Origin of the sequence: Sphingobacterium sp. UBA5670, assembly GCF_002420705.1 — a bacterium.
Taxonomy (GTDB): Bacteria; Bacteroidota; Bacteroidia; order Sphingobacteriales; family Sphingobacteriaceae; genus Sphingobacterium.
Genome location: NZ_DIIM01000014.1, coordinates 115,704 through 173,374 on the forward strand (window position 1 = coordinate 115,704; position 57,671 = coordinate 173,374).

A 57,671-nucleotide genomic window follows, 5' to 3' on the forward strand; every position below is an offset into this window, starting at 1 on the left:
TTAAATAGAAAATGTTGTATTGCCCTATAGGGGTATAATGAAAAAAAATATGCCTTGGAATCCGGACACCTATAATCAATTTAAAAATATTCGTTTTAAACCATTTTATGATTTGGCCGACCTTATCGTTGGAGATACCGTACTGCATGCTGTAGATTTGGGCTGCGGTACCGGTGAACAAACAGCTATTCTAAGTGGAAAATTCGCTGAAGCAAATTTTCTTGGAATAGATTCTTCAGCAGAAATGCTATCTGAAAGCCATCAGCTTGAAACAGAACGTTTAAAATTTAAACAAAGTTCAGTCGAAAAATTCCTTGCTGAGCCAAGGACCTGGGATCTTATTTTTAGCAATGCTGCCTTACAATGGCTGGAAGATCATCAGGTTCTTTTCCCTCAGCTTATTTCCAGGTTAAATGCCGGTGGACAATTGGCAGTACAGATGCCTTATCAGCCAGAAAATATCTTAAATAAGATTTTATTTGAACTGGGGAACGAGGAACCTTTTCGTACTTATCTAAATGATTGGAATAGGCCTTCGTCAGTATTGGATATTGACGCTTATGCACAGCTGCTGTTTGAAAATGGCTTGGATCAACTGGATCTTTCACTCCGTGTGTATCCTTTGATTGCTACTGATGTTGATACGCTTTACAGCTTCATTGCAGGCTCCGCTTTGATTCCCTATATTGAGCGGTTAGCAGAAGATAAGAAGGTACTGTTTATTGATGAGTTCAAAACTCGAATCAATAAACATTTTTCAAAATTTCCGGCCATTTACTCTTTCAAACGGATACTATTATACGGGCGTAAAAAGTGAGGCCTATTATAGGCCAATCAGATCCGACCAATGAGCATGTGCAATGCGAGCGAGGTCCAGCGGATTTAATACCATCTGAAGACCTCTTTTTCCTGCGCTTACCGAAATATGGGCTTCTAGTTGAGCGGCTTCTTCAATGAATGTTGGAAATTGCTTTTTCATTCCAATGGGAGAGCAACCTCCACGAATATAGCCGGTGACCGATAGGAGGTCTTTCATTGGAAGCATCTCACAATTTTTATTGCCTGAAGCTTTTGCTACTTTTTTTAAATCAAGATGCGCATTGCCAGGGATGACAGCCACAATATAAGGGTCTTTGTTTCCTTTTAGAACCAAGGTCTTGTATAATGTTTCAAGAGATAAACCTAAGGTTTCGGCAACATGCTCGGCACTGACGTCCTGTTCATCGACTTCATATTCCCGTAGTTCATAACTTACTCCCGCGGTATCCAATAGGCGAACGGCATTTGTTTTACTTGACATACACTAGCGCTGTTTTTTCTTGTTGAAATATGCCGTGATGGCATCTAAAGAATATGTGTTCAGGCAGTTATTTGCTTGAAGGCCACCTTTTTGAGCGACTAACACACCATACTGCATGTCCTGTAGTCCTTCCGTACGATGGGCATCCGGATTCACAGATAGCAGTACTCCTTTTTCTACGGCATAACGGTGCCATCTCCAATCAAGATCTAGGCGTAAAGGATTGGCATTTATCTCAATCACAACTCCATTTGCAGCACAAGCATCGATGACTTTTTTAAAATCTAATGGATAGCCCGCTCTACTTAACAATAGCCTTCCGGTAGGATGTCCTAATATTGTGGTGTATGGATTTTCAATCGCTTTAATTAGCCTAGCGGTTGCTCTTTCTTCATCCATTTTTAGATTGGAGTGAACGGAAGCAACAACAAAATCGAATTTTGCCAGTATCTCATCAGGGTAGTCCAATGAACCATCGCCTAGAATATCGGATTCAATCCCGCGAAAGATCTTGAACGGCGCCAATTTTTCATTTAATGTAGCAATCTCCTGCCATTGTTCTTCTAATCTTTCTACGGATAGTCCGTTAGCATAAACTGCAGTTTTCGAGTGATCACAGATTCCCAAATAGTCGAGCCCTAAAACGTCTTTACAATGCAGGGCCATCTGCTCGAGACTATGCACACCGTCACTATACGTAGAGTGATTATGAAGCGTGCCTCTGAGATCCTTGTATTGGATTAGTTTTGGTAGGTTGTGATTTTGTGCCTGTTCGATTTCATTCAATCCTTCACGTAGTTCGGGTTCGATATAATCCAAACCCAAGTTGCGGTAAATTGCTTCTTCACTGGAAAGTGAAGGGAGATCTGGAAGTATATTAAATAGGAGATCGAGGTGTGCTGTAGATCCGGTGCTAAGAATCAGGTCACGATAAAAATCATTGATATTGCTGCTGAAGACTTTGAAAGTAAATCCCAGATCATCGGTCAATTCTATGGAATTTTCTGTTTTTTCTACTAAGGTATATGCACTTAAAAATTTCTCTACACTATCGATATGCTCAGAAATCAAAAGATCTACAGTGCTCAAAATTTCGCATTTTCTTCTGAAATCCCCTGTGAAAGACAATAGGGAAGCTGGAAAATGCGATTTAAGGTCGTTGAAAAAACGTTCTGCCAACGGAAGTACTTTAGCATATAAAAACCATCCTTTGTTGGAGATCGAAAATTCAATGGATTTTTTGATGTCTTCTTGGGTTTTAAGTCCAAATCCTTTCGCTTCAACAAGACGGTTTTCGTTACAGGCATAAAGCAGCTCACCTATACTTTCGATCTCAAGTTCTTTCCAGATAATCTCGATCTTTTTAGGACCTAGCCCCTTAATGTTTAACATTTCAACAATACCGGATGGCGTATTTTCCATAAGCGTCTGAAGCTCTTTAAAAGTTCCGGTAGCAGCCACTTCCTTCGCTTTTTCAGCGGTGCTTTTTCCTATGCCGGGCTGCGCACTTAATTCTTCGAGACTGGCCTCTACAATACGGAAAGGCAGTTTGTCCAACTTAAAAGAGGCACTCGCTATGGATTTTGTTCGAAAAGGATTTTCATTGTGCAATTCCATCAATTGGCTGCATAATTTGAAAATTTTGGAAATCGCTTTATTGTCCATCGTGTGCTGAATTGTTAAGCTACAAATATCTTAAATTTTAGATCAAAATAACAATTCAGATGAGGTTATTCTAGCGTTAAAATATGTGAAATAGCTATTTTAAATAGCTATTTTTCTCTGTTCCTTGAAATTAACAACAAAGTGACAAATGTGTGCCTGCTTAGCCGAACATTTTGGTTATGTTTGCCGTTTTTGGGCTTTAAAATCGATGCGTTTTTTGAGCATCTGAAAAAATACCCCTATTAAAATTGGAGAAATATCATGATAGCAGACATTAATGACAAAGAAATCAGTGGGCTTTATAAAACAGGTATTATTCAACAGACTGCTTATTGGTCTGCAGTTAAAAAAATGCAAGGCATACAGTCGAAGGCATTTAACTTTAAATCCAAACAATCTGATCTCTATGTTGGGATCGACGACGATACGTATTTTATTGGCGATTTATTGATTATTATACACACCATAGATCAGGAACATTGCATAGCCTATGTACCTTATGGACCGGAGATCGAACCCTCAGAGGAGAATCAAGGTTATTTTTTGGAACAGTTATCGGAGAGTTTGCGTTCCCATCTGCCGCCAAATTGCATTATGATACGCTACGATCTATCCTGGGAGTCCCATTGGGCTAAAGAGGATGATTGTTATGACCTTCATGGAAACTGGTTGGGGGTGCCCGAAAAACGTATTCAGGAGATGCGTTTTAACTTTAATACGGAAAACTGGAATTTTCATAAAGCAAATACGGACATACTTCCGTCTAATACTATTTTTATGGATCTTAGAAAAGAAGAGGATATGCTGCTTGGAAATATGAAATCCAAGACGAGATATAATATTAATCTGGCAGAACGAAAGGGGGTGCGTGTGCGTTCGCTTGGACTTGAAAGCTTGGAAATCTGGTATGAGCTTTATAGACAGACTGCTCTTCGTAACAACTTCTTTTTACATGATATCAGTTATTTTAAGATTGTTCTTTCCGCAAGGGCAAATGATACCTTATCACCAGCAGATGTCTATCTTTTAGTCGCCGAAGTTAATGACCAGCCTTTAGCGGCCATGTTTTTGGTGATAGCAGCAAATCGGGGGACTTATCTATATGGGGCTTCTGCTTCAGAAAATCGTAACTATATGGCAACATATGCTTTGCAATGGCGCGCAATGCAGCTTGCGAAAGAAAAAGGATGTACAGAATATGATTTCTTCGGCGTATCTCCACAGGCCGATCCTTCACACCCTTTATATGGACTCTATCGGTTCAAAACAGGCTTTGGTGGTGAAATCTACCACCGGATGGGCTGTTGGGATTATCCGCTGGACAATAGAAAATACCAATACTATGCCTCAATGGAGTTCAAAAACCAAAGTTATCACTTGAGTTAGGGCTTAGAATACTTCACCTAAGGTAAGTCTCACGCCACGGTGGTTCTTGCTGATCCCATAGTCGATGCCGATATTGGTGCCGGAATTTTTGTTAAACTTAATTCGTGCACCAGCACCGGTGCCGACATTCCAGTCCTCAAACATGCTGTTTTTTGGCCCATTTAACGTGGTAAAATTCATAAATGCAACAAATCCGAATAAGCCATTCCTCGTGATATCGCGGCGGTATTCCGTTTCTAAATAATAAAGTGATTTACCCCGAAAACGGCTGACGGGAAAGCCTCTTCCTGAACTGTTGTATGGATCCCATCCTAAATTGGGAAGATCAAGATAGGGAGCTTTGCTATTAAATACGGTCCAGAAAAAACTTCTTACAGCAATCATATTTTGCCGGTTTCGGTCTTGGGTAAGCCTGTGGTAGCGTCTCACTTCAAGAAATAACGATTTCCAATTCTGATCACTTCCTAAAAATGTTGGATTTACGCGAAACTGTAAATTGGCATAGTTCCCCGACCAGGTATTGATCGAATTGGCCCGCGTATCGTAGATTAAATTGAAACTCACTCCTGAAGACATGGTATTATCTTTTAAATCTGTTCCATAAGGGTAGGAGGTGTAGTCCTCAAGCTTGGTATCGCTTGTCGACTTAATATTCATTCGATAATCCAGATCATAACCAATTCCCATAAAAAGACCTCCATGAATTCTTTTTAATGCATGTTGGTATAAACGAAAATAGGTGTAATCTAAATTAATCTGTTGATCGCCATGATGCTCTTTACCAATTCCCCAAGTTTCGTGTGGATATTTTAGTAGTCGGATATCTCCATCAATCACCCACGTATTCTCCTTTAACCAGATGTAGGAGCGTATGGGGAGTCCAAATCGCTTACCGAAATTGGTGTAGGGCGTAAATGTCATTTTGGACATATAGGTATCCGAGCGATCGCCCAAATAAAATCCTGCTGTTGTACTTGTAATTAAAGCATGACCACCTCCGGGGACATTTGTTGAAAATGGTAAAAAGGAAAAATAGATTTTCTTTCCTGTACTATCGACAGTTTGGGGAGGCTTGATATTTAATATTTCTTTGCCAATATCAATCAGGTCCCGTTGTTTACTTGTATCAGCGAGATGTTTGGTAGTTTCTATTTCATTGACGGGACGCTGTGCATATACCGTATCGCCAAGTATAAGTAGAACCATCAAAATGGGCAATTTAAAAAGAAAAATATATGCTCTATCGTAGTGTGTCATGAAAGAATGCAATCTAATAGGAATTAGACAGAATAGCAATATTCAAACCAATAATTTATTCACTTTGTCACGTTTTGGCTATATAACGGATTGGTTGGAAATTCATTCACCTATAAAAAAATAGCATTTACCGATTTTAATGTAATGTTAATCTAAATGTAATGAAATCAATATATGACTTGTCTTAACTTTGAATCAGAAAATAAATAAAAAAAGTACGCAACAAATTTAGGTGGTACGCGACAATCAAATAAGAAAATATACTAATATATTATAAAATTGAAAAAGATATGAAAACTTTAGTAAAAACATTTGTAGCAGCAGCAATGATTGCAATCTCTACTTGCTCAATGGCTTCTGTTAAACCAGAAGAACGCAATTTAATTACTGCTGATTTGGCCATCGATGAGTACGTTGGTGCAATGACCGAAGGTCAGGTAGCTAATTTGGATAAGCTTTTTACAGCTGATTTTAACCAAAAAATTTGTGGCAAACAAGATTTAAAACATAGTCGTCTTGAGATGATTGAGTTTTTGAAAAAACAAAAAGGTATCAAGATGAACTGCAGAACAACAACCCAGATCGTTGAAGAATTACCAGATTATGCAATCGCGAAAGTTACCATGCAGTTCGACGGTTTCGCTAAAACGGACCTAATCACGCTTGTTAAAGAAAACGGAAGCTGGAAAATTTCCAAATCAGTAAACTCTTATAAATAGAACTTTAAAACACCGGTTGATTAGAAAAGGAAAGGGGTTACTTAAATAAAGTAACCCCTTTTCTTGTGGAGCATATCAGATTCGAACTGATCACCTCTTCGCTGCCAGCGAAGCGCTCTAGCCAAATGAGCTAATGCCCCTGCTTCGTTTGGTGTCGCTAAGATAGTACTTTTTTAGAAAAACATAGTTTCTTTTTTATTTTTATGTAGTTTTTTCTACGCTGTTATTCAGTTGCGTTTTTTTGATCACCTAATTGCAGGCTAATAAACGATTTTAATCTGTCCAGCTAAATACTTTACAAGTTTGTTTATCCTATTGAAAACAAGTGAGTTTGACCAATACGGTGTCTTTCTTATCGATATAGACTGTTCCAATTTGCCTCGGCGAAAACTGTTGCTGAAACTTTTCCTATAGAGGTATTACTGTTTTTCTGTCAGAAGCGCTTCTGTTCGTTTTATCTGACCTTTATCTCTCCAGGCATCGTGTCCGGGAATCACCATATTAATTCGGGGATATTTTGTCAGCAACCTCGCTAAGGATGGTTTCCAGGATTTTACGTCTCCGTCCGCCGTAAACCCCAGATCTCGAGCTTCCGAGCTTTTTATAAAACAGCCACCGTCCAGGATCTTATATTCGGGAAACCAAACAACAACGTTGTCCATGGAGTGTCCGGGACCAAAAAAGTTCAGAACAAAAGATTGGCCACCGATTTTGTAGGTTTTATTGATGTCAACAAGATTGGCGGCTTGTGCTTTGTGATTTGCCTTTAGTAGATCATTCGTCATTTTTGTTGCATAGGTTGGAATCCCAATGCGATTGTAATAGGCAAAACCACCCGCACGATCTTCGTGCCAATGTGTTGCATAAACAGCAATAACTGGTAAATTATGTTTTTGTTTGATACTATCCAATAAGGGCTGGTATTGGGTAGAATCCCATGGGGTGTCAAAAAGGATAACTCCTTTTTTCGTGATTAAATACACGGCATTAGCTGCATATTTGGTGCCGTCAAAGGTATTAAAGGTCGTGTAGAGATATAGTTTCGAATTAATTTTCTCTATTAAAAGAGGTTTCTCCTGCGCCTGCACTGCTGGAGAAAGACATAGAAAACCAGTACTCAAGCAAAAACTAACAAGGAGACCACGGATACTAGCTGAAAGAAGTGAAATCATATTTTTTTAATGTTATTGCATTAACGTTGGAACAAAATGGATATTGCTTCTCCAACGTTTGATTAAAATATTTTATGTCGATTGCACAAAATCTTCACGATAAGGACTGAACGAATCGATCAGTTCTCCTTCCTCAAGACATTCACATCCATGAATCAGATTTGAATAAATGATACACGAGTCTCCTGCCATCAAGATGCTGTCAACACCATCAATATGGTATCTGAATTTTCCGGCACTGACATAAGAAATTTGCGTATGTGGATGTTGATGAAGTGCCCCGATGGCCCCTTTTTCAAATCGAACTTTCATGAGCATGAGCTCCTCGTTAAAAACGAGTATCTTGCGCATGACACCTTCGCCCAAGTCTGTCCATTGCTGTTCGCTGTCGTGTAGGAATATTTCGCTCATCTGATTGCTATTTTTGTGAATGTTTCGATCGTAAATCCTTTGATTTTCAATTATAGCAAATAAATATGAATTTATGGTCAGCATATAAATATGCTTTGCAGAATTTGATGAAAGACGCAGAGAATTAAACCCAAATGATTCAAATAACGGAAAAAACAGTTATTTTGCGCTGGGGCAATATGGATATCCAAGTATGAATTATTTCGACAGACTTATCACTTTATTACGTGAAGAACAACAATTTGATAGATTACAGCATGAGACTTTGTTATTGAAAAGTAGCTTGAATGAACGACGGATGCAAGGCGTTACTTGGTTTCCGATTCAGGTAATAGATACTGAGCTGGGAAGAGGGGATTATTTGTCTGTTAGTTTAAACAGAACCAATCATTATGACGTCGATCACAAGTTCCGGTTCGGGATGCCAGTTTCCCTATTCTCGAATCACGATCCCGAAAGGGACCGAATAGATGGGATTATATCCTCCATAAGTAGGGACGGGATGCGAATCTCATTTCGTGTGGATGAACTGCCTGAATGGAGCAGGAGAGGGAAGCTTGGTATTGATTTATTATTTGATGAGTATTCTTATCGGGAGATGTTCAATGCGCTGGAGAAAGGCAAGGAATTGGGTAAAGATACAAAGCAGGGTAGTTTCGTGAGGAAGTTAATCGGAGAAGAATTGATTCCAATGGAATCCAACGAGGAGTTCTTTGCCCACCCCAACTTGAATGTCAGTCAGAATAAAGCCGTTCAGCATATCTTGGAAGCCAATACAGTGGCACTTTTGCATGGCCCACCGGGGACAGGAAAGACAACAACATTGATACAGGCCGTGAAGGCATTATTAAAACAGGACAGCAAGCAGCTGTTGGTTGTTGCACCTAGCAACACGGCAGTTGATCTGTTGACCGAACGGTTGGATGCGGTTGGAGTCGCGGTAACAAGAATAGGTAACCCTGTAAAAGTTTCCGAGCATCTCCAAGAACTGACACTCGATGCAAAAATTGATCGACATCCTGCAAATAAGGATATTAAAACACTTCAAAAGCAAGTGCGAGCCTACACCGAGATGGCTCAAAAATATAAACGTAGCTTTGGAAAGGCGGAGCGGGAGCAAAGAAAAGCATTGTTTGATGAAGCTCACCGGATCCGGAAGGAGGTCGATCAGATTCAAGATTTTATCAGCGCAGATGTTTTGGACAAATCGCAGGTAATCACTGCAACATTGGTTGGATCAAATCATGAGGTTATTCGAAATCGTAGCTATGAAACAGTCATTATAGATGAGGCTGCACAGGCACTGGAGCCTGCTTGCTGGATCCCGATATTAAAAGCACATCGACTTGTTTTAGCTGGCGATCATAATCAATTGTCGCCTACGGTAAAATCCAGTAAAATAGCTGGTCATGGCTTAAGCCATACACTATTCGAAAAATTGGTAGACCATAATCCGCAATTAGTTTCTTTGTTGGATATACAGTATCGAATGAACAAACAAATTATGCAATATCCTTCCGTAGCGCTGTATGATGGTTTATTAAGGGCGGATAGCGCAGTCGCACATTGGAGCATAGCAGGAGATTCTGAGCCCGTGTTATTTATTGATACAGCGGGAGCGGGATTTGAAGAAACAGAAATCGATGGAGCAATCTTCAATTCCGGGGAAGCTCATTTTCTGACATCTCATCTAAACGAACATATTGGTTCTTGGACAGCTTCCTTAAGCATTGATGAGAATCTGAGCATTGGCGTGATCGCACCTTATCGGAAACAGGTCTCGTTATTACAGGAAATACTTGAGGGGGAGGAGAGACTGAAACCTTTTGCTGATTTGATTAAAATACAGACCATCGATAGTTTTCAAGGCCAGGAGAAAGATATTATCTATATCAGCTTGACGCGAAGTAACGCTGAACAGCAGATTGGTTTTTTGTCCGATGTTCGCCGGATGAATGTGGCAATGACTAGAGCGAAGAAAAAGCTGATTGTAATAGGTGATAGTGCCACAATCGGTTCACATCCTTTCTATCGTGATTTTATCGCCTATACCGAAGCAATCGGGCATTACCATAGTGTATGGGAATGGGATATTTCAGCGATATAATGCATAAAGCCATTTCCTGGGAAATAGCTTTATGCAGTTTATTCCACCGTGCTAAAAAACGGTTGACTTCGTTAACACAACGCTTGATTAAGAAGTGAACTTCATCCAGTCTGTGTTCTCGTCATAGTTCATCAGTGGTTCGGCATTATTATTATTTGATAATTGGCCAACCAACATATAAATGTCCATGCTAACATGCTGACGTGTTATTTCTGTCATCTTATCATTGAATCCAGCATTGTTAATTTGTAAAACATATTGGAAACAAATCACACGAGCTATTATTTTTCCAAGTGTAACCAGTTCGCGTTGCTTAGGCTGTAACGGAAAGTCAAAATTCAAGATTGATGAGAAAAATGGCGCAGCGAATTCAGTTCCGCTATATTTTTTTAAGAAAGACAATAAGTTACTTTCTTTAGTTTTACGCATAAGTTTGCCGATAGCTTCAGCCACTTGTGAATAAAGCATCTCATTTGATCCTTCGAATATTTGGAAAGGTCTGCTGTCAATGAGGCCACGGCCTGCAACATGATCCAATCTATAACCATTTGCACCTGATAATTGCACACATATTTGCGCGGCTTCGTGCATTAAGTCTGTCACAAACGCTTTCACACTATTGGCATCTACACCATGAGCGGAAAGGTCATTATTGATGGAACTGATCGATACGCTGTACGAACACATTGCGGAACACAATGTAAATGCAGCCTGTATGCGCGATAACTGAAACTTAACTGAGTCTAATTCATTTAAACTAATGCCCGCTACACGGCGTTCTGAGCAATGTTTCATGGCTTCGTCCAACATGCGTTTTATAAAGCCCATACCCATTCCAGGGAACTGCAATCTGCTGCGGTGCAGGGTGTCCAGCATCAATTTAATACCTGTGCTCTCTGGGGTTAGTTTGTGACTCGTAGGAACATTGATGTCAATGTTATTAACCCCGTAGGGGATTGCATATAGGCCAAGGCTATTGTATTTTTTTGTGACCACTATCTTTTGTTCTTCCGAAGCATTCTCCGTTACAAAAAAGTCGATATCCCGCACCAGTTCTCCATTTTCATTTTTCTTACGTGCTGTTACGAGCCAAAAATCCGCCGCGCCAGTAAGGCCCTGCCAATGTTTTTCCCCCTTTATAAAATATTTATCATCTTTTTGTTCGTAAGATGTTCGCATATTGAGTGCGTCACTGCCATAAGCTTGTTCGGTAATCATCAGTCCTCCCATGGCTTGATTTTCCAGAAATTGCTGGAATATCTTCTCCTGAAGTAATGTATTGCCATATTTAGCAAAAGGCTCCAAAAATAAGGCAATATTAATTCCGAAGATCAGCGAGAGGGATAGTGACTCATAAGAAGCGGCTGCAAGTACCCCCAAGCATTCTTTGACATGAAGGCCTCGACCACCGTGGTGTTCGGGGATAGCAACCGATAAGGGTTGCATTTTCATGATCTCAGCTAAAAACTCAGGCGGCAGACCGCGCGTTAGACTGAGCGAATTGTAATCATACTCTTTATTAAATAAGCTTGATAGCCTAGTTTTAAAATTCGCAATAAACAAATCGAAATCTTGGGTTATATTGTTGTGTTCTGAAACCTTAAGCATCTTTAAAATATGTAATTAAATGATGGAACAATGTCGATCGAAACAGAAAGAAGAAAGAGTGTCTGTTGAACTAAAATTCTCTTTTGTTTCAATCACTTACACAAAATTAACTGCAATCAATTTGATTCGCTTGTGTACTTCAGTATAAAAGATAGGACAAATCGTGCATATTGGAAAGCTAAGTTGCTCTGTTTCGATAAGAAGTAGGAGAAACACCAACGATCTTTTTGAAAAGTCGTGAGAAGTAAGAAGGGTCTGAAAAATCCAATTCGTAACAGATATCTGCAATGCTTTTATTGGATTCAAACAATAGAAATTGACTGTGCATAATCAGCACTTCAAGAATGAGTTCTTTGGAAGATTTTTTGAACACCGAAAATACACAACGATTAAGATAGTTTGTAGATACCGCGAGCTTGTCCGCGTAAAATGCGATGTTTTTTTGCTTTTTGAAGTTTTTGTGCACAAGCTGTTTGAACATCATCGCAATTTCCTGTCTCCGATTGAGCGCTTGATTGGAGGAAGAGAGTTTGATGATTTTTAAAATTGCCGATTTTAATAGATTTTCAAACAATTCTTTATACGGTAATTCCGAAAGCAGTTCATTATAAAGCAATCTAAAAAGCTCTTGGAGATCACTGCTGTCTTGGGCAGTTAAGTTAAGCAAGGGTGAAATATTGAAGATATTCAAAATCTCCTGTTCCCGAAAAATAGAGGTCATCGCATTGTCGTTGATCAAAACGCAATGTCCTTTCGCAGATTTATCGACAGACTTTATGGTGGATATATTTCCGTAATTGCTGATAAGAATCGCGGGAGCCCGAACGACATATTCTTTGGCTCCAATCTGATGTTTGAAATACCCTTCAGTGATATGAACGAGGAGGTTATAACCCAAGAAAATTGGCGGGGTAGGAAACTTAATGTAAGGAGCGATTTCACTGAGCTGGAATATCTTGATTGGCGATTGTTGATAGCGAAGATGTTCCAGACTGCCTGTCATAAAACGATCTACAAATTCACCTGCATTTACCTGCTTTTCCATTGTCAATTATTCGTATAAAAATTTAGTATGCCACAGCTTCTGAATCTCATCTATTGTTCCATTTGTAAATTATGCACCCAAATTGTATTCCAAAGTTAGTGGGATAAAACTGGTTTATCAATTTTAACAAATGATTTGCTAAAATAAAGCTTTATTCTTAGTTTAGTTTTCTGCAATCGAAAAAGCTTGATGCTCAGTGGCTATATTTTATAATTATAAACAGAATGAATATGAAATCAGTGCTTATTTTTATATTAACCCTATTCCTTTTTAAACATACGACTGCACAGACTTCGTTAAATTATTGCAACGATCGTATACAAACGGGAGCCGAACAAACTGAGCGTTATGTTCCTTATATAATGAACAAGCGTGTTGCGATATTGGGCAATCCTTCCACGGTTATTAAAGGTCGGCACCTCGTTGATAGTTTAATTGCGCGAGGTGTGCAAATTGTTCGAATCTTTGGTCCTGAGCATGGTTTTCGAGGGAATGCCAGCAATGGAACCGAAGTAGTGGATGAGATCGATCCGACGACGAAAATTCCTATCGTATCCTTGTATGGAAACAAGAAAAAGCCATCAGCTCAAGATCTAAAAGATATCGATCTGTTTATCTATGACGTGCAGGATATGGGCGTAAGATTTTATACCAATATTAATACACTGCGGGATATTATGGAAGCCTGTGCTGAAAATGATAAGGAACTCCTGATCTTAGACCGGCCCAATCCGAATGCTTATCTGATCGATGGACCTATTTTGGATATGGAATATAAGTCAGGTATCGGGCAGTTCCCCATTCCTATTGCACATGGGATGACTACAGCTGAATTTGCACAGATGATTAATGGAGAAGGTTGGATGGCTACCGAAAAGAAATGTAAATTGAAGATTATTCCTGTAGCAGATTATGACCATAATATGCTCTATAAGCTGCCAGTTAACCCTTCCCCTAATCTAAACACCGAACAAAGTATCCTATTGTATCCAAGTACCTGCCTTTTTGAAGGTGTGAAAGTGAATCATGGCAGAGGGACAGATTATCCTTTTGTTATAATTGGTAGCCCAATTTACAAGGACATATATGATTTTTCATTTGTTCCTGTCAGTAAAAAAGGCATGAGTGAATCACCGCTTTTCATGAATGAAGAATGCTACGGAATAGATTTGCGTAAATACGATCTGCAAAAGCTTGTCGCTAGTAAAAAATTAAACTTATCGTGGATTATCGAGCTTTATCGAAATTCTCCGGAAAAAGACAAGTTTTTTGATCAGTCATTTTCGAAACAGATTGGAAGTATCGAAAAGCTCGTGGGGGTAGGTTTATTTCGTAAACAAATCGAAGCTGGTAATTCAGAAGAAGAGATCCGAAAAACCTGGGAGCCAGGGCTAAGTAATTATAAAAAGATGAGAAAGAAATACCTTATCTATCCCTAATACAATGTCTACATAATCTCTAAGAGAAAATAATGAATAGCGTAACTATTTTATAGTGCTAAAGAATAACATATCATTCTAAAAGAATAAGATTCAGCGTTGTGTAAAAATTCTAACAGCATTTATTTTCTTAAAATTTTTTCCATTGATTTACCCTTGGCTAGTTCATCGATCAGCTTATCGAGATAACGAACTTTTTGCACAAGTGGGTCTTCAATATCCTCAATGCGATAGCCGCAGATGACTCCCTTGATTTTTGAAACATTCGGATTTAAATTTGGAGCTTGCTTAAAGAAATGTTCAAAGTCAATTTTATTGTCAATGAGCTGCTGTAGCGATACAGTGCTATAACCGGTTAGCCAACATATAATTTCGTCGACCTCCTCTTTGGTGCGTCCTTTTCTTTCAGCCTTTTGTATATAAAGGGGATACACACCAGCAAATGACATGCGGTATATTCTTATATTGTCCATTTTTACAAATTGATTTTATTAAAGATATTCATTTTACCTTTTATTCTCTGTAATTTTTATTTGAAAATAGAAGAAACAACGTAAAAAATAGGCTTAGATAATCAACACAAAGAATGGTTCGCAAATAATTTCAAGAAGAAATGTAAAGATTTATATATTAATTTTATTCGGTATAATTCTATCTTTACGATTATAAAAAAGGATAATGGATTTGAGGTATATTCGGAATAACATACATATTAAAGAAGAGGATCAACAACGTATCAAAGATTTTCCAGTATTGATAGGAGGATGTGGAATAGGAAGTTATATCGCAGAATGCTTGTTGCGCATGGGGTTCGAAAATTTGACAATTGCTGACGGTGATGTTGTCGAATTGACAAACCTAAACCGTCAAAATTACACAAACAAGGATATTGGTATGAAGAAAGCGATAGCCTTGAAGGATCGTTTGCATGCAATTAATCCAGAAGCCAATATCACCGTATTTCCTGAGTTTATTAATAAGGAGAACTTGTATGATATCGATCTCAACCATAAAGTTGCCATTAATGCACTAGACTTTTCTTCTGATATCCCCTTTGTTTTTGACCAATATATGGCTAAAAGAAATATACCTGTAGTACATCCTTATAATTTAGGTTGGGCAGGATTTTTAACTGTTCTTCCTCCCGAAGGTCTTAATCTGCAGTCGTTGGAAAAGGCACATCATACATTCGAATTAAATGTCGGTAAATTTATTGTAGATAGCTTAAAAGCGAGGGAAATCGAAACAAAATGGTTTGAGGAATTTTTGGCAGAATACGGTAAAATAGCATTGACATCTCCGCCGCCACAGCTAGCATTAGGTTTATACCTATTGTCGGGAATGGTCAGTCACGTCGTGTTCAATTTGGCAACTGCGAAACCTGTAAAATTCTTTCCGGATTCCTATTATTTATCAATGATGAGCTAGAGTAATATAACCTAAAAAAAGTATTATTTTATTACACTTTTGTGTAGTAATTCTATTGCTACACAAATTTAGGAGGAAAGTCCTTATTTTTATTGCTCTTGATATCATCTACATGAATTGGACATCCGACAGTTATTATTTCACTAAACTTAAAAAGGAAGAGCTTTTTGAACTTATCCATTTCTATTTAAGGACTACAGCTGAATATTACAATTTGGATGATTCTCATAATGAGGAGTATACTTATCACTATAAGAATTTATTAGGCGAAGATTTAAGTTTTTTTGATAATTCAATTTATTATGTTCTACGTGATCGAAAACTCCACAATATCCACGCATCAATACGTATTACTTACTGGGACAGGGAAACGATATTGCCCATTCAAAAGCTATTTTCAGTGACGAAAGAAGAGCTCTTATCGCTAAAACTAAATCACTATTGGCATATTGGCCGGTTCATTATTTCGAAAAGAATTGAAGGGCAGCGGATTAGTATATTGAAAAAAATGCTGTTTGACGCGTTCTTTCCACCTTATTCCCTTGATAAGGGGCTAATTATTGCCGAGTGTGACAAAAAATTGGTTAATACCTTGTTAAGGTTAGGAATACCCTCGTATGAACTTGGTAGTCCAATTATTTATTTGTATTCAGAAACTCTGCCTATTTATATTAAAACCGAATGGCTTGATTTTTTTATACAAAAAAATAAGGCGGCACAATATGGTTTAACTAATAGCAGTGATTCTGACAACTTCACGCTCAAAGCAAAAGATATGGGCTTTCAGAATAATAATGGCGAAAATATGCTGTCTAATTAGAATAAAGAGAGTTCAATTGCCAATGCGGTGGCTTCTGTAATACTTTTGACCTTTAGTTTTGAGAATATTTGCTTTTTGTGGAACTTAATTGTATCAATCGAAACATATAATTTATCGGCAATTTGTTCCATTGTGAATCCTTGGGCAGAAAAAAGAAGAATATCCTTTTCACGGGGTTTTAATTTGACGTGCGGAGACTCTACCCAACGATCGGTCTCTAGATCATACTCAAATTGTTTTCCAGCATCTTCAGATTTAAATTTAATGTTACCGGCATTGGCATGCGAAGAAATAGAAACGACACAAAGTGCTATCCAAGGGTTTGAAGACTTGTCCAAAAGAATCGGCTTCAGTTTGTGATTTATTAAAAGTGGTTTCCCATTCGATTGCTTCAAATGAAAATCGTAGGATATTGAATGTGTTAATTTATCTGTATGTGAGAGATTTTCAAAAAATTCGAACCCGACATCATTTATTTTCTTTAAAAGATGCAAATCTTCTTCAGGTACATTGTCCAAGTAATGCTGATATCCTTTTTTTTGAACTTCAGAAGGTGAATTTCCGCATAAAAATATTGGATTATCAGATACGAATAGAAAGCTTTTTTTCGAATAATCAATTAAATAAATACTTTGATAAGTTAATTTGCTTAGCGATTTCGCAAAATTAATGTAAGCATCAACAATTTCATAGTCATCCTTAGTAAAATTATCTTTAACATATACCGGCTTAAAAAAATCATCGATCTCAACTTTCATATTGTAAACTACAAAAAGGATTTACTTTAGTATCTAAATAATAATTAGAATAAATTTCACGCTGTTATGTAAGGCAAAAATACTGACTTAAATTCAAATAAAATATGCAAAATAGCCATTTATTATGTGTTTTATACGTTCTTTAAGTTTTTTAGGCCTAAATAATCAAGATATTTCTATACTTTTTTACGTATATTTTATTTGCTTATAGGTATCTACACAAATGTGTAGAATATTTATAAAATTTTAACTTTAATAGTTTTAACACTTATCTTTGCCAGATATAGCAATTAAATTATATAAATATAGCCTATTACAATCAATTTCCCAATAGTAATTTTTATATAAATAAGATATTTGGCAAAGTTTAGAGCAAATATAATAACAATTCTAGCTGCTTTTTCATAAAGATGTTTCTCTCAATAGCGGTGGATTTGACTAGATTCTCAGCTTCATTTTGCAAAATTTGTCGTATTTTTTCTTACCTGTAAATCAAAATATTTAATTTTCTAGGTTTCGTGTGAATTGGATTCAACTCATTTTTTTTAGAAAGTATGTATATACATTTTGCTTTTATTCATTTGATATTTGCTTTTTTTATAGTAATATTGTGCTTAAAGTTTTGCTTATAAACGTTTTGTTGGATGTTTAATGTATGTACAATGTGATTCTTGTTATGAATCTTTTGTGCAATATGAGAAAAACTGATGTAATTAAAAATTATAAATCTGATACTTATGAAATTACGTTTCTCACTTTCTTTTGCAGCTGGTCTGTTATTTATGTGTGGACAGTCTGCCTTAGGACAAGGGCATGCCATTTGGCAATTGGGAAATTCAGACGGTTCAAGTAGTGAGTTTGCTTTGGCCCCCAATGGATATAAGAAATTTTTGGAACATGATTTTGGTTATGAGGACAATGCGTTTATCATCGGTCAATCTACGTTAGCAAATGATTTACCCTATGTATTGCCTGGCCCTGCTAATGAATGGGGTGGGACTGGAGGTACCTCTGGTCTGAGAACACATTTTTTAAACCTATACTATGTGTTAAACGGCAGTATAGAAGATAGTCAATGCATACTCCAAGTTAAATTGGCAAATAGTGATCCTAAGAATAGCCCAACACTACAGATCTCAATCAATGGTAAGCCTTATAACTTTGACGTAAAAGAGGGAGCTGGTCATGGTGATCCTCTAAATAATGCTTCAAAATCTGGAAATTCAACTATCAGCATACCATTGCCTGCCGATCTCGTCAGAAAAGGCGGTAATCAGATTACGATGACTGTCATTAAGGGCGGTTGGGTTGAGTTCGATTCTTTTAAACTAATCGGTCCACAAGGGATTAAGTTGGTTGCCAATTGTACTGCGATCGTTAAAAATGTACAGCAATCTGATTTTGAAATTCTCAGTGAGGGAAAACCTGTTCAGCATATGCTGGTCGATCTTTTGAAATTGAGAGATGACGAAAAGCTTAAAGTTGTCTTAGATGGAAAGAAGATTTATGAGGAAACGCTTGAAAAAGGTGCGGCGAAACTTGAAATACCCATGCCCTATACCGCTAAGAATGTCGTGAGCAAGTATGAAATTTATAGTAATGGACAGTTAATACAATCGTCAGCAATTGAACGAGGACCCAAGAGATTAGGGGGCGTTTCAGATTATGTGAACACAATGATTGGTTCGGCGCATTCCAGATGGATGATAGCGCCAGGACCATGGATGCCTTTCGGAATGGTAAAGATAAGTCCAGATAACCAAAATATTGGCTGGCAGGCGGGCTATGAACCGTCCATTGAATCTATTGGTACGTTTAGTCATATTCACGAATGGACTATGGCGGGATTGGGAACATTTCCTACTGCAGGTCGATTGAAAACGAGGGTCGGCGATCAGTATAGTTCAGATTCAGGGTATCGATCTGCAATAGATAAAACCAGCGAAAAGGCACCATTGGGTTATTATGCTGTACATCTTCTTGATCACGATATCGATGTAAAATTAACCGCGGGAACGCGTTCTAGTTTTCAGCAGTATACCTACCATAAGTCGGATACAGGACGTATTATGATTGATCTTAAAGTAAACGGAGAATACGATTATAAAATTAAAGATCTTTCACTCAAAAAGGTTTCTGATTACAAGATTGTAGGATACAGTAATCAATTGTCTGAAAACGTTTGGTCTACCGATGCAAAACAGGATTATATCGTATACTTTGTCATGGAGTTTGATAAACCTATCATCAACTATGGCACATGGCATAATGATAAGGTGGCACAACGGGCTGATTTGGTTGCTGATAGCGCTCAATTTGCAGGGATGTATGTAGAGTTTGATGTTCACAAAGATAAGGCGGTACAACTTCGTACGGGGATTTCCTATGTGAGTTTAGCCAATGCAGAGGAGAATTTAAAGATGGAATTGTCGGAGCCGTTCGGATGGTCCATTGACCGGGTCGTGGCAAATCAGCATAAAGTATGGGACGAATTGTTAAGTCGGTTGGAAATAAAATCCTCCGACTATCTACAAAAAGAGAAGTTCTATACCAATATGTACCGCACTTTGGCGAGCCGAAATACATTCAGCGATGTCAATGGAGAATGGAGATCTTCAGACGAGGTGATACGGAGATTACCGCATAAAGGAGATCTCGCTTTAGGTTGTGATGCATTCTGGAATACCTTTTGGAATTTAAATCAATTTTGGAATCTGGTTACACCCGAGTGGTCCAATAAATGGGTCCGGTCACAGCTTGCAATGTATGACGCAAACGGCTGGTTGGCTAAAGGACCGGCTGGCATGGAGTATATACCCGTAATGGTTGCAGAACATGAAATACCATTGATTGTCGGGGCTTATCAAATGGGGATTAGAGACTATGACGTTGAGAAAGCATTCGAAGCCGTTAAAAAAATGCAAACAGCGAGCCCATTGAAATTTGAAGGTGGTTTTGCGGGTAACAGAGATCTGGATGCTTATTTAAAGTACAAGTATGTTCCCTATGATCTGGGCCGATTTTCAAATTCGATGGAATATAGTTTTGATGACTGGACTGTTGGCCAGTTCGCAAAATTGTTAGGAAAGGAGCAGGAGTATACGTATTTTAACGACCGTGGGGCCTGGTGGAAAAACGCAATCGATGTCAATAGTGGATATGCCCGGATGAAAGATGCCAAAGGAGAATGGTATAAAGATTTTGATCCTTTCAAGTCTGGGGCCAATCACCATTATGTGGAGGGAAATGCTTGGCAACTGACATTTTTTGTGCCGCAGGATATTCCTGAACTAGCAAAGATGATCGGACAGGACGTATTTTTAAAACGATTGGAATGGGGTTTTCCGGAAAGTGAGAAATGGCGCTATAATGGTCCTAATGACCAATATTGGGATTATCCTGTCGTTCAGGGAAACCAGCAGTCGATGCATTTCGCCTATATTTTTAATTGGTTAAATAAACCTTGGTTGACACAGAAATGGAGCCGTTCCATCGGTGCACGCTATTATGGACAGGGGATTTCCAATGCTTACCTGGGGGATGAAGACCAAGGGCAAATGAGTGCTTGGTATATCATGAATGCGATTGGTTTATTTCAGATCGATGGCGGGACAAGGGTAAAACCGATTTATGAAATAGGAAGTCCACTTTTTGAGGAGGTCAAGATTAAATTGGGTGGTCAATATGGAAGGGGTGCACAATTTACGATCAAAGCGAAAGATGCAAGTAAGAAAAATATGTATGTACAACGCGCGACATTAAATGGAAAACCTTTAAATACCTTTTACTTTGATGCCGCTGAACTTTTAAAAGGGGGAGAACTTGTTTTAGAAATGGGTGCGGTGCCCAATAAACAATGGGGATTGTTTCAATAAGTAAATGTCTTTCATTGAAGAGTTCATTTAGACTGAATTTGAAGAGGCGCGAGGTATAAACATGATTTGTTAAAGTTTGGTTAAACCAACCGAGCTGTTATAACAAACTCCGTCGGCCAGCGTTATAGAGGTAGTTTCATAATTTAGGTTAATAATTGGTTAGTTAGTAAAAACCTGAAGTTCCCCGCTTCAGGTTTTTTTTATTATGGACTCGATTGGGATGAATTACTTTGCTTGACGTTTTTAGTTTTGCTAAATCCTATTAACAAACGTAAAATCATCGATATAACCGCTGGTAATATTTGTAAATATTTACGATTATCTGTAGTATTGTAGGTACACGCTAAAATGCGCGGCCTATGGTGTTTGCTTCAATAAAAGCAATTAACAATGTCGTCTATCAAGATTATATGATCAAATTTATCCGTTTTTTACTTTTAGGATTATTTCTTTGGGAGAACGTTTCTGCCCAAAAGCTTCCTACCGACTATGTCAATCCGTTTATCGGTACCAGCAATTATGGAACAACCAATCCAGGAGCTCAGGTTCCCAACGGTTTGATGAATGTTTCCCCTTTTAATGTCATGGGATCATCACTTAACGCATTTGATAAGGATGCAAGATGGTGGTCGACTCCGTATGAACATAGCAATAGCTATTTTACAGGTTTCTCGCATGTCAATTTAAGTGGTGTAGGATGCCCAGATATGGGAAGTTTATTGTTGATGCCAACCTCGGGAAAACTGGAGGTTGATTATCATCAATATGGTAGTACCTATACCCAGGAGGTTGCTCATCCGGGGTATTATAGCAATGTATTAAAGAAATATGGCATTAAAACGGAAGTTTCAGCAACTACCCGTGTAGGTGTCTCTAAGTTCACTTTTCCAAAAGGACAGGCAAATATCCTGCTCAATTTGGGCGAAGGTTTAACAAATGAAACGGGAGCGACAGTTCGTTATGTGAGTGATACTGAAATAGAAGGGTCTAAGTTGCTGGGCTCTTTCTGTTATAGTAATAATCAGGCTGTTTACCCAATTTTCTTTGTCATGCGTGTTAATAAAAAGCCCGCAAAAAGAGGTTACTGGAAATTCCAGCGTGCTGGAGAAAAATGGGAAAATGACTGGAATAAAGATGCTGGAAAATATAAGATTTTTACAGACTATACAGATCAGCTTGCTGGAGATGATCTTGGCGCATTTTTTAGTTTTGATGTTCAGGAAAATGAAAGTTTAGAGGTTCAGCTTGCCGTGTCGTTTGTGAGCGTCGATAATGCCCGTAAAAATCTAGAAGCCGAGCAGGCCGATTTTGGATTTGAGAAAACGCATCAGCAGGCTTCTTTGCAATGGAATAATGCCTTGTCCAAGATACAGGTAGAGGGTGGAACGGAAGATCAGAAAACCGTATTTTATACAGCACTATACCATGCCATGATTCATCCCAATGTTTTACAGGACGTGAATGGCGAGTATCCCGCAATGGAAAGCCGGAAGACTCTTGTAGCAGATCACAATCGTTATACAGTGTTTTCACTATGGGATACCTATAGAAATGTACAGCCGCTTATGTCGTTGGTTTATCCCGATAAGCAGGTGGGGATGATACGTTCCATGATCGATATGTATAAAGAAAACGGCTGGATGCCGAAATGGGAATTGTATAGCCGGGAAAGCTATACGATGGATGGTGACCCCGCAGTTCCTGTGATTGTTGATGCATGGATGAAAGGTATTCGGGACTTTGATATCAATACAGCCTATGAAGCCTTTTTGAAATCTGCCACTACAACTGATTCAACAAATAGAATTAGGCCTGACAATGCGGATTACGTAAAGTATGGGTATGTACCGTTGCGCGATTCATTTGATAATTCCGTGTCGCATGCGATAGAATATTATGTTGCGGACTGGAATTTAGCTCAGTTGGCTGCCTCTTTGGGGAAAAACAAAGAGGCACAGCTTTTTGGTAAGCGAGCGCAGGGGTACAAACATTATTATTCGTCGCAATACGGAACTTTTAGACCGATTCTTCCGAATGGAGAATTTTTGAGCCCATTTAATCCATTGATGGGAGCTAATTTTGAACCTAATCATGGTTTCCATGAAGGTAATGCCTGGAATTACAGTTTTGCAATTCCATTTGATATTCCTGGTTTGGTGAAATTGATGGGCGGAAAGAAAAAATTTGTAGATCGGCTTCAGGCAACGTTTGATAAGGGATATTTTGATGTGACAAACGAACCGGATATGCTGTATCCACATGTGTTTTCAGAAATTAAAGGCGAAGAATGGCGCACTCAAAAGTTGGTGAAAGAAATACTGGAAAAACATTTTACCAACAGCCCCAGTGGTATACCAGGTAATGATGACACGGGGACGATGTCTACATGGGCACTCATGAACATGATCGGGATTTATCCTTTTTGTCCGGGTAGACCAGATTATACAGTTGTAACCCCGGTATTTGATAAAGTAACTATTCAGCTCGATAAGAAATACTATCCAAATGCCGATAAAGTAACCATAAGACGCCAAAAAGAGGGGAATGGTGAATATATCAAAAAGATCGTTATCGACGGAAAACCATTCAATGGATTTAAAATCAGTCACCAGACTTTAGTCAATAGCAAGGATATTCTAATTGTTACTGGAAATAGATAAATAAGTAAACTAAATTGAAAACTGATCTACACAATGAAATATATTAATTTTGCGGTCTGTGCAGGCCTATTGTCTTTAATTGGTTGTGCTTCGCTAAAAAGCTCCGATGAAAGTTACTATGCAACGTATGTAAATCCTTTTATCGGAACGGACTTTACCGGAAATACATATCCAGGCGCACAGTCTCCCTTTGGGATGGTGCAGCTAAGTCCAGATAACGGGCTGCCTGGCTGGGACCGTATTTCTGGATATTTTTATCCCGACAGTACAATTTCTGGCTTTAGCCATACACATTTAAGCGGTACCGGGGCGGGTGACTTATACGATATATCTTTCATGCCGGTGACATTGCCCTATCATGAAGCGGAAGCTCCTCTTGGTATACATTCCAAGTTTTCCCACAAAGACGAAAAGGCACATGCAGGATATTATCAGGTAAAACTGGTTGATTATGATATCAATGTAGAACTGACGGCAACAGCACGTTGTGGTATTCAACGCTATACTTTTCCAAAGGCGGAATCTGCCGTATTTTTAGATTTAAAGAAAGCGATGAACTGGGATGCGACTACAGATTCGCGCATCGAAGTGGTAGATTCCGTGACTATTCGTGGCTATCGTTTTTCTGAAGGCTGGGCCAGAGGGCAACGTGTCTATTTTGAAACTCGTTTTTCCAAACCTTTTACAGCTGTTCATATCGATAGCACAGTAATATTATCAAGTGCCGATACAACAGCGAAAAAGGCAAAACGAATCGGTACAGCCTATAAAGCGCGATTTGATTTTAAAACTGCCGAAGGAGAACAGGTAACGCTCAGTACAGCACTTTCAGGTGTAAGCATGGAAGGTGCTTCCAAAAATTTGAAAGCGGAAGTTCCTAAAGATGATTTTGACTATTATTTGAAAGAGGCAGAGCAAAATTGGAACAATGAATTGGGTAGGGTTGCCATCGAAACCAAAGACAAAGAGGAGCAAGTAAAGTTCTATACAGCATTGTATCATTCCATGCTTGCACCGACAATTTTTAGTGACGTTGATGGTGCTTATATGGGGGCTGACCGAAAAATACATCAGGCTGAAGGCTGGACCAACTACAGTACATTTTCCCTTTGGGATACCTATAGAGCTTCACATCCCTTATTTACTTATATTGATCCTAATCGTGTAAACGATATGATTAAGTCGTTCATCGCTTTTTATGAACAACATGGCCGATTGCCAGTATGGAATATTTACGGGAGTGAAACAGATATGATGATCGGGAATCATGCAATTCCTGTAATTGTAGATGCATATTTAAAAGGAATCGGTGATTTTGATGCTACAAAAGCATTAGAAGCCTGCGTTGCGACAGCTAATATCGACAATTATAGAGGTATAGGGCTGTATAAAAAATTGGGCTATGTACCTTATGATGTCAAGGATGAATATAATGCTGAAAACTGGTCGCTATCCAGAACACTTGAATATGCATACGATGATCATTGTATCGCCATGATGGCGGATAAGATGGGAAAGAAAGAGATTGCAGGAACATTTTTTGCAAGAGCGCAGAACTACAAAAATGTTTATAATCCGTCAACTTCATTTATGCAGCCCCGAAATAGTAAAGGTAAATTTATTACACCATTTGATCCCGAAGAGTATAGTGCGCATATCTGTGAGAGTAATGCTTGGCAATATTTCTGGTCCGTGCAGCATGATATTCCCGGATTGATTAAGCTTGTTGGTGGGCAAGAACGCTTCGCTCAGAAGTTGGATAGCATGTTCACATTTCATCCTTCGGATACCAGCAAACTTCCAATTTTTAGCACAGGAATGATTGGTCAATATGCACATGGTAACGAACCAAGCCACCATGCACTCTATTTATTTAATGCTGTTGGACAACCTTGGAAAACACAGCAATATGCTGCAGAGGTTATGAGTAAACTTTATTTAAATACGCCTGCTGGATTGAGTGGAAATGATGATTGTGGACAGATGTCAGCTTGGTATGTATTCAGCTCGTTAGGTTTTTATCCTGTAGATCCTATCAGTGGGAAATATGAGATCGGCACACCTTTGTTCGAAAAAGCCGAATTGAAGCTGTCCAATGGAAAGAAATTTAGGGTTAAGGCAAACCAGGTGAGCAAATCCAATATTTATATTCAATCGGTTACTCTCGATGGTAAACCTCTTGAAACAAGTTATATTACACATGAACAGATTATGTCAGGTGCGACATTAGTGTTTGAAATGGGCGAGAAACCAGGACCGATGTGGTACAAAAATAAGTAGCCTCTTTTCTATGAAATCTTTTTAAGCGCAGCCTCCAAATGAATATTAATGAATTTGGGGGCTGCTTGTTTTCTCGGCTGGATTATTCAGGATTTTGTAAAAGTAGGTTGTGCTACATGGCAAACCATTGGGAAGAAGAGCGTAATTTGGAATATCACCGACAATAGTCCAGCCACATTTTTGGTACATGAAATATGCAGGGCTATCAGTTACTGTATCGAGCACGATAAGCGTTTTATTTAGATCAATGGCTATCTTTTCAATTTGCTGAAGCAATTTCTGTGCAATGCCCATTCTGCGAAAGTCAGAATGAACCAGCATTTTGGCAACATCTGCACGATGTACTTGATTAGAAGGGAGGTCAGTTTGCAATTGAACTGTTCCGGTGATCTGATTTGTCACGCTATTTTTGGCAACAATTAATACAGTTCTCTGCTTTTTGACCTTATCTAGAACTTCGTTCCAGAATCTGCTCGCCTGTTCAACAGTCAGATCGTCCATAAAACCTACAGAAGCACCTCCTTGGACAATGTTAAAAGTCAAGTCTACGAGTTGGGCAATTAAGATGTCACTGGATTCTTTGATTTCTTCAATGACAAAATCTATATTGGTAGTAAGCATGGAGCTGCCGTGTTTGATTGTAAATTTTTATTCACTTCGGGTGAACGCAAAATAGATGACATAAAGCCAGCCGAGTATCCCGTGAATTAAAGCCCAAAGTATTGATTTATTGCGGTCCCACGAAGTGACGACGGCAATTACTGAGCCAAGGCCTATTCCCGATTGCGTGATCGTCTGTGTCGTTGATTTACTGATCTCCTGTCCAAACACTACATTGGAAATGAATATAAACAGTATAAATAACGTAAGCTGTTTCATCATAATTTTATTGGGCTCCTCTTATTTTGAGTTCTTCATTGATATCTTTTATTCTTTTGAAATTGAGAATCGCAATTGGAGATAAAGCAAAAGGAATGGCCATAAGTGCACTAAATCCTTTGGTAACCGAAGTGTAAATCCCCATTCCCAATAAAATAAAAAGCATGACGGTTAACATCCAGGTAATTACCAATGCAGTTTTCCTGTTGGTTTGAAGCTCTTCAATAGTCATTCCGTTTAATGGTCTGTTATTCATGAATTTCTTTGGTTTATATTCTCTAATTTCCGTAATTCTTTTTAAGAAACAAAGTGTTGGGCTTCAAATGATGTGTAAATTCTGTGATATATGATAATTATTTTGTAAAAATAACGAAATAGCTATAAAAATCTAGAGAATAAACAGGGAATTGAAGCGATTCTTGCTTTCTATAGGGATTATTATAATCGATACGATTTGATTTTGAATAATCTTTTGAGAAACGGAATTTTACAGAGTAGAGCGTTTTATAAAAGAATAATGTAGGCATGCAGCAAAAAAATGAAGATGCCGAACGATATCTCAATAAAAAGAAGGATATGTTAAGTTGAGGAAATTGCAGGGCTAATGACGAATCTTAAAATAAAGACCGCGAATATTAAAAGCAATGAAAAGGCAAAATTAAAAATATGTTATTTGCGGAAAAATTAAGAAATGAGAATTTTAGCACTAGTCGTTACGATATTTACCATATGTTCCTGTAGAGGTAATTTCGAATCGGGATATAACGAAAAAATGGCACATCTTTTTCAGAGCTGTACGGAAAAATTGGAAGAGAGCTATGGGAAGTTATTGAATGGGGAATATGATGTCGATAAATCCGAATCTTCCTATGAAATGAAATTGAATGAGGCACGTGCTTTGAGCAGTTATATCAAAGGAATAAAATGCGAAGCTGTTCAGTTGAGGCCTGCTAAAACTGCGGAGGGTTTTCATGTGGCTACAGTTACGTATATGGCACAAATCGCTGATGGATATGGTGTTTTGTTGATTAAATATATTGATGAACAGAAAAAAGGAGCTAGGAAAAGTCTGCTTAGGGAGATTACGGATGAAAAAACGCGACTTGCGGCCTTGGCCGATGAGTGTTTTGCGCATCAAATGGCCTTCTTGCATCAAGCTGGAAAAAAGGGTGATAAGGAAACAAGAAAGTAATTAAAGTACATTTTGATTTTATAGAGATGTTAAAGCTAGAATATAAATGGTATTTGTTGATTATTTTACCGATGATGGCATTGTCCTGTAAGAGTAAAATAACAGCACAGCAGCCATCAGCGCCTATTGCAATGGTGGATACCGTAAAGCCAGATTGGTATCGTGAAAACTATGGTCAGGTTGTTATGATTGACGATAATTTAGTGGTTAAAAAAAACGATAGTTATTTAATAGATCTTCCATTGCGGATTGTTCCAGATTCCACCTATGTCTTCTTTTTGAGTGCTAGAATTCCGGTGGAATTATTTAAGAAATCAAATGAATTTTATCCCGATCTTCAGCATTTTGTGCTGATCGTCCCAGACTGGAAATTTTATGATGAGATTGCTAAAGAAGCATCAAAACAAGGTATGTGTATAGAACCTGCGACGACCAATTTTTATTATTCGATAAAAAGAGAGGACGGTGTGGTTAAGGTTGATAGTATTCGTCGTTCTGGTGACGATAACCTGGGCTTTGATTTCATTAAACCTGCTTCGCCTAAAAATATGCTGACAGTTTACAGGAAGGAAACTTATGGATCCGTTTGCTGTCCACGTGATCCAAAATGGGATATGGTAGATAAGGATGACTCTTTTTTGCACGATTTTGAACAAACTAATCACCTCAAGGTAACCAAGGGGAGGTATGTGCAGATGGAGGGTAAAGAAGGCGAAAAAAGTATCTATTATACGTTGCCCGAATTGGCTTCAGCACAACGGCTGGAATTTTTAGTAGCTAAATATGCGCAAACAACGCCGTTTGTAACGCAGTTATTTGCACCCCAAATGGTACCGTTTGTAAGCGAAGGTTTTAACAAAATGAAAGAGCTGCCCTAACGCGAGAAATTATAATGCAAATGATTCGATAATAACATACTTTTTTTCATTTGAGATAAAGCTATTCGATCAGCTTTATCTCAAACATTTTATCCCAGTTTTTGCCGGTTACAAAGAAGGTGTTCGATTTTCGATTGTAGGCGATACCATTGAGTACATCTAAATCAACATGCTGTGTAACATTTTCACGTAACTTGGAAAGATCCACCAATGCCTCTACGGTGCCTGTTTTAGGGTCGATCCGTCCAATGACATCTTCCATAAAGAAATTTGCATAGATTTTTCCCTTTACCCATTCCATTTCATTGATCTGATCGACCATAGCTGTGTTCGTCGCGGCACGAATATAGTCTGATTTTGAGAAGTCATATGGATTGAGTGTATAGATGTAATCCGAACCGTTGGACATATATAAATTTTTTCCGTCAGAAGTCAAGCCCCAACCTTCCATTGGCTGAAAGTAAGGTAGTGTCTTAATAATCGATAAGGTGTTTATATCGTAAACATAGGCTATATTATTTTTATAGGTCAATTGATACAGTTTCCCATTGAGGATTGTGGCGCCTTCCCCAAAAATTGAATCATCCAATTCAATTTTCTTGATGGGCTCACCAGTTTTAGGGTTCGTCATGCGAACACTCGATTTACCTTTATTTCCGCTTGGACCAATTCCATTTCCGGTACTTTCGATTAAGTTGTCGCCATAAAACTCCAAACCTTGTGTAAAAGCTTTAATATCATGCGGATAAATATTTACAATACTATATTGAAGCAAACGCGGAGGAGTGGAGGCGAATAAATCTATGCTTATCGTATTTTCCTCTTGTTTTCCATCACTAAACACGACAGCTTTAATAATCTGTTTGCCAAATTTCTCCTGTTTTAATGGATATTTGAAAGGTGTATTGCCGTTTACTTGTCCAATTTTTTTATCATTGATGTAATAGACGACAGAGTCTAATTTTGGCGTCTTCTCATGGTCTATTTTTAAAACTAGGTCCTCTCCCAGTGCATAGCTCTGTTTGATATTGTCAAAGGTAAATGTCAGATTTTCTTCGGGCAGCCCGGATTGGGAGTTTGAAGTCATATTTGTGTTATTTCGCTTATTCTCAGTACAGCCTCCTAAAATGGCTAGAATTATGAAACTAATTAGATAAGATTTTTTCTTCATTGAAATGTTGTGCTTGATCAATCATCCTGTAATAAGCTGTTGTTCTATTACTCGTTACCCAAACTTAGATAAATTGTTTTTTATATGCAATTCAATTACTTATTATATAAAACCATAAACCTTTTGTGAGAAAAAAGTGAACCATTATATACAGCTCAATTGTTATAAGGATATGGAACAATCTTATTTTTTGGGAACAAGTGGTATTCTTTTGCCTTACAAGAATAGAAGTTTTTATCCCGAGCAGTTAGAGGGTAAGAGTCGGTTGACCGTATACAGCTTATTATTTAATTCTTTGGAGGTGAACAGTTCTTTTTATAAAATTCCTCGGGAAGAAACTGTTCGGAGATGGTCCGAAGAAACGACCGATGGTTTTCGATTTACTTTTAAGCTTTGGAAAGGAATTACGCATCAAAAGGAACTCAGGTTTGATCCACAGGATGTAGTTAGATTTCTGTCCGTTATTGATAGCGTCGGTCAAAAGAAAGGATGTTTACTTATACAATTACCACCATCATTTAAATTTACTTCCCTTGCAAGGCTTACTGAGCTACTGGACTGTATCAGTCAGGATAAGAGAAGTGAGGCCTGGGAGGTATGTGTAGAATTTAGAAACGCCTCCTGGTATAGGGAAGAAACTCTTGTTCTTTTAAAATCATATGGAATGCAGCTGGTTATCCATGATAAGGATACTCTTGGGATGCGTCTCCAATTTACAGATATAAAGACTATCTATATGCGCTTTCATGGACCAGATGGAGATTATCGAGGAAGCTATTCGGACAGTGTGTTGAAGGAATACAGTACCTATATAAATAGTTGGATTGCTGAGGAAAAAGAAGTATATGCTTATTTTAACAATACCATTGGATCGGCACTTGCTAACCTGAATACATTAGCGAATTATATCACAGCGGGCAAAGCATCTTCGATTTAAAACTATCGTCTCTTCAAAGGATTCTATTGCGGATATATTCAGTGCCCATATAACCATCCCAATCTTCATGCTCACGCATAATTCGTTGGTATGCTGCTGCCAATGCCTGAACTTTCGTCAATAAAGGGATACCTCTCCGGATGCAGTCATGATCGGAGAAAGTTCCAGCCTTATCGTACCATTGAAGCCAACCGAGTAATTCTTGTCTGGTCATCAGCTTTAATTTATCGAAAAGCATCTTATCTTTTAAGCCTAAAAGCTGATAACGCCAATCATTTCGATGTGATTCCATTGCTAGAATTTTGGGCAGCTGATGATCGATGATCTGTTTGATAAAAGATTCCATAATTTCAAATTTTAGTTGTTAAACATAAGTTGTGCATGGGTGTTCGAAAAGGCGTTATATTTTCTTTTCATGTGGATCCGCAGGATTTCTTTGTATATATATTCGATGGCCTTCATTTTAGAGATCTGCTGTACTCTATTTTCAATGCATTTGCGATCTGTATAGTTTCCTTTTGGATCATTCCATTGTAGCCAGTCAAGCAGCATTTCTTTTTCTAGCTTTTCAAGCCTTTGCTGTAGGCCTGCTAATTCGCTTTCTCTAAGCTGCTCGCGCCAGTCGGACCAAATGGAATTGGATATTGCTGCTCTTTTCTCTTTGAATTTGTTTTCCATGTATTTCTTAAAATCTGATTTGTAAAATCTATTAGATGACTAGCTTGCTGATAATAGCGTTGCCTAGTTTACTTTTCATAAATAGCTCAATCTGTTTCAGTAATTCCGGGCTTACTTCGGGGACCCTTTCTAGATCTCGTATAAACCACTTCTGAATGACTGGGGTTTGTTTGGAACGCTGGTCGAATTTAACGACTTCAGCTCTCGATGATTTTCCTTCAGGATCGTAGTATGACCACAGTACAATGAAAATCGTATTCGGGTCTTCATCGGGATAGGGGGTATGAAAACGAACGATGTCACCAACGTGTAACTCCTTATTGTCATATGTTGCGGTTTGTTCCATAAAAAAGCGTCGTCTAAAACTGATAATCAAATATACTAATAATATTAGTATTTCAAAATTATTGCTAAAAATTTTACACTTTTTATGAGCGCTCGTTGATTTTGATAGATGGAACTTATCCTTTAAGCGGATTTCGGCTAATGCTATTTTTATTGCTAGCAGGTGGTTGGATTTTAGGGAGTTATCTTTTGTCTTCTTGTGTCGATGATCAAATCGTGTTGGAGTTCGATGTGTTGTATTCTTAATAGCTTTATTTGTTATAAAACTTATTTTCTGAATTAGGCAGTTTGACTTTAAAGACATAATATGGCAATTCTACCTTGTCGATTCCCTTATTCCATTGTGGATCCTTAAAAAGTTGTGCACAAGAAAAATAAAGATATCCATCTTCGCCGATCCCCATGGAATCAGGCCATAATATTTGTGGATCACGGACTAAGGTATGTAGTTTTCCATCAGGACTTAAATATTTGATGCTATAGTCGATGGACGACGTTAGATAAATATTTCCGTTTATATCTGACAGTAAGCCATGTGTGATGCCGACCTCTCCTTTGTCTTCAACTTTTGCCTCCAATTCTTGTTTCGTTAGTGTAGAATCAGCCAAAAATTCAGTTGCAATACGGTATAAATGGGTTTGATTGATCGGTTTGAAGTATAGATATTTAAAGTCGTGACTCAATGCAATGCCATTCACATTGGAAGAAAAAGGTTTTCCGTTTTCATTACGCATATCGTTACCGTCGTAGCTTAATATCACTTCAGGATCAGCCAGTGTAAATCGGCTTCCAGCCAATGCTTTCCTGCTCTTTCCGGTTTTAAGGTCTAGAACAATGATAGCCGCTTGGCCCGGATCAGAGAGATAGGCTAAATTTTTCTTTCCGTCAATGCGCATATCATTTAAACCCGATTTGGTTTTATCAAGGTCGTCGAAACTGTAAATACGTTCAATTTGATCCTTCTTTGTGTCGATTTTCAACATTTTGAACTGCCCTTGGCTTGGTTTTTCAGCATTGCCAAAAATTGATCCAGCAGATGATGGTTTGGAATCTAATACCCAAAGATTGTTCTGGGCATCGACAAATATATCCTGTACATTGACAAAGTGGGAATTCTCTATCCCTGTTTTATTCCATTCACTATCAGGATAAGGGACAGGTTTTCCGTCGATGATTTCAGTTAGTGCATACTGAAAATTCTTAGTTTGTTTTGGGAAAGAAACAAATAGACGGTTGCTGGATGTAACGCTTACACCAATGGGACGGTATGGACCTAAATCTACTGCTACCTCTAGTTGTGGGCTTGTTGAATTATTGTCTTGGGCCATCATGTTGAGAAAAAAGATGTGAAAGAATAGAAAACTAAATAAGAGCCTTTTTCGCATGTTCTTGTGTTAATTTAACCTGATTTTATTCCCTTAGCGTTACAAAGCGGTATGTTATAAGCTTCATAGCGGGCCGATGCTTTTATAAAATAACTGTCTTTCGGCTAGTATTGTTTTAATAAGGAAAACCTTTATCAAGTTTTTATCGCTGTACTGTCTTGCTTTTAAGGATATTTCTTTATAGCTATCCTTATATGGAATGAATGACTCCGATTTGAATCCACTTGAATTTTAGGTGCCCAAATTTTTAGGTAAGGTGATCTCAATAAATAACCACTAAGTAGAGATCTGGAATAGCATTTCCTGTAAAAGCTTTTCAATTTCCTTGGCATGGGTGACCGTCATAAAATGTCCGGCACCCTTAATCATAAAGTTGGACTTTACATTCTTGATAGGAATAATATGATCTCGACTACCATGTACATGAATTAAATTGTCCGGAGTCGAAGTGTTTTTCCATTGCAGAATCTGATGTATTGCCCAGGCCATAAAGACTGGGTCGGTATCCTTTAAGATCTGCTTTAGTAATAGAGAATCTTCTTTGCTGCTGATACCAAAAAAATAGTCTAATAGAAAATTGTGCCATTTAAGGAAGCTATTCGGCACCAGCTGATTAATTCTGAGTCTGCCTGCTAATCGGTACCAAAGAGGGAATTCTTGTCTTCCTTTAGTCGAAGCAAGCAGAATAATTTTTTTTACAGGAATGGTTTTGGCAATTTCAATTGCTATCATTCCACCAAAAGAAAGTCCGATAAGAATAGGCTGTTTTACCGTGATTTTTGACGATAATCTTTTTGCATAAATGGCCAGCGGTTCACGGGGGCTCGGTGTAATCCAATCCAGATATTCGATGTCAAGCGAACCAAAGTTTATCTTGCTAAATACCCGTTGGTCTACACCTAATCCGCTTATGATATATATTTTCGTATCGGTTGTTTTCATTGAATCAAGTGTCTGACATTTACGGAGACAGCTGTTGGATGATCACGATAAATGAATAGGGGCAAAATAATGATTAAAAATCAATTTCCGCCCCTATTTTATATAATGGAGTAACGTAATTTTAGTGCAGCGGTTATTGCTCCTCTGTTACGAAAGGCTCGCTAAACTTTTCGCTTCAAAAGTGGACAGTTCGTTGTATTTTTCGGCCTGTACTTTCTTTACCCAATTCGGATCCTGCAGGATTGCTCTTCCCACGGCGACAAGATCAAAATCGCCACGTTCATACCGACGGACCAATTCATCCAGCGAAGCAGGTGAAGATCTGAACTCAGAGTTTGTAAATACTTCGCCAAAGTCTTTATCCAGGCCTACAGATCCAACTGTGATTGTGGGTTGTCCTGAGATCTTTTTAAGCCAACCGGCGAAATTTAAATCACTGCCTTCAAATTCTGCTTCCCAATAACGGCGTTGACTTCCATGGAAAATGTCGACACCGGCATCCGTCAATGGTAGGATCCAATCTTCCATTGCTGCAGGGGTAGAAGCAAGCTTAGCCGTATAGTCCTGTTGTTTCCATTGTGATAATCTCAAGATAATCACAAAATCCGGTCCTACAGCTTTTCGCATGGCTTTAATAACTTCAACAGCGAATTTAGAACGCTCCTTAATTGTTTTGCCTCCAAATTCGTCCGTGCGATGATTCATTCCCTCCCAAAAAAATTGGTCTATCAAATAACCGTGGGCACCATGAATTTCAAAAGCATCAAAGCCGAGATCTTTCGCAGACTTGGCTGCAGCAGCGTATGCCTGTATTGTAGCTTCTATATCGGCCAATGTCATCGTATCCGGACTCTCAAATGCTGCAGGCGGCGTCCATTGCATTGGCGTATAACCTACATGCCATATTTGAGGGGCTATTTTTCCACCTTTGTTATGCACAGCATTGACGATATTTTTCCAGCCAGTTAGTGCTTGATCGCCATAAAAATTGGGAATGTCTTTTAAATTCTTTGAAGAAGGTCTTTCGATCACTGTACCCTCCGTTAAGATTAAGCCCACATCACCAGCAGCACGTCGCTCATAATAACCAGCCACAGCACTGTCGGGAATTCCGTCCGAAGAAAACGCTCTCGTCATTGGCGCCATAACAAAGCGGTTTTTCAGTCTTAAATTTTTATATTCAAAGGTGGTAAAAAGTGTTTGTATGCTCATTTTTCTTGTTTTAAATTGTAAATCTTGACAAAGATATTTTAAATAGTGTATATTTGTAACTATTATTAGTATAAACTAGTTACCTTTGTGTAACTATTCTCAAAATATCAAATGAAAAGGACTGAATTTAAAAGCTGTTCCTGTGCGATGCAGCGCTCGATGGCAATTTTAGGGACGAGGTGGAAACCTGTCATTATTTATACACTGCGTGACCGGAAAGCCCGATTTGGTCAGCTTGATGCGCTGATAGAAAACATTTCCCGCAAGGTTTTGACCAGCTCGTTAAAAGAATTGGAAGAGGACGGTGTTATTCTTAGAGAAGAATATAAGGAACTGCCACCACGCGTTGAGTATTCTTTGACTGAAAAAGGTAAAGCCTTAATTCCCATTATGTGCCAATTGGCAAAATGGAATGAATCCTTTTACGAAGAGCCAGAGTTACCAGAATTGATAGCATAAAAAATAGATTCTAAATTTACCGGCCCTGCTTACGCTAATTCTGGCAGAGGGGACAAGATCTTATTGACTTGCTGAAGATAAATATATTCTTACTGATTCTTGATTATTTGTTCTTCCTTTGGGATTGCCGGCATATTGGTTCGCCATTCATTTGCTGTTTCTCTGCTATATTAGTAACGAAACGGTAAGTAAAAGATCAAGAATACGCAAAGAAAGGCCAAGTCAATACGCAACATAGTCTATAAAGTGCCCTTAAAAAACTTTTTCAGGAGATTCAGTACATTGAAATAATCAATTACAGAGTCTACACAAATAACCGTGGATTTTGAAGGCGCAATTAGGCGGAAATCTGTCCCTTAAATCCAGCAATTTTTTCCTTCAGACTATTGAGGTGTTCAGGACTGATTACGCCATTATCCTGATCAAAATTTTCGTAAAATTTGGGGAGCGAAAATGTTTCTTTAATGATTGCTCCAAACTGCGGGAAAAACTTTTGGGCTTCGGCCATTACATTTCCACCACCATAACCTCCTGGTGAAGTTGTCATAAGCAACATGGGTTTATCTTGGAAAACTTTCACATTGATCCGAGATGCCCAGTCGAATACATTTTTAAATGCAACGCTGTAGGAGCGGTTATTCTCAGCCAGGGAGCAAATAATAATATCACTTGCGGCTATATTATCCAAGAAAAGCTGTGCTTCCTGTGGAAACCCATTTTTTTCCAGGTCTACAGAAAAAACTGGCATGTCATAGTCATTCAGGTCGATCAAATTAATCTCGTGTTCGTCAAAGCTTTTGAGTACAAATTTGACCAATTGTTTGTTAATCGATGTGGAAGAATTACTCCCAGCGAATGCAAATATTTTCATGTTTTATCCTTTATGATTATCGGTTGCTTAAATTTAGTCAATTTCTCGAAACAATTGGAGATTTAGACTTGACTTGTCGTTTCTGATAGGTTTTGATTATATGGTATAATTTTTTGAAATCCTCGCCACGCATATTTCGTTCATTTATTATCATGATTAAATTATCTGTTGCCTGAAGTTTTATGGTTCTGAATGTTTTTTTTATCCACGACAAATACTTGTTTTATTTCTCCGTTTTGAAAATAGAATATAATGGAATATCATAATATTTACCATCCTTTTTTAGATGCTGTTTCAATAGCGCTTCTTTTTTCATACCTATTTTTTCCATGACCTTTCCCGAAGCTGGGTTATGGGGGAAGTAGGTGGCAAAAATCTTGTTAAAGTGCAGTTCTTTAAATCCAAAGTCAATAATTGCTTTTGCTGCTTCCGTGACATAACCTTTATTCCAGTAAGGAATAGCAATCCAGTATCCCAGCTCAGCCTTATCCGAGCCCTCATCGTGCAGCCCGATAGCCCCAATCAATTTTTCCTCCTTATTTCGGATAGCAAAAGTGAATCCCTTACGATTGACAAATGCTTCTTCAGCTAGCTTGAGCCAGTATTCAGCATCTTCCTTTCGGTATGGGTAAGGGATATTTGATGTAAAGTCCGAATATACTTTATCCTGAAGATATTCAACAATCTGTGGAATATCAGAAGTGGTAATTGCATTGAGAATAAGTCGTTCTGTTTCTATTTTTGGGAAATTTTTCATCTGGTTAAGTCCTCAAATGGCTGAAATAAATTGACGGATCACTTAGTTTTTGTAAATGTAGTTAAGTTTAATGATATTCCTAAAAAAAGCCTGATTTAGTCCGATTAGCAAATGGTTGCCTTTATTGCTTTTTAAGGCATAGGTCTTTTGGATATACCTTTTCGGGTATAATAGCTATAAATCCCAGTAATCGTGAGGAGAACCAAAGTTATCAATAATCCGATAAAAGGGGCTAGACTATTTATTTTCGAGTTGATGTCCGTCAATCAGTTCGATGTGGCCTTCGATAATAAGTAAATAAAAGTTTTCAAAGCAATCCTGGTAAATCTTTTGTTCCAATGATTTTATTTCTTCAAAGAGACGCTCTTTCGCAACTCCGGTGTAGCACAACTCATTTTTTGAACTCAAAAGGCTATTGTCTTGGCAGGGAGTTTCATGAAGCTGTTTGTATAAGTCACCTAAATCTGAAATATCTTCACTGCGATGGTAAGAGGGGTGAAACCATACCCAAAAGTCTTCTTGGTTTTTATAGGGGTGAGGCAACAATTGAATAGAAGTGTTTCTAAATAAATCTCCCGGATGCTTTTTATACCGAAAATGGGTGGCGGTGGTCTTTAAACTATTCATAAAGGCAATTTATTTGTAGGCTTACAAAAAATAATTAAAGAATAAAGATGTCGTCTTAAATATCGGTATTTTTCTTTGATATTTAAAACTTACACGATAATTCTACAGTTGTCGGGAATGGATTATTGTATTTCACGACGTTTTTTTCCAGAGAATTCTGATCAGTGTTGTAGCTTGGTATTTAAGATAAATTGTATACTTTTGTAGCATTAGATCATATTTGTGTTGTCAATTTTTAAAGTGTAAAGTCATGTAATGCATTGTCGATATTTAGGAAGAAAGTAAACAACGGGATTTACCGGATTGGTTTACAATATACCTATGTCTTCAATTTTTTAGTATGGACTTAAATTTTAAAAATGGAATCAACAAAATATGGTCGTACCTATCATTTCCCATTTTCACCAGGGACAAGCAGCGACGATCGTTTTAATCAACATTATTGGACGGATATACAATCCTTCCATAAACTGTTATATACAGAAAAATTAGATGGTGAAAATAATTGCCTCTCACGACGGGGTGTTTTTGCCCGGTCTCATGCGGCACCGACCACCTCGCCGTGGACAGCTCAGCTACGGGAGCATTGGGCCAGATTAAAAAATGATCTGGATGATTTGGAGTTTTTTGGTGAAAATCTATATGCTGTGCATTCAATCGAATATCGGAAACTTGAGCATTACTACTATGTTTTCGCTGCTCGAATTAAAGATCAATGGCTTTCGTGGGAAGAGGTTACTTTTTATGCTAATTTATTTGATTTGCCCATGGTACCTGTTTTAAAACTTGAAACGGTAAAGGATTTGACAGAGCAGGAGCTTCGGTTCTCCGTTGAAAATTTTGCTAAGCAACCTTCAGTGTTTGGATCTGTTGATTCGAAGACTGATGAAGCCTGTACAGTGGAAGGACTTGTGTGCAGGAATGCCGATGCGTATGCTGTCAGCGAATTTCAGCACAATGTTTTTAAATATGTTAGAAAAGGACATGTGCAGACCGACGAACATTGGACAAAATCATGGCGAAGAACCAAAATGATTTGGGAAAGGAGGGATTTCTAATGGAATGGACAATAACAGTAGATAAGGATTGGTCAGCTTTGGAGAAGCAATTTTCTTGGGTCCGGGATATGGAACATGTGCAACAAGATGCTGTGCACCATGCAGAAGGCAATGTGGCGATTCATACACAGATGGTACTGCATCAGCTTGAAGAGCTTGCCGGATACCAGAAGCTAGATCGTCAAAAGCAGGAGCTGATCTGGGCTTCGGCATTGTTGCATGATGTCGAAAAGAGATCGACGACAATTGTGGGTACAGATGGCCGTATCAGTTCGCCTAATCATGCCAAAAAAGGTGCGCGGACCACACGTGAGATTTTATTTCGTGATGTAGAGACTCCTTTTGCATTGCGGGAGGAAATTGTCGCATTGGTACGCTATCATGGCCTACCATTATGGCTTATGGAAAAAGCTGATCCCATGAAGAGTGCCTTGGAGGCTTCGCTATCTGTCAATATGAGTCAGCTCAAACTGTTGGCTGAAGCAGATGCCAGAGGTCGGTATTGCCGCGATTTGGATGCACTGCTCTACGCATTGGATATGTTTGAACTCTATACCAAAGAGATTGGCTGCTGGCATGCTGCCCGTTCCTTTTTATCAGAAAATGCGCGATTTACCTATTTCAATGGAAATGATAGCTACGTGGACTACGTGCCTTACGATGCATTTAAATCTACGGTTATTGTACTTTCAGGTCTGCCGGGAATGGGTAAAGATTATCAGATTCTAAAAATGAATACAGACATTCCCGTTATTAGCCTGGATGATATCAGGCGCAAATATCGCATTGATCCTACCGATAAAAGGAAAAACGGATGGGTAATACAGGAAGCAAAAGAGCAGGCAAAAAAATATCTGCGCTGCGGTCAGGATTTTATCTGGAATGCAACCAATATAACTTCCCTGATGCGTCAGCAATTGATCGATCTTTTCGTTGGCTATCAAGCCTATGTTAAATTGCTGTATGTTGAAAAACCCTATAAAGTTTGGCGGGCGCAGAATAGAGATCGGGAATATCCATTACCTGATCCTGTCTTGGATAAAATGCTCCATAATTTGGAAGTTCCTCAATTGACAGAAGCGCATGAAGTCCACTATATAACAACATAGATGGTTCTTTAAGGATAGCGTTTGCTAGTTTAGAATGATTTTAGAAATTAAATGAAAGAAATACGAAATTTCCAAATTTTGCTTTATTAATAGAAAGGATGTTTTCTGATATAACCGTGTTAGATACAGTAAATGCGAATCAGCCCATTGTCGAAGATCAATGGGCTGATTTTTTTTAACACCCTTCTTCGTAAAGCTATGCACGGTTCCTATTTACTGTCTTAATTTTTGATTTAATAGTGGTATAAGATCCTGTTCCCGGATATTGATTACATCTATATCAATCCACAAACATCCTGGTTTTGTTGAAACATTACGGTCGATAAAGCTTAAAAAACGTATGAGGCGATTTGTTTTTTCTTTTTTTAGCAATGAAGAGTCTTTTAATTTTATAAAAATAGAAGTTGTACGGTATAAACCGGTAACAAAGGAATCGATGTCGGCCCATTGGATTTGCCGCGGTTCTAATGTGCTGTTGTTTAGGAGTGTGTCTTGATTTATTGTGAGTGCAGCAATGCCCTTTCGGCAGCGGTTCAATTGCTGTATTCTGAGATAAAATACACTTGCTGCAACAAGCACCCATACAGTCGAGGCTAGTTTAAAAATAAGATCTTTATATAACCAAGCGTAAAGCGCAATGACGGCTGCGAGAAAGCAAAGTACCATGCTCACGATAATTTTTCCTTTGTCAAAATTTATTTCGATCATTGTTATTTCCTTTTTTAACGTATAAAGTCCATAAAAAATAGAAGAATATCATTTTCTTCGAAATCCATCTTCTGTCTAGCACTCATTTCGCACTTACTTTTCGTAAATATAAGCAGTAAAAACGGTGAATCTATTTGTATTTATTATTCGCCGCTGTTGAATGATTATTCGTAATACATCGATTTGTTTTATCAGTCTTTGGAGATTCAACCTAGTTGAAATAGGTGCGGGACGTATTTTTTTTAATAAAATGAATGAGTAGCTTTGTTTGTACTATAAATTGATAGACTGTTGGAAAAACTCAAAGAACATTTAAAGAAATTTATCGATGTCGATCCGATCGAATTAGATGGAATACTGGATTACTTTAAGACAAAAACGGTCGCAAAAAAAGAAAATATACTGGAAGAGGGACAGGTTTGTAAGTCTCATTTTTTTGTTTCGAAAGGTGTTCTCCGTAAATTCTTTGTGAATGAAAAAGGCGTCGAACAAACGACCGAATTCGCCATAGAAAATTGGTGGATTACAGACAATACGGCCTTCGAACATAAGCTTGTAACTTCATTTTACATTCAGGCAGTGGAAAAGTCGGATTTAATTTATATTAGCCAGGAAAATCAGGAAAAATTAGTAGCAGCATTTCCCATGATGGAACGGTATTTTCGATTTGTTTATCAAAGAGCATACGCTGCAGCACAAATGCGGGTTAAGTATTTATTCTCTTTATCTAAAGAAGAATTTTATCATGATATGCTCCGTAAATATCCCGAATTCGTACAACGTGTCCCACAATACCTTATTGCGTCCTATTTGGGATTCACACCGGAATATCTTAGTGAAATCCGGAAAAAAATAAACCTCTGAAATGACTATTGGAGTTTTCTCTGTAATTACAGTTTAGTAGCATTGATCTGAATCTGCAACGCGGAAGGGACGAATCTGAAACTGAACTTGTTGTTCTTTGGCATAGTCTTGAACCAATTTTTCGAATTTTTCCATCGCCTTTTCCTCGGAAGTAGCAAAGCAGTGTAGGCTTAATTCTAAAGGTTTTTCTGAGGTTGGTGGATCAATACGTAATTGTCCAACTTCGGAGAGGACAACAGCAAAAGAAGTCTTGCAGATTTCAACTTCTAAATGTGGGTCTACTAATTGAGATGAAATGCTATAATAGAATTCATTATTCTGGATCTCTTCCTTAAAAGGATCTAAATAGGTCGTAACAATAGAGCGATAGCCATATTTAGCATTGCCAAAAAAGTGGTCAATATATTCCTGTGCTTTTTCGTATGTTGAGAAGACACCTTCCAAATTGGTGAATAAATCTGGATCTTCTTTTACTTCTTTTGAAACTACTGTATATACCTTAATGGGGTTGGTTGTCATATTTTATATGCTACTGTTTGTACATTAAGTGAGTTTTTCTGCAAAAAAACTAATTTAAGACTTTATTAAAGAATAATCTTAAGATAAAATCATCGTTTTAAAATAAAAAATTTCCTTTGTTAACTTGTAGCCTGTTTAGAGCAGGTGTTTGTGCTTTAAAGTTGTATATAATTTTCGTATTCTCCAAATTTTTTACTGATTGTTTTTATTGGGTTTTCGAAAGTGGAAGTGATTTGGTTTGGAAATGATGAGAGACGAAAAGTGTACTTAGTTCAAGGCCTCGCTACAGACATTTTTGGTTACAAAATTGGATTTCACCTTGAGATATGATGCGCTTGCTCTTTTTGAAAGGAATGACCTGTTTTTTTAGCATGATTCAAACGTTTTCGTAAATAAATCATATCATTTGATTCATTTCACTTATATTAATTGATATATTGTTTTGCTAAGTCGATTAAACCATGACCGATAAGTAAAAGGGAGCGAGTCTGGCTCGAAAGTTAAATGTGGCATCGCCACTAGATTTTCGACAGCACTGGTGCAGTATTGTTAGGGTTGACGAACCAATGATGAATAAATAAACCGGGTCAATAGACTCAAGATCAAATTTTACAATGAAAAGAAATACACTATTTAAATCTGTTTTAATGGCAGCAATGGTAAGCAATGCTGTATTTTCATATGCCCAGACAGATAAGAGTAATGAGAAAGGTTGGACAAACCTTTTTGACGGAAAAACACTAAATGGCTGGAAATCTGTTGGAGGAAAAGCCCCTTATTCTATCGAGGGTGATGCTATCGTTGGTCGAATGACAAAAGGTACGCCCAATTCTTTTTTGATTACTGAAAAAGAATATGGTGATTTCATATTGGAACTGGATGTTAAACTTGAAGGCAACGAAACAAATTCAGGTATCCAGACGCGGAGCCATCTTGATCCCAAGGCCAATGATGGGCGCGGACGCGTCTATGGAAGGCAAGTTGAAATAGATCCCTCTTCCCGTGCATGGACGGGTGGAATATATGACGAGGCACGCCGTGGATGGATTTATCCATTGGATTTAAATGAAAATGCCAAAAAAGCCTATAAAGTAGAAGAATTCAATCACATTCGAATTGAAGCGATCGGTGACGAGCTCCGTACCTGGGTCAATGATATTCCCGTAGCTTATGTCGTTGACACAATCGATAGAACAGGTTTTATCGGATTACAGGTACATGGTATTCCACCGAAATTGGATGGAAAGAAAGTTTATTTTAAGAATATTAAAATAAAAACAACCGACCTTAAATCAAAAGGTTTTCCAAAAGATCGCTATATCGTCAATCTGAAGCCCAACGATTTGGCAGATGCTGAAAAGAAGAAAGGTGTTAAGCTCTTGTTTGACGGTAAAACTAATAAGGGCTGGCGGAGCATCCACGGTGATAAATTCCCTGAGCGTGGCTGGGAAGTTAAGGATGGACAAATGACTGTTCTAAAATCTGATGGTGGGGAGTCGACCAATGGTGGTGATATCGTCACGAAAGATAAGTACGCTGTGTTTGATCTTTCTTTTGAGTTTAAGCTTAGTCCGGGCGCCAATAGCGGTGTTAAGTACTTTGTGACTTTAAAGGAAAAATCAAAGGGATCGGCAATTGGTTTAGAATATCAGGTGCTGGATGATGCTTTACACCCTGATGCGAAACTCGGACGGGATGGAAATCGCACCTTAGCATCTCTTTATGATCTTATTACATCCAATCGTGACGACCGTGCACGCAGACCGATCGGCGAATGGAACAGAGGTCGGGTTGTTGTTACAGCAGATAACAAGGTTGAGCATTATTTAAATGGCATTAAAATGTTGTCTTATGATCGGGGCTCCAAAGCCTTTAAAGATCTGGTCCAAATCAGCAAATATAAAGACTGGGAAAACTTTGGGGAAGCGAAGGAAGGCTTTATTCTTTTGCAGGATCATGGTGATCGGGTTTCCTTTCGCAGTATAAAAATCAATACACCCAATTAAGCTCACTCATTATGAATCATTATTTATCGCGCAGAAGCTTTGTTAAACAGTCCGTTATTGCTGCAGGAGCTGTTATGCTGTCCAATAGTGTCTTGGGAAAGGTCAATTTGGCCAAACCCAATGAACGTGTCAATTTGGCCTGTGTAGGCTTAGGCAATAGGGCGGCAGACATCATTAAAGAACTCTATAAGACCGGGCTCTGTAATATCGTCGCCTTATGTGATGTAGACCTTGGCGCTAAACATACACAAGAGATTTTGGGCATGTTTCCCGACGCACCTAAATTTAAGGATTTTAGGGTGATGTTTGACAAAATGGGCAATCAGATCGATGCTGTAAGTATCGGAACACCCGATTTTTCGCACTTTGCCATAACCATGCTTGCACTGGACTTGGGTAAACATGTTTACGTGGAAAAACCAATGGCGAGAACATTCCTTGAAGTCGAGCTTATGGCAAACAAAGCTCGGAAAAATCCTAAACTTGCCACCCAAATGGGGAACCAAGGGCACTCTGAAGCAAATTATTTTCAATTTAAAGCCTGGAAAGAAGCCGGCATCATTAAGGATGTGACGCGCATAGATGCGCACATGAATATGCCGCGCAGATGGCATGGCTGGGACGTCAATATGAAGGGCTTTCCTGCCGCAGAGATGATACCCGAAACATTAGACTGGGATCTATGGCAAATGCAGACCATAGGCCACAATTATAATAAGGATTTTGTGAATGGCCAATGGCGTTGCTGGTATGATTTCGGAATGGGGGCCTTAGGCGATTGGGGAGCACATATCTTGGATACAGCACATGAATTTTTAGATTTGGGGCTGCCTTCAGAAGTATCCGCGGTAAAGCTCGATGGGCATAATTCGTATTTCTTTCCGATGTCTTCGACCTTAAAATTTCATTTCCCAAAAAGGAAAAAAATGCCGGCATTAGATATTAATTGGTATGACGGACTGGATAATTTGCCGCCTATACCAGAAGGCTATGGTGTATCTGGACTGGACCCTAATATTCCTGCACCAAGTACGGGGAAATTAGAACCCGCTAAATTAAATCCCGGAAAAATTATCTATAGCAAGGATTTGATATTTAAAGGTGGCTCCCACGCCAGTACGCTGCAGATTATTCCAGAAGCCAAGGCTAAAGAAATGGAGTCTCGGTTACCGGAAGTGCCAAAATCACCATCAAACCACTTCGCTAATTTCTTAAAAGGCTGTAAAGGCGAAGAAAAGACCCGCTCGGCTTTTGAAATTGCAGGTCCTTTGAGCCAAGTGTTTTGTTTAGGTGTCATTGCACAACGTTTAAACAGCAAATTGATACTGAATACTCAGACAAAAGAAATTGTCAATGATAACTTTGCCAATGCTCTTTTAGCCGGACCTCCACCGGCTAGAGGCTGGGAACAGTATTATAAGATGTAATAAACCAGTAATTGGGTATACAACAAGAAGGGCAATGTGACACATTGCCCTTTTTATGTTTGAAATGAAAAGTTTTTCCTGAAATATTCGATTTGCAGGCTCAAAATATATAAAGGAGCCGGAAAGTTGGAAAAGTAGGATAATATCAAGCAGATTGAGACAAATAGGCACTATTTTGATCAGTCCTGGTAGAAAGCAATTGTCAGTCCTTAGCTATATTTGTTGTGAAGCAATTCCATTCATAAACCTTTATGTCATGTATAAAGTCTCCTTGCTCCTTATTGGAGCTATAGCATTCGCCCTAAACGCCAATGGTCAGGACTCATCGTCCCAGGTTTTTCAGGCCACCCACCGGTATCTTAAAATTCCGATTAAAAATGGTGCCCCAAAACGTAATATCGAATTATGGTCGGGAAAGGATAAAATAAGATGGTTCGATGCAGAACTTGCTGACAGTGTATTCGACTGGATTGCGTATCTTGATATTGAGAAATGGAAAGGACAGCAGCTTAAAGTAATCACAAATGCCGCGGACAAAGAAATCCGTCTGTTCAATCCGCTTATCCAGAGTGATACGGATGATAACACGAATGTCTATGTCGAAGCGGGGCGGGGCCAATTTCATTTTTCGGCCAAACGTGGCTGGCTGAATGATCCTAATGGTCTGGTCTTTTTTAACGGACAATATCATCTATTTTTTCAACATAATCCCTATGGTACCAACTGGGGGAATATGCATTGGGGGCACGCGGTCTCGTCCGATCTGGTGCATTGGAAAGAAATCGGAGAAGCATTATATCCTGATGAATCGGGCGTCATGTTTAGCGGCGGAGCTGTGGTGGATAGTAGCAATACCACAAAACCTATGATCCTATTTTATACGGCTGCAGAGAAATCCTGGGGACAGGGCTTGGCATATAGCTTGGACGGTCAGAAATTTGAGAAAATGCCACAGCACATCTTAGCTAAAATAACAACAGGTAACCGAGACCCTAAGGTCATTTGGCATGCTGGAACACAGCATTGGGTCCTTGTGCTGTATGTAGAAGATGGGCATGAGCAACATACCATGCAATTGTTTACGTCAAAGGATATGAAAGAATGGACATTTGCCAGTAAAATAAAGGGCGGGAGAGGGAATGATCGCTATTTATTTGAATGCCCAGAGTTCTTTGAACTCGCGGTAGATGGTAATCCGAAAAATAAGAAATGGGTCTTAACAGGTGCCAATAGTCAATACGCAATCGGAAATTTCGACGGAAAATCATTTCACCCGGAAATTGAACGTCTGTTTAGTCAATATGGACGCGACTACTATGCCGCACAAACTTTTAGCAATGAACCAAAAGGGCGCCGGATTGAAATTGGCTGGTGGCGTACGCATACAAATCAAGGGGGCTCGGCTTTTAATCAATCGATGAGTATTCCGATGGAGCTTAAACTAAGAACAACAGAAAAAGGTGTTCGTCTTTTTCGGGAGCCTGTCGTAGAACTACAAAAATTGAGAAAAGAAAAACATAGTATTCGCGGAAAGAAGGTAAATGCCAGTCTTCCCAATGTGTTACAGGATTTCAAAAATGAACTTGCAGAGGTCAATCTTGTCATTGATCCCCAAAGTGCCAAAAATATCCAGATCAATGTAAGAGGATTGGCCATGAACTATAATGTATTGACCGAAGAACTTGTTGTTGATAATGTCAGGGCTCAGGTACCGTTGCGAAATAAAAAATTAGCATTTAGGTTGTTTGTCGATCGGACAGGCATAGAGCTGTTTGCCCAGGATGGAGAAGTTTATATGCCGATAAATTATAATTTCGACCGGAATAATCTAAATTATGAGCTTACCGCTTATCAGGGTGAAGCTTTATTGGAATCTGCAGATCTATACACACTTAAAAATATATGGTCCAAATAGCATTTTTTCAATATGCACAGCACACCTATGGTATTCCTTGTTCGCTGAGTTGCACATGCTGAAGAAAGTCTATATTGCTTTTGAGTGTATCATGTGGGAGGGTAAAAAAAAAGGTTTTCAAACGGGGAGAATGAAAACCTTAAATAACCAATTATAAACCTAAATTATGATGATACAAATATAAGTGTATTTACTACACTATGCAAATTTATTTTAAAATAATTTGATGTTCTTTAAACAAATTAAAAGAAGTCATTATTTTTACTTTATCAAAGCTTGTCTTTACTTGCACATTTTGCTAGGTAAACATAGCAGCGGATAAATAGTAGAAAATAAGAGATTATATATAGCTATGGAAAATTTAGAAGTGTGGATGCGCGGGCCCATTGCAGGAATTCCCGATCTGTTGCAGCCTGTTGCACATACACTTTTGCAGGTTGCAGAGGATGTTTCAACCTATACTGACCAACTGTCTCCACAACAGCTTTGGACAAAACCCTGTGGGAATGCCAGTATAGGTTTTCACTTACAGCATATCAGTGGGGTGATTGATCGCATGTTTACTTATGCTGAAAACAAGCCGTTAACGGACGAACAATTTGATTACCTCCATAGAGAAGGCAAAGAAAATGTCGATATTAGTCCTGCATCTCTTGTCGAAAACTTACATGAACAGATCAAACAATCTTTGCAAAAATTAACTTTAATCGATCCGGATACGTTGGCCGAGCAACGTTTTTTGGGAAGAAAGCGCATTCCTACCACATTGATTGGCCTGTTGTTTCATGCTGCCGAACATGCACAGCGTCATGTGGGGCAATTGCTGGTGACGGCACGTTGCCTCCAATAAAAATGATGCTATATTAAATCTATTTATTGAATTCTGGAGCTTGCTTTAACTTTTCTCCCCATTTTCCCAGTTCCTCGATGATCGGTTTGAGCTGATAACCAAGCTCGGTTAGTTCATACATAACACGTGCCGGCACTTCCGCATATACTGTACGTTTTACAACTGCACTATCTTCCAGTTTCCGCAGCTGTAAGGTCAGCATGCGTTCGGTAATATCGGGTAAACATTTTCTGATCTCCGTATAGCGTAAACTTCCATTGATGAGATAGCAACATATTGCTAAGGCCCATTGACCGCCAATTACATTGGCTGCAAAAACTTCAGGACAGTCATTTTCAAGTTTCCTTTTATTCGAAAAATTAGTAGAACTCGCTTTAATTTTAGTCATACGCACATTTTTTATAGTACCTAACATTGGGTTGCCGATGAGCCAAAATAGTAATTATGTCGCTATTTTTAAATCACAGTCATGTCCTTTATTAAAACTGCCTGCATGAAATGGCTAGACGTGGTGGCTTGTGCATATATACATAAATAAAAAAATGAAAACATTAATAGTCGTTATTCATCCCAATTTTGAAGCATCCCAAATGAATAAAAGATGGGTCCATGAATTAAAGAAACAACCGGATCTTTATGAGGTCCATGATTTACATCAGTTGTATCCTGATGGTAAAATTGATAGTGTAGCAGAACAGCAGCTGATGGAAAAATATGACAAAATTGTATTTCAATTCCCTTTTTACTGGTTTAACTGTCCGCCATTTTTTAAGCAATGGCTGGATGAAGTGCTTACTTATGGATGGGCTTATGGTAAGAAGAGTGGTTACAGACTGGCAGGAAAGAAAATTGCGTTGGCAATCTCTGCAGGTATCGATGAACGGGAATATGGGGCTTCGGGAAAGTATAAATACCCTATGGAACAATTAACAAGTCCGTTTGAAATTACTTTTGACTATGTTAAAGCGGATTATCAAAAGCCTTTTGTCTTTTATGGAATAGAAAATGATTCAAGCCCCGAATGGATAGAACAGGGCGTTACGGACTACCTTCGCTTTTTGGAGCAATTTTAATTATCAATAAGCAGGCTGGTTTATTTTTCGATGGAAGAAATGAGAAAGCACCCTTTTAGGATGCTTTCTCTTGGTCGTTCTACCGTGTTGTATAGCCGCCATTGGCGAAAATCGTTTGGCCGGTTATCCACCAGCCATCGGTGACAAGGAACTCAACAAGAGGCGCAATGTCTTTTATATCCGTTAGCCCACCCAATGCTGAAGCAGATTTGTGGTAGGCTACGGCATCCGCACTTTCCTGTCCGTAGAAAAATGGCGTATCCATTGGGCCTGGAGCTACAGCTGTAACCGAAATACCTCGCTCACCGAATTCTTTTGATGCCGCTCTCGTAAAATGTTCTACAGGGGCTTTCAGTCCCTCATAAGTCGAGTAAAGTCCGGTATAGGCTGCCAATAACGAGGTAACAATGGTGCAGATCTTGCCATTTACATTCAGTTTTTTCCCTGCCTCCTGAATAAAGAAATAGGCAACTTTTGAATTGATATCGCTCATGCTATCGTATTCTTCGACTGTGGTGTCCACAATTGGCTTTTTTAATACTTTACCAACGGTGTTAATAGCGATATCCACGCCTCCGAATCGGTCGATGGCTGCATCAAAAAGTTTCGTGATATGCTCAATTTTGGTTAGGTCCGCTTGGACTAGTAATGCTTCTGTACCTAGGGCTTCTACGGCCGCTAATGTTTTCTCCGCATCTTTTTTGGTGTTTTCACTGTTATAATGGATCACCAGTTTTGCCCCTTTAGCCGCAAAATCCCGGCTTAATAATCCGCCCAGATTTTTTGCACCACCAGCAATAAGGACAACTTTTCCTTTTACATCATTTCTTGCCATAATAATTTAAATTTTGATTATAGCAAATTTCATAAATGTTAAGGGCTCTGTTATGGTGAACTTTTCGCTTTTTGCAATTGACGAAATTGTGAAGGGGACATGCCTTCATATTTTTTAAAAAATTTGGTGAAGTTGGATGGGTCGTAGGTCAGCCTTTGCGCGATCTCCGAAATGGTCAACTCGCTATTGGTGAGCAGGCTCTTCGTACAGGTCAATATTTTTTGTACATAAAAATGACAGGGGTGATTTCCCGACGTTTCCTGTATTATCTTAATAAGATGCTTTGGTGAGACACAAAGTATGTTTGCAATATCCTGAAGCTCCAGCATTTCTATGCTGACTCCGCTGATCAATTCTGCGAGATGACGATCCAGGAACTCAAAATATTGAATCGTAATTTCTTCACTTCTTTTCCTATTGGCAGGCATTGCTGTATTCATCTTAATCCTTTTCGAATGGTTAGGTTAAATATAAGCAATTTAGACTACACGCAATATTTTATGCCAAATTGATTAATGTTGATTAGAGGTATCCACATCGTTGATCGGCTTGTTGTCTCATGTTGCAGAATATGTACAGCGTTATGTAGGCAAATTGCTAGTGACAGTATGGTGTATTGTGCTGTCTCCATAAAAATTATATTGGAGAATTTACACTGAGAACGTCGCTATGGATTAACGGACGATTAAATTGTAAATTCGTATACTTGTAAGATTCCAAGGGGAATTCATCATTTTTATAATCCCGCATAAAAATAAACAGCGTATTATATGCAGATACTGTTAGTAGAGGACGATCGCCGGATTAGCAGCTTTGTTGTGAAAGGTCTGGAAGAAATGGGGCATCAGGTCATTTTAGTTGAATCTGCGGAAGCAGCACGTGAATGGATCAATGCAGATTCTTTGGATATTATTGTACTCGATATCATGTTGCCCGGAATAGATGGTATTCAGTTTACGAAGATGATCAGGTATCGAAAAAATCATATTCCGATATTGATTCTAAGCGCTTTAGGAGAAATTGAAGATAAGGTCGAGGCCTTGGAAAGTGGTGCCGATGACTATCTCGTCAAGCCGTTTTCCTTTAAGGAATTGGTGAGCCGTATCAAAGCCCTGGTACGCCGTGACAATTATAAAAACGTAGCAAAGGACAGCAGTGTGGAAATTCGTGATTTAAAAGTAGATCTTGAGCGTTATGAAGTTCATAAGAATGGTAAAAATGTCGATCTCTCTCCCAAAGAATTTAAACTTTTCAAGTATCTGATCGAAAATCGGAATAAAACACTCTCACGGACCGCTATCCTGCAGGCCGTTTGGGGAATCGATTTTGATAACAACACCAATGTCGTCGATGTGTACGTTTCTTATCTGAGAGGGAAGGTTGATGAGGGAAGCGAAACCTCTATTATCAAAACGGTGAAAGGAGTCGGTTACATGCTTACAACGGACTGATTATGAATTTAAAGATTCGCCTTACACTCTTTTCCACGCTGGTATTCACTATCATTTTTGGGCTTGCAACGCTGGTCATCTACTGGATATTTTATAATTCTTCTGAACGGCATCTGATCAGTTCTCTCGAAAAAAATGCAAAGATAGCTGGCATTTATTACCTTGAGGCAGATGAACAAAGCCCACTAAAGCATCTGGAATCTAAAAATCAATACGAAAGCCTGGTCAAACGTGCCATGGTCGCCGTTTATAACGCCGATGGAAAAGTAAGTTATGGGGGTATGCGGTTTGATAGTCAAATCAATAAGGATTTGCTGCGCCAGTTGAAAACAGATAAAACGGTTTATTTTAAAACAGAAGACAGTTTTTATTTTGGGTTGTATTATCCAGATAATCAGGGCGATTTCTTTGTGTTTGTCAAAGAGTCGAGCGCAGACTTTGATCATCAGTTGAATCGTTTACTCATTACGCTTGTCTTTGTTTTTCTCGTGGCATTGATCAGTATCGCCTTATTGTCGGTTTGGCTGAGTAAATATGCTTATCTCCCCATTCGTAAAGTAATCCAGGAAATTCAGCATAAAGATTTAAGCACCATTCAGGAACCTCTGACGACTATAAAAACGAAGGACGAACTACAGGATCTTATTGAAAGTTACAATGCGCTCCTACGGCGGATCAGCGAAAATATGATTATTAGAAAGAACTTTGTCAGTTATGTTTCACACGAGTTCCGAACGCCTTTGGCGGGAATCCTAGGCTCCATGGAGGTCTTCGGTACGAAAGTTAGAAGTGAAGAAGAATACCAGGAATTGGCCGAAACCATTACTGAACATGTGAATTTTCTGAATCAGCTTATCGGCAATTTTCTATTGCTGACCGAAGATCAGCCCCTCAAGCGTTCCCTGGAAACCTTTCGCATAGATGAGATCGTTTGGGATCTTGTTCCTAAGTTCTCGAGGTCATTTGCCGTACCCTTAAAAGTCGATATACAGGTCGATGAACCGCGATACTTCAATTTTCGGGGCAATAAGATGCTCCTCAGCCTGTCTATCTCCAACCTAATCGAAAATGCACTTAAATATGCGAATGGAGAGGAGGTTGTTGTCCGGATGACTGCTGCAAATGACAGGCTGTCTTTGCAAATTATAGACCATGGTATTGGTATCCCACAGGCCGAACTGGAGTCTGTCAAACAGACTTTTTATCGGGGATCAAATGTCGGCAAAGTGAAGGGCAGCGGTATCGGTCTCTCTTTCGCACAGATTGTATGTAAGGATCAGGGAGTCGACTTTGATATCCGTTCAAATGACCTGGGTACAACGGTATCGTTATTATTCCCTAAATTCTAATCATTTTCTAATCCCTTCTAATCAAACTTTAATTTACTTTAAAGTTGCCTATAATGCTTGTCATTTAGTTTTGTGGAAATTCAAAATTAAGTGAGAAAACTACGACTTACATTATTTTTACTTCTTGGCCTGAATAGCAAGCTATTTTCGCAGGAGGCGGCCGAAAACCGTCTGCGAAAGTCAGAGATCGAACAGGTATTCCTCGCTCATAACCTGACCTTAATGGCGCAGCGTTTTCAAATGCAGCAGGCCGAAGCTGCCGTGCTTCAGGCAAAGCTATGGCCCAATCCAACAATTTCCATCTCCGAAGTCAATCTTTGGAAAAACCCTTCCAGCGAATCCTTCCCGGCACTGATCGGAAATTACGGTAAGTACCAGCAGGTGGCGATCGAACTGGAACAGACCATCGAAATGGCTGGTAAACGAAAAAAAAGGGTGCAATTGCAGCTCCTGGAAAAAGAGAATGCGCGGTTTCAATTTGAAGAATTGCTGCGGAACCTGAAATATGATCTCCGAAGCCAATGTCTCGAATTACAGATCCTACAGGAGAAAGAACGCTTATACGGCAATCAGGTCAACATCTTTCGGACATTAGCACAATCCTATCAAAATCAGTGGAAAGAAGGAAATGTAAGTGAGATGGACTACCTCAGGATTCAAAGCGAGTCTATCGCATTTGGAAACAAACTGAATGAAATCCAACAGGAAAAAATCACAAAAATGAATGAGGTTGCGCGCTATCTCGGTGACAAAGGTACCGCACTCACGATATCAGATACGATCGGCATACCGCATTTTCTCCCCGGAAAAAAACAGGAATGGAAAATGATGGCCCTCGATAATCGCAGCGATTATAAAATCATCCACAACGAATTGAAAAAAAGTGATGCTCAGCTGAAAATAGAAAAGGCCGAACGTATACCAGATTTGCAGGTCTCCATGAATTATGACCGCGGCGGAAATATTATGCGCGATTTTATAGGGCTGGGGGTTGCCATGGATCTCCCTTTGTTTAATCGAAACCAGGGGAATATCAAAATCGCTAAACTGGAGATGGAGAAAAATAAAGTGGAAATCGAGCAATTCCGTATCGACATCGAACGCGAGATCGACTTTCTTTCGGAACGGCTCAACAACCTTGAAACGAGTTTGAAGACAACGGATATGGGCTTTGACGATAAATTGGACGTAGCACTTGAGCGCTATGTGCGCAATTTCCAGCAGCGGAGACTGACCATCGTTGAATTTATAGATTTTATCAATAATTATATGGAAAATAAAGAATCAATATTGGAACGCAGAGCGAAATATCTTCAGTATAAGGAGGAACTGGTATACTTAATCGGAAAGGATATTGTCTCATGAAAAGTAATTTTTTAACGCCATTGACACTATTATCCATTTGTTTATTGTGGAGCTGTCAACCAACGAAAAATGAAGAGCAAGCGTTGCCGGCAACCAAAGGTTTTTGCCTTAGCGCAGATTTCAAAAACCAAATTAAAATTGATTCGATACAGAAGCGGACCGTATTTGAACAGATCGCATTAAACGGCGTTATCCAATACGATCAGGATGAACTTGCGGCGCTAAAGAGTCCGATACCCGGTATCGTACAGTCTGTTTCAGTTAAAATGGGCGATTATGTAGAAAAAGGACAGATTCTCGTATCGCTTAAAGGTACCTCCGTCAATGATTTAGGAAAAGAGCTGCGGGAACTGGAAAATAGCAAGCGGCTGACGGAGAGTAAATTACTTAGCCTGCGTAGCCTGCTGAAAGATGGTATGGCTTCACAGCGGGAACTGGAAGAGATGGAAAGTGAATTGAAAGCCGTGCAGATTGGAATCCGCCATGTCAAAGCGAACATGAGTTTGCTGAATGGCTCCTCAGAAAATGGTGTTTTTTACATCCGTGCACCCAAAGCGGGTTATATCGTGGATAAAAAGGTGAGCCCCGGCATGACTGTTGGCGATGACGCCGATTTGCTGTCGGTCAGTAAGTTGAATGAGGTATGGGTTTCGGTCAATATCTATGCAAATAATTTACCTTTTGTCAAAAACGGCGCTCCTGTCAAGATCACCACACTGGCTTATAAAGGTGAATCTTTTGACGGGTATATTGATCAGGTAGCCAACTTCTTTGATCCCGAAGAACGTGTGGTCAAAGCGCGCATAAAGCTGTTGAATAAGGACCTGAGGTTGAAGCCGGGCATGAGCGTGGATGTGTTGGTCGAAAAGGCCGTTTCGGGACAGGAAGAGCGCATGCTGGCAATTCCGAAAGATGCCATTATCCTCCATAACAATCAGAATTTCGTTGTACGCTACAAAGACGACTGCGACCTGTCGGTTAAAGCTGTTGATATTGTTGCTGAGAATGAAACATATGCTTTTGTCAAATCTGGTGTGGCTGAGGGAGATCAGGTGCTGACCGAAAATGAGCTGATCGTATTTGATGAACTGATAAATAGATAGGATGAAGAAAGTTGTACAAAATATTGTTTCATTCTCATTGAAACATTCCTTGGTTGTCCTGTTTTTTACACTGGCATTATTATTCGGAGGGATTTATGCTTACCTGCATACGCCGATTGAGGCTTTTCCCGATGTGACCAATACACGGGTCAGGATTATTACGCAGTGGCCCGGGCGTAGTGCTGAAGAAATAGAAAAGTTCGTTACACTGCCTGTTACCAAAGAAATGAACACCATTCCAAAGAAAACGGACGTTCGCTCGATCTCCTTGTTTGGCTTATCCGTTGTTACGATTCAATTTGAGGATGGGGTCACAGATTTCTATGCACAGCAATATGCAGGTAATAAGATGCGCTCAATTGAGCTGCCGGAAGGTGCTGAAAGCTCCATCGAACCACCATCTGGTGCTACCGGAGAAATTTTTCGCTATGTGGTAAAGAGTAATCTTCCGATTAAGGAAGTCTCTGCCATTCAGGATTGGGTGATCGAAAGGGAACTTGTCGGTGTGCCCGGCGTGGCCGATGTCGTCAGCTTTGGAGGTGAAGAAAAGATCTATGAAATAAAAATCAATCCAACAGAGTTGGCCAATTATAACCTGTCCCCATTGGATGTCTATGAAGCCGTGTCACGTTCGAATATCAATGTCGGCGGCGATGTGATCCAGAAAGGAAATCAGGCTTATGTTGTGCGTGGAGTAGGCCTATTGGATAAGATCGAGGATATCGGTAATATTTTGATCAAGGTGGTCGGCAATACACCGATTTTAGTCAAGCATGTAGCCGAAATCGAACTAGGGGCAAAACCACGGCTTGGGCAGGTGGGACTCAACCAGGAAGATGACCTTGTCCAGGGAATTGTCATTATGCTCAGAGGAGAAAATCCTTCTGCTGTGGTCACCAAGCTGAAAGCAAAAATTGAAGAGCTAAACCAACGTATTTTACCCGCGAATGTTAAGATCGAACCCGTTATAGACCGTACGAAGTTGGTGAACAATACCGTACATACGGTTTCAAAAAACCTGATAGAAGGTGTTATACTGGTTTCGATTATCGTCTTTATCTTCCTGAACAACTGGAAGACAACCTTTATCGTGGCATCCGTGATTCCATTGGCATTCCTATTTGCGATTATTTTATTGAAAATACAAGGATTGCCGGCCAATCTGATATCCATGGGGGCATTGGACTTTGGACTCTTGCTCGAAGGAACGTTGGTGATTGTGGAGACTGTTTTTGTCTCGTTGGAAAAAGAGGCTCATCGGCTCGGGACGGAACGCTTTAATAAAATCTCCAAACTAGGAATCATTAAGAAAAGTGCTGGCTCTGTAGCGGGGTATATCTTTTTTGCACTATTGATTTTAATTGTCGCACTGACCCCTATTTTCTCTTTTCAAAAGGTGGAAGGAAAAATGTTCTCACCATTGGCCTTTACGCTCGGTTACGCCTTATTGGGATCCTTGATCCTAAGTTTGACCTATGTGCCCGCCATGTGTAAGTACCTATTGAAAAAGAATATCAAAGAAGATGAAAATAAGATCACCAAGATCAGCCGCAATGCTATTTTTAAAGGTTTTAGAAAAGCTTTCGACCATCCAAAATGGACATTGTCGATTTTTAGCGCTGTTTTGCTCATCTGTATTTTCCGGTTTAGCCATTATGGTTCAGAGTTTCTTCCGAAACTGAATGAAGGTGCAATTTATGTCCGCGCAACCTTACCCAATAGTGTCAATCTCGAAGAATCCGTGAAGTTGACCAAAACCATGAAAACAAAATTGAT

General features: G+C 38.9%; 55 protein-coding genes and 1 tRNA gene (2 of these 56 cut by a window edge). 28 read left to right on the top strand and 28 right to left on the bottom strand.

Translation table 11 applies throughout. The features are described 5' to 3' along the window. Both B3C94_RS12480 and B3C94_RS12485 read left to right on the top strand, forming a co-directional pair. Window positions 1-8, top strand: the end of a protein-coding gene (locus B3C94_RS12480; RefSeq protein ID WP_293904083.1) for a lipoate--protein ligase. Its footprint begins 976 nt before the window's first position; the window shows 8 of its 984 coding nt (coding positions 977-984); its start codon lies beyond the left edge, outside the window; its stop codon occupies window positions 6-8. A gap of 29 nt (window positions 9-37) precedes the next feature. Beyond that, window positions 38-817 (top strand): methyltransferase domain-containing protein, encoded by a 780-nt coding sequence (locus B3C94_RS12485; RefSeq protein WP_293904085.1) that lies wholly within the window; start codon window positions 38-40, stop codon window positions 815-817. Between the two features lie 6 nt (window positions 818-823). On the opposite strand, the gene ybaK is transcribed toward B3C94_RS12485, so the two are convergent. Both ybaK and B3C94_RS12495 read right to left on the bottom strand, forming a co-directional pair. Then, entirely contained in the window at window positions 824-1,300 is a 477-nt protein-coding gene (ybaK, locus tag B3C94_RS12490) for a Cys-tRNA(Pro) deacylase (RefSeq protein WP_293904087.1), read from the bottom strand. Window positions 1,301-1,303: 3 nt separating this feature from the next. Next, window positions 1,304-2,965, bottom strand: coding sequence for a DNA polymerase/3'-5' exonuclease PolX (locus B3C94_RS12495; RefSeq protein WP_293904089.1), 1,662 nt, complete (start codon window positions 2,963-2,965; stop codon window positions 1,304-1,306). 261 nt (window positions 2,966-3,226) lie between these two features. Here B3C94_RS12495 and B3C94_RS12500 point away from each other — a divergent pair, with 261 nt between their 5' ends. Next, window positions 3,227-4,351, top strand: a complete 1,125-nt coding sequence (locus B3C94_RS12500; protein ID WP_293904091.1) for a lipid II:glycine glycyltransferase FemX — start codon at window positions 3,227-3,229, stop codon at window positions 4,349-4,351. A gap of 3 nt (window positions 4,352-4,354) precedes the next feature. Here B3C94_RS12500 and B3C94_RS12505 read toward each other — a convergent pair whose 3' ends face one another. Then, the gene (locus tag B3C94_RS12505) at window positions 4,355-5,557 is read right to left on the bottom strand and encodes a hypothetical protein (RefSeq protein WP_293904093.1); all 1,203 of its coding nucleotides are present in this window, start codon (window positions 5,555-5,557) and stop codon (window positions 4,355-4,357) included. Window positions 5,558-5,898: 341 nt separating this feature from the next. Between B3C94_RS12505 and B3C94_RS12510 the strand changes: the two genes are divergently transcribed. Continuing rightward, window positions 5,899-6,327, top strand: a complete 429-nt coding sequence (locus B3C94_RS12510; RefSeq protein ID WP_293904095.1) for a nuclear transport factor 2 family protein — start codon at window positions 5,899-5,901, stop codon at window positions 6,325-6,327. A 66-nt stretch (window positions 6,328-6,393) separates the two neighbouring features. On the opposite strand, the gene B3C94_RS12515 is transcribed toward B3C94_RS12510, so the two are convergent. The 3 genes from B3C94_RS12515 to B3C94_RS12525 all read right to left on the bottom strand — a co-directional run bounded on the left by B3C94_RS12515 (window position 6,394) and on the right by B3C94_RS12525 (window position 7,910). Next, a tRNA-Ala gene (locus tag B3C94_RS12515) sits at window positions 6,394-6,467 on the bottom strand. Between the two features lie 279 nt (window positions 6,468-6,746). Then, window positions 6,747-7,499, bottom strand: a complete 753-nt coding sequence (gene bla / locus B3C94_RS12520) for a BlaB/IND/MUS family subclass B1 metallo-beta-lactamase (protein WP_293904097.1) — start codon at window positions 7,497-7,499, stop codon at window positions 6,747-6,749. A gap of 72 nt (window positions 7,500-7,571) precedes the next feature. After that, window positions 7,572-7,910: a cupin domain-containing protein gene (locus B3C94_RS12525; RefSeq protein WP_293904099.1), complete on the bottom strand. Its 339-nt coding sequence runs from the start codon at window positions 7,908-7,910 to the stop codon at window positions 7,572-7,574. A 193-nt stretch (window positions 7,911-8,103) separates the two neighbouring features. On the opposite strand from B3C94_RS12525, the gene B3C94_RS12530 reads away from it, so the two are divergent. Next, a complete protein-coding gene (locus tag B3C94_RS12530; RefSeq protein ID WP_293904101.1) occupies window positions 8,104-10,017 on the top strand; it encodes an AAA domain-containing protein in 1,914 nt (637 codons plus the stop codon). 87 nt (window positions 10,018-10,104) lie between these two features. On the opposite strand, the gene B3C94_RS12535 is transcribed toward B3C94_RS12530, so the two are convergent. Then, complete coding sequence (locus tag B3C94_RS12535) at window positions 10,105-11,625, bottom strand: acyl-CoA dehydrogenase family protein (protein WP_293904103.1); 1,521 nt, start codon at window positions 11,623-11,625, stop codon at window positions 10,105-10,107. A 178-nt stretch (window positions 11,626-11,803) separates the two neighbouring features. Further along, window positions 11,804-12,670 (bottom strand): helix-turn-helix domain-containing protein, encoded by an 867-nt coding sequence (locus tag B3C94_RS12540; RefSeq protein ID WP_293904105.1) that lies wholly within the window; start codon window positions 12,668-12,670, stop codon window positions 11,804-11,806. A gap of 230 nt (window positions 12,671-12,900) precedes the next feature. On the opposite strand from B3C94_RS12540, the gene B3C94_RS12545 reads away from it, so the two are divergent. Next, window positions 12,901-14,109 carry an exo-beta-N-acetylmuramidase NamZ family protein gene (locus B3C94_RS12545; RefSeq protein ID WP_293904107.1) on the top strand — a complete coding sequence of 403 codons (1,209 nt, stop codon included), beginning with the start codon at window positions 12,901-12,903 and terminating at the stop codon, window positions 14,107-14,109. A 122-nt stretch (window positions 14,110-14,231) separates the two neighbouring features. Here the strand turns inward: B3C94_RS12545 and B3C94_RS12550 are convergent, their stop codons facing one another. Then, on the bottom strand, window positions 14,232-14,582 hold the full coding sequence (locus B3C94_RS12550) for a DUF2200 domain-containing protein (RefSeq protein ID WP_293904109.1): 351 nt from the start codon (window positions 14,580-14,582) through the stop codon (window positions 14,232-14,234). A gap of 205 nt (window positions 14,583-14,787) precedes the next feature. Between B3C94_RS12550 and B3C94_RS12555 the strand changes: the two genes are divergently transcribed. Both B3C94_RS12555 and B3C94_RS12560 read left to right on the top strand, forming a co-directional pair. After that, window positions 14,788-15,537: a ThiF family adenylyltransferase gene (locus tag B3C94_RS12555; RefSeq protein ID WP_293904111.1), complete on the top strand. Its 750-nt coding sequence runs from the start codon at window positions 14,788-14,790 to the stop codon at window positions 15,535-15,537. 112 nt (window positions 15,538-15,649) lie between these two features. Then, the gene (locus B3C94_RS12560) at window positions 15,650-16,357 is read left to right on the top strand and encodes a hypothetical protein (RefSeq protein ID WP_293904113.1); all 708 of its coding nucleotides are present in this window, start codon (window positions 15,650-15,652) and stop codon (window positions 16,355-16,357) included. On the opposite strand, the gene B3C94_RS12565 is transcribed toward B3C94_RS12560, so the two are convergent. Next, window positions 16,354-17,115 carry a response regulator transcription factor gene (locus tag B3C94_RS12565; protein ID WP_293904115.1) on the bottom strand — a complete coding sequence of 254 codons (762 nt, stop codon included), beginning with the start codon at window positions 17,113-17,115 and terminating at the stop codon, window positions 16,354-16,356. The genes B3C94_RS12560 and B3C94_RS12565 overlap by 4 nt on opposite strands. A 737-nt stretch (window positions 17,116-17,852) precedes the next feature. Between B3C94_RS12565 and B3C94_RS12570 the strand changes: the two genes are divergently transcribed. The 3 genes from B3C94_RS12570 to B3C94_RS12580 all read left to right on the top strand — a co-directional run bounded on the left by B3C94_RS12570 (window position 17,853) and on the right by B3C94_RS12580 (window position 25,930). After that, a complete protein-coding gene (locus B3C94_RS12570) occupies window positions 17,853-20,990 on the top strand; it encodes a GH92 family glycosyl hydrolase (protein WP_293904117.1) in 3,138 nt (1,045 codons plus the stop codon). Window positions 20,991-21,349: 359 nt separating this feature from the next. Next, entirely contained in the window at window positions 21,350-23,650 is a 2,301-nt protein-coding gene (locus tag B3C94_RS12575) for a GH92 family glycosyl hydrolase (protein ID WP_293904119.1), read from the top strand. 33 nt (window positions 23,651-23,683) lie between these two features. Then, entirely contained in the window at window positions 23,684-25,930 is a 2,247-nt protein-coding gene (locus tag B3C94_RS12580; protein WP_293904121.1) for a GH92 family glycosyl hydrolase, read from the top strand. A gap of 45 nt (window positions 25,931-25,975) precedes the next feature. Here B3C94_RS12580 and B3C94_RS12585 read toward each other — a convergent pair whose 3' ends face one another. From B3C94_RS12585 to B3C94_RS12595, 3 genes are read right to left on the bottom strand one after another with little or no spacing between them, the layout of a single operon-like run. Beyond that, on the bottom strand, window positions 25,976-26,551 hold the full coding sequence (locus B3C94_RS12585) for a GNAT family N-acetyltransferase (RefSeq protein WP_293904123.1): 576 nt from the start codon (window positions 26,549-26,551) through the stop codon (window positions 25,976-25,978). Between the two features lie 27 nt (window positions 26,552-26,578). Further along, window positions 26,579-26,812 carry a hypothetical protein gene (locus tag B3C94_RS12590; RefSeq protein ID WP_293904125.1) on the bottom strand — a complete coding sequence of 78 codons (234 nt, stop codon included), beginning with the start codon at window positions 26,810-26,812 and terminating at the stop codon, window positions 26,579-26,581. Window positions 26,813-26,816: 4 nt separating this feature from the next. Further along, on the bottom strand, window positions 26,817-27,065 hold the full coding sequence (locus B3C94_RS12595) for a redox-active disulfide protein 2 (RefSeq protein ID WP_293904127.1): 249 nt from the start codon (window positions 27,063-27,065) through the stop codon (window positions 26,817-26,819). Window positions 27,066-27,500: 435 nt separating this feature from the next. On the opposite strand from B3C94_RS12595, the gene B3C94_RS12600 reads away from it, so the two are divergent. Together B3C94_RS12600 and B3C94_RS12605 are read left to right on the top strand one after the other, a co-directional pair. Further along, the gene (locus tag B3C94_RS12600) at window positions 27,501-28,001 is read left to right on the top strand and encodes a hypothetical protein (RefSeq protein ID WP_293904129.1); all 501 of its coding nucleotides are present in this window, start codon (window positions 27,501-27,503) and stop codon (window positions 27,999-28,001) included. 26 nt (window positions 28,002-28,027) lie between these two features. Next, window positions 28,028-28,879, top strand: coding sequence for a hypothetical protein (locus tag B3C94_RS12605; protein WP_293904131.1), 852 nt, complete (start codon window positions 28,028-28,030; stop codon window positions 28,877-28,879). 61 nt (window positions 28,880-28,940) lie between these two features. Here B3C94_RS12605 and B3C94_RS12610 read toward each other — a convergent pair whose 3' ends face one another. Beyond that, window positions 28,941-29,966 carry a glutaminyl-peptide cyclotransferase gene (locus tag B3C94_RS12610; protein ID WP_293904133.1) on the bottom strand — a complete coding sequence of 342 codons (1,026 nt, stop codon included), beginning with the start codon at window positions 29,964-29,966 and terminating at the stop codon, window positions 28,941-28,943. 256 nt (window positions 29,967-30,222) lie between these two features. Here B3C94_RS12610 and B3C94_RS12615 point away from each other — a divergent pair, with 256 nt between their 5' ends. Continuing rightward, window positions 30,223-30,987: a DUF72 domain-containing protein gene (locus tag B3C94_RS12615; RefSeq protein WP_293904135.1), complete on the top strand. Its 765-nt coding sequence runs from the start codon at window positions 30,223-30,225 to the stop codon at window positions 30,985-30,987. A 13-nt stretch (window positions 30,988-31,000) separates the two neighbouring features. On the opposite strand, the gene B3C94_RS12620 is transcribed toward B3C94_RS12615, so the two are convergent. From B3C94_RS12620 to B3C94_RS12645, 6 genes are all read right to left on the bottom strand, one after another. Further along, the gene (locus tag B3C94_RS12620) at window positions 31,001-31,333 is read right to left on the bottom strand and encodes a hypothetical protein (protein ID WP_293904137.1); all 333 of its coding nucleotides are present in this window, start codon (window positions 31,331-31,333) and stop codon (window positions 31,001-31,003) included. A gap of 11 nt (window positions 31,334-31,344) precedes the next feature. Beyond that, complete coding sequence (locus tag B3C94_RS12625; RefSeq protein WP_293904139.1) at window positions 31,345-31,665, bottom strand: hypothetical protein; 321 nt, start codon at window positions 31,663-31,665, stop codon at window positions 31,345-31,347. 31 nt (window positions 31,666-31,696) lie between these two features. Further along, entirely contained in the window at window positions 31,697-32,011 is a 315-nt protein-coding gene (locus B3C94_RS12630; protein ID WP_293904141.1) for a hypothetical protein, read from the bottom strand. 250 nt (window positions 32,012-32,261) lie between these two features. Beyond that, on the bottom strand, window positions 32,262-33,395 hold the full coding sequence (locus tag B3C94_RS12635; protein ID WP_293904143.1) for an SMP-30/gluconolactonase/LRE family protein: 1,134 nt from the start codon (window positions 33,393-33,395) through the stop codon (window positions 32,262-32,264). Between the two features lie 276 nt (window positions 33,396-33,671). Beyond that, window positions 33,672-34,337, bottom strand: coding sequence for an alpha/beta fold hydrolase (locus B3C94_RS12640; protein ID WP_293904145.1), 666 nt, complete (start codon window positions 34,335-34,337; stop codon window positions 33,672-33,674). Window positions 34,338-34,484: 147 nt separating this feature from the next. After that, window positions 34,485-35,549 (bottom strand): NADH:flavin oxidoreductase, encoded by a 1,065-nt coding sequence (locus B3C94_RS12645; RefSeq protein WP_293904147.1) that lies wholly within the window; start codon window positions 35,547-35,549, stop codon window positions 34,485-34,487. A 111-nt stretch (window positions 35,550-35,660) separates the two neighbouring features. On the opposite strand from B3C94_RS12645, the gene B3C94_RS12650 reads away from it, so the two are divergent. Continuing rightward, complete coding sequence (locus B3C94_RS12650) at window positions 35,661-36,008, top strand: winged helix-turn-helix transcriptional regulator (protein ID WP_293904149.1); 348 nt, start codon at window positions 35,661-35,663, stop codon at window positions 36,006-36,008. 337 nt (window positions 36,009-36,345) lie between these two features. Here the strand turns inward: B3C94_RS12650 and B3C94_RS12655 are convergent, their stop codons facing one another. The 3 genes from B3C94_RS12655 to B3C94_RS12665 all read right to left on the bottom strand — a co-directional run bounded on the left by B3C94_RS12655 (window position 36,346) and on the right by B3C94_RS12665 (window position 38,263). Continuing rightward, window positions 36,346-36,879, bottom strand: coding sequence for an NADPH-dependent FMN reductase (locus tag B3C94_RS12655; protein ID WP_293904151.1), 534 nt, complete (start codon window positions 36,877-36,879; stop codon window positions 36,346-36,348). Between the two features lie 223 nt (window positions 36,880-37,102). Continuing rightward, on the bottom strand, window positions 37,103-37,636 hold the full coding sequence (locus B3C94_RS12660; RefSeq protein WP_293904153.1) for a GNAT family N-acetyltransferase: 534 nt from the start codon (window positions 37,634-37,636) through the stop codon (window positions 37,103-37,105). Between the two features lie 237 nt (window positions 37,637-37,873). Next, window positions 37,874-38,263, bottom strand: a complete 390-nt coding sequence (locus B3C94_RS12665) for a hypothetical protein (RefSeq protein ID WP_293904155.1) — start codon at window positions 38,261-38,263, stop codon at window positions 37,874-37,876. 359 nt (window positions 38,264-38,622) lie between these two features. On the opposite strand from B3C94_RS12665, the gene B3C94_RS12670 reads away from it, so the two are divergent. After that, complete coding sequence (locus B3C94_RS12670; protein WP_293904157.1) at window positions 38,623-39,321, top strand: RNA ligase family protein; 699 nt, start codon at window positions 38,623-38,625, stop codon at window positions 39,319-39,321. After that, entirely contained in the window at window positions 39,279-40,430 is a 1,152-nt protein-coding gene (locus B3C94_RS12675) for an AAA family ATPase (protein ID WP_293904159.1), read from the top strand. Before B3C94_RS12670 ends, B3C94_RS12675 begins: the two co-directional genes overlap by 43 nt. A 213-nt stretch (window positions 40,431-40,643) precedes the next feature. Here B3C94_RS12675 and B3C94_RS12680 read toward each other — a convergent pair whose 3' ends face one another. Next, the gene (locus tag B3C94_RS12680) at window positions 40,644-41,138 is read right to left on the bottom strand and encodes an STM3941 family protein (protein WP_293904161.1); all 495 of its coding nucleotides are present in this window, start codon (window positions 41,136-41,138) and stop codon (window positions 40,644-40,646) included. Window positions 41,139-41,429: 291 nt separating this feature from the next. Between B3C94_RS12680 and B3C94_RS12685 the strand changes: the two genes are divergently transcribed. Next, window positions 41,430-42,002, top strand: coding sequence for a Crp/Fnr family transcriptional regulator (locus B3C94_RS12685; protein WP_293904163.1), 573 nt, complete (start codon window positions 41,430-41,432; stop codon window positions 42,000-42,002). A 33-nt stretch (window positions 42,003-42,035) separates the two neighbouring features. Here the strand turns inward: B3C94_RS12685 and B3C94_RS12690 are convergent, their stop codons facing one another. After that, window positions 42,036-42,521, bottom strand: coding sequence for a hypothetical protein (locus tag B3C94_RS12690; protein ID WP_293904165.1), 486 nt, complete (start codon window positions 42,519-42,521; stop codon window positions 42,036-42,038). Window positions 42,522-43,135: 614 nt separating this feature from the next. On the opposite strand from B3C94_RS12690, the gene B3C94_RS12695 reads away from it, so the two are divergent. The 4 genes from B3C94_RS12695 to B3C94_RS12710 all read left to right on the top strand — a co-directional run bounded on the left by B3C94_RS12695 (window position 43,136) and on the right by B3C94_RS12710 (window position 48,719). Then, on the top strand, window positions 43,136-44,527 hold the full coding sequence (locus tag B3C94_RS12695) for a 3-keto-disaccharide hydrolase (protein ID WP_293904167.1): 1,392 nt from the start codon (window positions 43,136-43,138) through the stop codon (window positions 44,525-44,527). Window positions 44,528-44,538: 11 nt separating this feature from the next. Then, window positions 44,539-45,954 carry a Gfo/Idh/MocA family protein gene (locus B3C94_RS12700; RefSeq protein ID WP_293904169.1) on the top strand — a complete coding sequence of 472 codons (1,416 nt, stop codon included), beginning with the start codon at window positions 44,539-44,541 and terminating at the stop codon, window positions 45,952-45,954. A 256-nt stretch (window positions 45,955-46,210) separates the two neighbouring features. Beyond that, window positions 46,211-47,869: a glycoside hydrolase family 32 protein gene (locus tag B3C94_RS12705; RefSeq protein WP_293904171.1), complete on the top strand. Its 1,659-nt coding sequence runs from the start codon at window positions 46,211-46,213 to the stop codon at window positions 47,867-47,869. A 352-nt stretch (window positions 47,870-48,221) separates the two neighbouring features. After that, entirely contained in the window at window positions 48,222-48,719 is a 498-nt protein-coding gene (locus B3C94_RS12710; protein WP_293904173.1) for a DinB family protein, read from the top strand. A 19-nt stretch (window positions 48,720-48,738) separates the two neighbouring features. On the opposite strand, the gene B3C94_RS12715 is transcribed toward B3C94_RS12710, so the two are convergent. Beyond that, complete coding sequence (locus B3C94_RS12715; protein ID WP_293904175.1) at window positions 48,739-49,107, bottom strand: winged helix-turn-helix transcriptional regulator; 369 nt, start codon at window positions 49,105-49,107, stop codon at window positions 48,739-48,741. A gap of 154 nt (window positions 49,108-49,261) precedes the next feature. On the opposite strand from B3C94_RS12715, the gene B3C94_RS12720 reads away from it, so the two are divergent. Beyond that, window positions 49,262-49,792 (top strand): NAD(P)H-dependent oxidoreductase, encoded by a 531-nt coding sequence (locus B3C94_RS12720; RefSeq protein WP_293904177.1) that lies wholly within the window; start codon window positions 49,262-49,264, stop codon window positions 49,790-49,792. 79 nt (window positions 49,793-49,871) lie between these two features. On the opposite strand, the gene B3C94_RS12725 is transcribed toward B3C94_RS12720, so the two are convergent. Both B3C94_RS12725 and B3C94_RS12730 read right to left on the bottom strand, forming a co-directional pair. After that, window positions 49,872-50,627: an SDR family oxidoreductase gene (locus tag B3C94_RS12725; protein ID WP_293904179.1), complete on the bottom strand. Its 756-nt coding sequence runs from the start codon at window positions 50,625-50,627 to the stop codon at window positions 49,872-49,874. Window positions 50,628-50,677: 50 nt separating this feature from the next. Then, window positions 50,678-51,067 carry a helix-turn-helix domain-containing protein gene (locus B3C94_RS12730; protein WP_293904181.1) on the bottom strand — a complete coding sequence of 130 codons (390 nt, stop codon included), beginning with the start codon at window positions 51,065-51,067 and terminating at the stop codon, window positions 50,678-50,680. A 330-nt stretch (window positions 51,068-51,397) separates the two neighbouring features. Here B3C94_RS12730 and B3C94_RS12735 point away from each other — a divergent pair, with 330 nt between their 5' ends. The 5 genes from B3C94_RS12735 to B3C94_RS12755 all read left to right on the top strand — a co-directional run. Continuing rightward, on the top strand, window positions 51,398-52,078 hold the full coding sequence (locus B3C94_RS12735; RefSeq protein ID WP_293904183.1) for a response regulator transcription factor: 681 nt from the start codon (window positions 51,398-51,400) through the stop codon (window positions 52,076-52,078). Window positions 52,079-52,080: 2 nt separating this feature from the next. Next, window positions 52,081-53,427 carry a sensor histidine kinase gene (locus tag B3C94_RS12740; RefSeq protein WP_293904185.1) on the top strand — a complete coding sequence of 449 codons (1,347 nt, stop codon included), beginning with the start codon at window positions 52,081-52,083 and terminating at the stop codon, window positions 53,425-53,427. Window positions 53,428-53,517: 90 nt separating this feature from the next. Then, entirely contained in the window at window positions 53,518-54,792 is a 1,275-nt protein-coding gene (locus B3C94_RS12745; protein WP_293904187.1) for a TolC family protein, read from the top strand. Further along, window positions 54,789-55,895, top strand: a complete 1,107-nt coding sequence (locus tag B3C94_RS12750) for an efflux RND transporter periplasmic adaptor subunit (RefSeq protein WP_293904189.1) — start codon at window positions 54,789-54,791, stop codon at window positions 55,893-55,895. The genes B3C94_RS12745 and B3C94_RS12750 overlap by 4 nt, the downstream gene beginning before the upstream one ends. A gap of 1 nt (window position 55,896) precedes the next feature. Continuing rightward, on the top strand, window positions 55,897-57,671 hold the 5' portion of the coding sequence (locus B3C94_RS12755) for an efflux RND transporter permease subunit (protein WP_293904191.1). 1,321 nt of this gene lie beyond the right edge of the window; only the first 1,775 of its 3,096 coding nucleotides appear in the window; it begins with the start codon at window positions 55,897-55,899; the stop codon falls past the right edge of the window.

Coding starts and splice junctions, on each gene's coding strand:
- B3C94_RS12485 (WP_293904085.1), top strand. CDS start 38: ATGAAAAAAAATATGCCTTGGAATCCGGACACCTATAATCAATTTAAA.
- ybaK (WP_293904087.1), bottom strand. CDS start 1,300: ATGTCAAGTAAAACAAATGCCGTTCGCCTATTGGATACCGCGGGAGTA.
- B3C94_RS12495 (WP_293904089.1), bottom strand. CDS start 2,965: ATGGACAATAAAGCGATTTCCAAAATTTTCAAATTATGCAGCCAATTG.
- B3C94_RS12500 (WP_293904091.1), top strand. CDS start 3,227: ATGATAGCAGACATTAATGACAAAGAAATCAGTGGGCTTTATAAAACA.
- B3C94_RS12505 (WP_293904093.1), bottom strand. CDS start 5,557: ATGGTTCTACTTATACTTGGCGATACGGTATATGCACAGCGTCCCGTC.
- B3C94_RS12510 (WP_293904095.1), top strand. CDS start 5,899: ATGAAAACTTTAGTAAAAACATTTGTAGCAGCAGCAATGATTGCAATC.
- bla (WP_293904097.1), bottom strand. CDS start 7,499: ATGATTTCACTTCTTTCAGCTAGTATCCGTGGTCTCCTTGTTAGTTTT.
- B3C94_RS12525 (WP_293904099.1), bottom strand. CDS start 7,910: ATGAGCGAAATATTCCTACACGACAGCGAACAGCAATGGACAGACTTG.
- B3C94_RS12530 (WP_293904101.1), top strand. CDS start 8,104: ATGAATTATTTCGACAGACTTATCACTTTATTACGTGAAGAACAACAA.
- B3C94_RS12535 (WP_293904103.1), bottom strand. CDS start 11,625: ATGCTTAAGGTTTCAGAACACAACAATATAACCCAAGATTTCGATTTG.
- B3C94_RS12540 (WP_293904105.1), bottom strand. CDS start 12,670: ATGGAAAAGCAGGTAAATGCAGGTGAATTTGTAGATCGTTTTATGACA.
- B3C94_RS12545 (WP_293904107.1), top strand. CDS start 12,901: ATGAAATCAGTGCTTATTTTTATATTAACCCTATTCCTTTTTAAACAT.
- B3C94_RS12550 (WP_293904109.1), bottom strand. CDS start 14,582: ATGGACAATATAAGAATATACCGCATGTCATTTGCTGGTGTGTATCCC.
- B3C94_RS12555 (WP_293904111.1), top strand. CDS start 14,788: ATGGATTTGAGGTATATTCGGAATAACATACATATTAAAGAAGAGGAT.
- B3C94_RS12560 (WP_293904113.1), top strand. CDS start 15,650: ATGAATTGGACATCCGACAGTTATTATTTCACTAAACTTAAAAAGGAA.
- B3C94_RS12565 (WP_293904115.1), bottom strand. CDS start 17,115: ATGAAAGTTGAGATCGATGATTTTTTTAAGCCGGTATATGTTAAAGAT.
- B3C94_RS12570 (WP_293904117.1), top strand. CDS start 17,853: ATGAAATTACGTTTCTCACTTTCTTTTGCAGCTGGTCTGTTATTTATG.
- B3C94_RS12575 (WP_293904119.1), top strand. CDS start 21,350: ATGGTGTTTGCTTCAATAAAAGCAATTAACAATGTCGTCTATCAAGAT.
- B3C94_RS12580 (WP_293904121.1), top strand. CDS start 23,684: ATGAAATATATTAATTTTGCGGTCTGTGCAGGCCTATTGTCTTTAATT.
- B3C94_RS12585 (WP_293904123.1), bottom strand. CDS start 26,551: ATGCTTACTACCAATATAGATTTTGTCATTGAAGAAATCAAAGAATCC.
- B3C94_RS12590 (WP_293904125.1), bottom strand. CDS start 26,812: ATGATGAAACAGCTTACGTTATTTATACTGTTTATATTCATTTCCAAT.
- B3C94_RS12595 (WP_293904127.1), bottom strand. CDS start 27,065: ATGAATAACAGACCATTAAACGGAATGACTATTGAAGAGCTTCAAACC.
- B3C94_RS12600 (WP_293904129.1), top strand. CDS start 27,501: ATGAGAATTTTAGCACTAGTCGTTACGATATTTACCATATGTTCCTGT.
- B3C94_RS12605 (WP_293904131.1), top strand. CDS start 28,028: ATGTTAAAGCTAGAATATAAATGGTATTTGTTGATTATTTTACCGATG.
- B3C94_RS12610 (WP_293904133.1), bottom strand. CDS start 29,966: ATGACTTCAAACTCCCAATCCGGGCTGCCCGAAGAAAATCTGACATTT.
- B3C94_RS12615 (WP_293904135.1), top strand. CDS start 30,223: ATGGAACAATCTTATTTTTTGGGAACAAGTGGTATTCTTTTGCCTTAC.
- B3C94_RS12620 (WP_293904137.1), bottom strand. CDS start 31,333: ATGGAATCTTTTATCAAACAGATCATCGATCATCAGCTGCCCAAAATT.
- B3C94_RS12625 (WP_293904139.1), bottom strand. CDS start 31,665: ATGGAAAACAAATTCAAAGAGAAAAGAGCAGCAATATCCAATTCCATT.
- B3C94_RS12630 (WP_293904141.1), bottom strand. CDS start 32,011: ATGGAACAAACCGCAACATATGACAATAAGGAGTTACACGTTGGTGAC.
- B3C94_RS12635 (WP_293904143.1), bottom strand. CDS start 33,395: ATGCGAAAAAGGCTCTTATTTAGTTTTCTATTCTTTCACATCTTTTTT.
- B3C94_RS12640 (WP_293904145.1), bottom strand. CDS start 34,337: ATGAAAACAACCGATACGAAAATATATATCATAAGCGGATTAGGTGTA.
- B3C94_RS12645 (WP_293904147.1), bottom strand. CDS start 35,549: ATGAGCATACAAACACTTTTTACCACCTTTGAATATAAAAATTTAAGA.
- B3C94_RS12650 (WP_293904149.1), top strand. CDS start 35,661: ATGAAAAGGACTGAATTTAAAAGCTGTTCCTGTGCGATGCAGCGCTCG.
- B3C94_RS12655 (WP_293904151.1), bottom strand. CDS start 36,879: ATGAAAATATTTGCATTCGCTGGGAGTAATTCTTCCACATCGATTAAC.
- B3C94_RS12660 (WP_293904153.1), bottom strand. CDS start 37,636: ATGAAAAATTTCCCAAAAATAGAAACAGAACGACTTATTCTCAATGCA.
- B3C94_RS12665 (WP_293904155.1), bottom strand. CDS start 38,263: ATGAATAGTTTAAAGACCACCGCCACCCATTTTCGGTATAAAAAGCAT.
- B3C94_RS12670 (WP_293904157.1), top strand. CDS start 38,623: ATGGAATCAACAAAATATGGTCGTACCTATCATTTCCCATTTTCACCA.
- B3C94_RS12675 (WP_293904159.1), top strand. CDS start 39,279: ATGGCGAAGAACCAAAATGATTTGGGAAAGGAGGGATTTCTAATGGAA.
- B3C94_RS12680 (WP_293904161.1), bottom strand. CDS start 41,138: ATGATCGAAATAAATTTTGACAAAGGAAAAATTATCGTGAGCATGGTA.
- B3C94_RS12690 (WP_293904165.1), bottom strand. CDS start 42,521: ATGACAACCAACCCCATTAAGGTATATACAGTAGTTTCAAAAGAAGTA.
- B3C94_RS12695 (WP_293904167.1), top strand. CDS start 43,136: ATGAAAAGAAATACACTATTTAAATCTGTTTTAATGGCAGCAATGGTA.
- B3C94_RS12700 (WP_293904169.1), top strand. CDS start 44,539: ATGAATCATTATTTATCGCGCAGAAGCTTTGTTAAACAGTCCGTTATT.
- B3C94_RS12705 (WP_293904171.1), top strand. CDS start 46,211: ATGTATAAAGTCTCCTTGCTCCTTATTGGAGCTATAGCATTCGCCCTA.
- B3C94_RS12710 (WP_293904173.1), top strand. CDS start 48,222: ATGGAAAATTTAGAAGTGTGGATGCGCGGGCCCATTGCAGGAATTCCC.
- B3C94_RS12715 (WP_293904175.1), bottom strand. CDS start 49,107: ATGACTAAAATTAAAGCGAGTTCTACTAATTTTTCGAATAAAAGGAAA.
- B3C94_RS12720 (WP_293904177.1), top strand. CDS start 49,262: ATGAAAACATTAATAGTCGTTATTCATCCCAATTTTGAAGCATCCCAA.
- B3C94_RS12725 (WP_293904179.1), bottom strand. CDS start 50,627: ATGGCAAGAAATGATGTAAAAGGAAAAGTTGTCCTTATTGCTGGTGGT.
- B3C94_RS12730 (WP_293904181.1), bottom strand. CDS start 51,067: ATGAATACAGCAATGCCTGCCAATAGGAAAAGAAGTGAAGAAATTACG.
- B3C94_RS12735 (WP_293904183.1), top strand. CDS start 51,398: ATGCAGATACTGTTAGTAGAGGACGATCGCCGGATTAGCAGCTTTGTT.
- B3C94_RS12740 (WP_293904185.1), top strand. CDS start 52,081: ATGAATTTAAAGATTCGCCTTACACTCTTTTCCACGCTGGTATTCACT.
- B3C94_RS12750 (WP_293904189.1), top strand. CDS start 54,789: ATGAAAAGTAATTTTTTAACGCCATTGACACTATTATCCATTTGTTTA.